Here is a 57,671-nt window from a genome sequence, read left to right as displayed (position 1 = left end):
GTTCCTCGACCACCAGGCCCCACTCGAACGTGTCCCGCCCCTCGCCGCCGACGGAGACCGGCAGCGAGAATCCCAGCAGGCCGATCTCCGCCGCCTGGCTGATGACGTCCCGTCCGATGACGTGCCGTGCGGCATCTCGGCGGTCGTGCTCCCGGAAGTACGAGCCAGGGTTGACCATGTCCCGTACGAAGCCGGCGAAGCGGCGCCGGGCCTCTGCGCGTATGCGCTCGGCCTCCGCCTCCAGACCGTACTCGGCTGGATCTGGTGCGGCCGTCGTCACGCTTCTGCCTCCTGTGTAGTAGCCACCGCGGTGTGGCTGCCCAGCTCTTCTGCCACTTGTTCGATGGTCTCGTCGCCGAGGAAGCGCTCGAGCGAGATGAGAGCGCCGACGCGTTCCTCGACAGTCGCGGACAGCTGGGCCGCGGTAAGTGAGTCCATGCCGAGTTCGCCGAGCGGCCGGTCGAGGGGAATCTCCTGCTGGTCCGCGCCGAGCAGGTCCGCAATCAGTAGGCGGAACCAGTCGGTGACGGACTCGGTGCCGACGTGTGCGCTGGTAATGGCGTCCTCCTCAGGTCAGGCCGACGTCGGCTCTCGGTGCTGCGGTGCGAGCCGCAGCGGGACGAGAGAGAACGCCTGGTCGTCGTCGTCGAGATCGGTAAGTCGTCGCACGAGGCGGTCCTCGGCGTCCCGGTCGGGCTCGACCGGGACGCCGAGTCGCTCCAGGACCCGACGTAGTGCCACGGAGAGCCAGGACCGGTCGGCAGCCAGGCCACCGAGAGCGTGCCGACGATGGATCCAGGTGTGCAGGCAGCATGCACCCGCGTGGACCAGGCAGTGCTGCCGGGCCGCTTCATAGGCCTCGGCCGTTCGGGCCGTGCCGAGTTCGTGAAGAACTTGTTGGCTTCGGTCCCGGGCTTTGCACAACAGTTGAGCGAGTCCACCAAGTTCGGCATCGCCATGCAAGGCGTCGGCAGCTTCCTCAAGCAGTGCCGTGACCTCATCCACACCGCCGTAGGTGATCCGCGGGAACTCGTCGCGCGGCGCCGGCGGCGACTGAGGCTGCTCCCCGAAGCCGAACAGCAGCGTCAGGGGCAACTCGGCCGGGGAGCCTCCCGTCCCGCGGCGCCGAATCCCATGGACCAGTTGGCCGCGGACGGTATCGAGCTGCACCAGTTGGGTGCCCTCGAACACAGGAGTGATCGCGATGTCCCGCACCAGCTTCTGGAAGGCACCGTGCGCTGTCCCTTCGCGCAGATAGGCGCGAGCGCTGAGCACTTCGCCGCAGCTGTTCACGGCGTCCACGCACAAGGAAGGGACCACGTACTTGGCCACCGCCGACCACAGGGGCATCCGCCGACGGGCCACATCGAGGGCGCGGGCAGCACTCAGCTCAGTGCACTCTGCGACCAGCACGTCGGCGAAAGCACGCGCGAGAAGCGAGCGGACTGGTGCGAGTCCGAGCGCCGCACTGCCGTACAGCAATCGCGTACGTGCGTGGCGGGTGGCGATTCGCAGCGCGGTGTCAGCGGCGCCGAGACTGGTGGCTCCAACCATCGTCCGGGTGAATTGGAGCATTCCGGTGACCATTTCCACGCCGCGCCCCGGCCTGCCGATCACCGAATCCGCGTCGACCGGGTAGCCGCTGAGAGTGAATCCGCTCAGGTCGTGCCCGCGCAGACCGTGCGTCGCGACTTTCGGCAGGCGCTGTATGGTGCCCGCATCAGCGTCGGCGAAGTCGACCAGGAACAGCCCGAAGGACGGCTCGCTCGCGGCGAGGACCGTGGCAAACGCCGACCGCCGCCCGTTGCCGACCAGCCACTTCTCCCCCTCCAGCAGATAGCCGTCGGTGGTCGCCATGGCTCGGGTCGCGGTGGCCAGCAGGTCACTCCCGGCCGCCTTCTCGCTGATGGCGGCCGTGCCCCAGCCGCCACCGAGAACGAGCTCGGCGACCTGGCGGCGTTGCTTTTCCTCCCCCCACACCCAGACCGGCATCGCGGCGAGCAGCGTCGACCCGAATCCGACCGAGACCGCCAGATCCCGTCGTGAGGCCGCCCGCACCACGCCGACCATCGACTCGAAGGAGGCGAGCCTCCCTCCCTCCGAGACAGGCACGATGTGGTGGTGCAGTCCGGCCGACCAGGCCGCCTCGTATGCCGCGGTGGGCTCGGCCTCGAGTTCGTCCGCCGCCACTCCCCCGGACAGCGACATGCCGGTGTCCGGGTCGAATGGGCAGCCCAGTATCTGTTCGAATTCCGCCGCCGCCCGGAACAACGGCAGAGCGGAGGACGCCGGCGTTTCCTCACTACTCATGTGCGCTCCACGATGATCGCGTACGGCCCGCCGCTGTCTCCGACGAGCTCCAGTTCATGGACGAATGCGATGCTCGTGCCATGGCGGTGCGCGTGGGTGCGGACCTGAATCAGGTCCCACAGCTGACCAGTCCTCAGCCACGTGGCATCGACCCGGCGGATCCCGTCGGACAGAGCACCCCGTAGTTCGGGAACGCGCCAGCCGTGCCGCCTGACGAGCTCTTCCCGTGCGCCGACGCCAAAGCCGAGAGTCTCGGCCCAGTACCACTGATCGGCCACCTCGCAGTGGTGACGGTGGATACGGAAGGTCGGCAGTGGATCGGTGTCAGCGACGAGCAGATCACCGTCCCGCTCGAATGCCGCTCGAAGCGCCCGCACTTGACAACGATGCGGCGCCCGCACGACCTCGTCCGGAAGGAACCCGGCGACGAGCGAGTCGGGGAGGACGGCCGGCGCACCGGAAAGGGCGGAGTCGCCGCTGAGGCTCAGTGGAACCGAGGTGGCGCGCGTGCGCACCGCCACGCCTTCGGGACCGGAGAACGTCGTCTCGAACTCGAGTTGCGTAGACCGCGGTCCCCGCACCTGGGCTCCGACATCGACGGTGACAGCGTCCGCGTCATCGAACCGCAGCGGCTTTTCGTACTCCAACTGCCAGGACCACAGGACGAATCCGACGCGGTGCTCGGTCACCAGTCTGCGGTGACTGCACACGTGATCGCGCACCCAGCGGGTCCCTGCCTGGAAGCCAAGTCGTCCCACGGCTGTGATCTGCATCTGGGCGGGGGTGAACATGCCCGCGTCGAGGACTACTTCATAGGTGGATGTACGCGGCATCGAGGGCCCTAGCCCCCAGACACCGCGGTGACGATGTCCACCCGGTCGTCACCAGTGGCCTCGCGGTCCAGCTCACTACGGGAGAGCTGCTCACCGTTGAGCGCGATGAGGTGCGTGGGACGAATGCTTCCCTCCCTGTCCAGGAGCACCTCGACGAGCTTCGGATAGCGCTCAGTGAGTGTGAGCAGGCCGTCTCGGACGGTGGCGCCGTCGACCTCTATGTCGTTCTCGTAGTTCGTGAAACGGAGCAGAACACCTCTGACCTTGACGATCATTGCCGGGACCTCTCCCTTGCTGTCGCGGTGTGCGATCGTGCGTCACGTCACTAAGTGGCCCGGGCCTGGGCGGTTCGAGCGGCGGCATGCTCGCCCCACCGCAAGCGGGCCGGACGTGTGAACGGGGAACCGGGATGCCGAGTCGGGCGGGACCATCACGACGGCGGCGAGGAGACCGCAAATCTGGGGCCCCGTCCGCCACTCCTCACTTGCCGGAGGTGCCGCGCCGAGCCATGTATACCCCTACCCCCTACCGGAAGCAAGAGCCGCTACAGGTACGCGCAACTGAACCGCGCAGAAATACCGGGCCACTCGCAGGAATGACACATGAAGAATCCACATTCGGAATCAGGCACTCCTGTCAGTGCACGCCGCTACTCCCGTCATCTAAATACCTATCCCTCCTGGTGAGAGCTCGATTCGGCCCCACGGAGTGAATCCAGAAGGCCTACGCGCATCTTCGCGCAAGCCCTCCCACTCAACCTGCGATCCCGCCGTACGTAAACCTGCCAAGGCCGGCGTCGAACGACACGAGACCCGTAGATCCCCATTGACACGGGCTACCCGTATGGGGTTTCCTCAACGGCGTTCACATCGAGCCATGAACGGAACCACGCGCATCGGTACCGGAGTTGGTCGACAGAACGACCGGCCGACTCCGGACAACTGCCGCACCGTGAGGTGCGTGCCGCATCGGATGATATTTGCGGTGAACCGACGCAGCGACGTCGGTCGGTCAACACGGGGGGCGGACATCACGTATCTCATAGCGCGGACACTCGGATGACAAGCAGGCGCGAACCGGTATTCACGTAGCGGCCCAACGCGCCTGTCCTACGCGACTCATTCATCTGCCCCAGACTCCGGGGCTTGCACCTTCCCCGGAGTACGGTTCACCGCGCCCAAAATCCCTTCGACGCCCGCGAATTCTTCCACGCATCCCACGAACGAGAGGACCAATGGACATATCCGGGAACCCGTTCGCACACCAACGCTTCGCAGCTGTGGCCGCAGCGCAGCCCGCGGGCATAGCGGTGGAGCACGACGGTCGCCGCATCGACTACACGGAACTGGATGAGCGCGCCAACCGGCTCGCGCACCGGCTCCAGAGCATGGGAGTCATCCGCGGCTCCGTGGTCATGACGCACCTCGGGCGCTCCATCGACCTGATCGTGTCATTCCTGGCGACCCTCAAGGCTGGGGCGGTCTATCTGCCGGTGGAGCCTGGCGCCCCGGATGATCGGATCGCCACTTACATCAAGGAGACCCGCTGCACCACCGTCGTGACCCACTCGGATCTCGAGCACCGCTTCTCCGGTTTCGAGGTACGGACCGTCTCCGTGGACGGCAGCAGCGCGATGACGCACGACAGTCGGTCGGCCTCCCGCCCGCCCGAGGTCGCCGTCGGGGGCTCCGACACCGCGTACATCGTCTACACCTCGGGCTCTTCAGGCACGCCCAAGGGTGTCCAGGTCAGCCATTCATCGCTCAACTACCTGTGCCGGCACATCAATGAGGTGTATGGCATCGGCCCGGACGATCGGGTCCTGCAGTACGCCGCGCTGTCCTTCGACACCTCCATCGAGCAAATACTGGTCGCGCTCCTCAACGGAGCCACGCTCGTGCTGCCGGAGGAGCTCTGGGCTCCGAGCGAGCTGTCCGCCCGAATTGCCTCGCTCGGCATCTCTGTCATGGACCTGACGCCGCCGTACTGGCGCGCCTTCCTCTCCGAACTCGAGCACTCGCCGACTGAGTTACCGATCCGGCTCACGATCGTCGGCGGCAGTGCGGTGCATGCCGCCGACTGCCGCACGGCGCTCCGCCTGATGCCGTACTCCCGGCTCGTCAACGCCTACGGGCTCACGGAAACGACCATCACTTCGTGCACGATGGAGGTCACCCCGGAGCTGCTTCCCTCTGAAGGCGCCGCACCTATCGGGCGCCCGCTGCCGGGCACTACCGTCCTCATACTCGATCAGGACATGCGGCCGGTCCCACCCCAGCAGGTCGGGGAGCTGTACATCGGCGGGCCAGGCGTCGCCCGGGGCTATCTCGCCGAAGAGGCATCGAACAAGGACCGCTTCGTGTCGCTGGCGACGGACGTGGGCGGTGCGACGCGCTTCTATCGCACCGGCGATCTGGGTCGGTGGACAGCGGAGGGAAACCTCCACATCACCGGACGGGCCGACCGCCAGGTCAAGGTCCGTGGCTACCGAGTGGAGCCTGCCGAGATCGAGGCCACGCTGTCGGCCCACCCGTTGATCGACGACGTCGCGGTGAAGCCGTACAGCGTCCGGGACGAACTGCAGCTCGCCGCCTACTACACCGCAAGCCGCGTCCAAGCTCACTTCCAATCACGGGAGTTACGCGACTTCATCTCTGGTCGGCTGCCCACCTTCATGGTCCCCACAGCCTTCGTCCGCCTCGACACCATGCCGACGACGGCACACGGCAAACCCGATCTCTCCGCACTGCCCGACCCGGCCCGAGGTTCCGCCATGGGGCCAGCCGCAGACCGTGAGGCTCCGGCGACCACCGTGGTCGAACGCGCTGTCGCCGGCCTGTGGTGCCAGGTGCTCGACGTCGAGTCGGTTGCACCCGACGACAACTTCTTCGACCTGGGCGGCGATTCGATCGCCGCAGCCCAGTTGCTCTCAAAAGTACGGGCCTCGCTCGGCATCCTGATCACCCAGGTCCGTCCGCTCATCCGGCTCCTCCTCGACGACGCGACCCTGCGCAGCTTCGCCTCTGCGGTGGAGTCGGCCCGCGCAGGGACACTCGACACCGCCGACGCCTCTCCCACCGACTTCGCAGCCGAAGCGGCTGTTGGGGTGCCCATCCAGCAACGGCCTACGACCACTGACTGGGCTGACCCAGCCCACGTGTTCCTAACCGGCGCGACCGGATTCCTCGGAATCCACCTACTCCGCGAACTCCTCACGACCACGGGCGCCACGGTGCATTGCCTGGTCCGAGCCTCGGACACAAAGGATGCGAAGGAGCGCATCACAGCCAACGCTACGCGCTACCTGGCCGACCCACTGGAGGAGTACTGGGCCGAGGGCCGGATCGCGATGGTCCCCGGAGACCTGAGCAAGCCCCGTCTTGGCTTGACCGAAGAGAGCTTCGATCACTACGCCGAGGTCGTCGACGTGATCCACCACCCGGGCGGGCTGGTCAACTTCATCTATCCGTACTCGCACATGCGGCAGACGAACGTCGAAGGCACCCGCGAAATCATTCGACTGGCCGCCCGTCACCGGAACATTCCGGTCCACTACGTCTCCACCATGGCGGTCCTCTCGGGCTTCGGCACCGCCGGTACCCGGCACGTCACCGAAGACACGCCCCTGGCCCATGCCGACCACCTCTCCGTCGGGTACGTGGAAAGCAAATGGGTCGCCGAGGCGCTACTGCAGAACGCCGCTGCACAAGGCCTGCCGGTCGCCATCTACCGCGCTGCCGACATCTCAGGCGATCGGACAACCGGCGCCTGGAACACCGCGACCGAGATGTGCGCGATGAAGCGCTTCATCGTCGACACCGGCACCTCGCCGATCGCCGAGCTCCCCCTGGACTACACGCCAGTGGACCGCTACGCGGCCGCTTTGCTGCACATCGCCGCCGGCCGACTGCCCGCGGGGGAGGTGTACCACCTGACCAACCCCGGCAAGGTGAACGTCGCGCTCCTCGCAGAACGCCTTCGTGCCCGCGGCTACACGATCCGCGACGTCCCCTGGGACGAGTGGCTCGAGCGCATCGTCACCACTGCCGTGGAAGAGCCGGACCACCCCATGACCCCGTTCGCACCGCTCTTCATCGATCGGTGCTCCACCGGCACCATGAGCGTCGCCGAGATGTATCTCGAGACCACCTTTCCCACCTTCTCCCAGGACAACGTGACGGCTGCCTTGCGGGGCAGCGGCATCGAGATCCCGCCCGTCGACGGCGACATGCTCGACCGCTACATCGACTATCTGACGTCCATCGACTTCCTGTGAACCGACTCTCCGTGAGGTGAACATGATCCGAACGCAGGATCGAGCCGAGTCCCTGTGGGAGTCGCTGAATGTCGATGCGGGACCGGCCGCGCAGCCCGTCGCTCTCGGCGGCGACCTCGAACCCGCGACCGTCCTTGCCGCCTACCGGAGCGGGCTGTACCCGTTTCCGGTCGACACGGTCGAAGCCGCGATCGTCAACGAACTGACCTACGACGCCGATGTCCAAGCCAGGCGCATACATGTCGTCCCCGGCAGGGACGACCCCTTCACCCTGTCCTGGTGGTCTCCGGATCCGCGCCCGGTGATCCACGTGGACCAGGCCCGGATCCAACGCAGCCTGCGCCAGCAGTTGCGGAACCGAGCGGACTGGACGACCACCGCCGACACCTGCTTCGCGGACGTGGTCCGACGCTGCCGGGTCGGCCGGGCCCAGCGCTGGCTGACCGACGATCTGATGCACAGCCTGTCTCTTCTGCACGAACAAGGACATGCTCACAGCGTCGAGGTTTGGGACCGCGATGAACTCATCGGTGGCGTCTTCGGCATCAGGGTGGGCGCCGTCTTCAGCGCGGACTCCCAGTTCACGCTCCGCAGCGGGGCAGGGAAGACCGCGGTCGCCGACCTGACACGCCGCTTCGCCGAGGCCGGCGGAGTCGCGGTCGACGTCCAGCGCGAGAGCGACCACGCCAGGCTCCTCGGCGCCCGCCCCATCCCCAGGTCGCACTACCTCGACCTGCTGGCACTCCCCACCGCCCCACAGCCCCTCGCCACGCGAAAGCTGCCCGCGAGGCGGCTCACCGAGTGATCACACAGACAGGACCCGGAGTACACCTTGCCTCTCACCAGCACCGATCTGCTCGTGGTCAGCATCGCCGAGCGGCCAGACCTTGAAGAAGCCATGATCTCGATGGAGTCGTCGTGGCCGGCCTACATCCGCCCCGACCCGCTGCTCGTGGACTGGGCCTTCGACCGCCACCCGGAGCACCAGCTCGTCGTGCTCGACGAGCAAGGTCACGTCGTCGCACGGGCGGCGGGGGTGGGGATCGCCTGGGACGGGGATCCCGGTCGGCTGCCCGACGCGGGCTGGGATGCGGCACTGCGGCAGTGCCTCACAGATACGTATGCGGACCGGCGACTCACCGCGCTGTGTGCCCTGGAAATCGCCGTCGCCCCCGGACACCAGTCACGGAACCTGTCCGCCCGTACCCTGCGCGCCCTTACCGACCACGCCCGTCGACACGGGTTCCTCGATCTCATCGGCCCGGTCCGCCCCAGCCTCAAGCACGAGCGCCCCGACCTGCCCATGGCCGAGTACATCAAGCTGCTGCGTGACGACGGGCTGCCCCAGGACCCATGGCTCCGCATCCATGTCAGAGCGGGTGGCGAGGTCCTGAAGGTGTGTCCGGCCTCCATGACGATCTCCGCTGGGCTCAACGAATGGCGCGAGTGGACCGGCCTCCCCCTGGACACCAGCGGTCCGATCACCGTGCCCGGCGCACTCGCCCCAGTGACCGTCAGCCTCGAGCACGACTACGCGGTGTACGTCGAACCCAACGTGTGGGTCAGGCACCGCCTCACCGACAAGCGCCCCACCGACAAGGAGAACTCCGTATGAGCAGCAATACAACTCCTCGCCGCACCACTCCGGTCGACGGTGCGCTGGACCTGCGCGCTGCGCTCATCGAGCGGATCGGCGGCTACATGAGCGCGCACGCCATCGGTGTCGCCGCCGAGCTCGGTCTCGCCGACCTGATCGGGTCCGGCTCCCGCACCAGCGAGGAACTCGCCGACGATACGCAGGCGCACGAGCCTTCGCTGCGCCGGCTCCTTAGGCTGTTGGTCTCCGACGGGATCATGACGGAGCCGCGGCCGGGCCAGTTCATGCTCACCGAGATCGGCTCCCAGCTGCGCGCCGACTCACCGGGCTCGCTGAAGAACTTCGCCCGCATGTTCACCGACCCACTCTTCCTCACCTCATGGCAGGGACTGCGCCACACCGTGTCCAGCGGCGAGCGCGCCTTCGACCACGCGTACGGGAGTGGGGTCTACGCGTACCTGGCCGGGCACCCGGAGACCAGCGCGCTGTTCAACGAGGCGATGAGCGAGGAGTCCCGGCACTCCGCCGCTCAGCTCGCCGCAGAGTTCGACTTTCCCGACTCCGGGACCCTCGTCGATCTCGGAGGCGGTGACGGCACCCTGCTCACCGCGATCCTGCGGAGCCGTCCTGGCCTGCGGGGCGTTGTTTTCGACAGCGCGAGCGGCGTGGCGGAAGCCCCGGCGACGCTCAGCAAAGCCGGACTTGCCGACCGCTGCGTGGTGCAGGCCGGGGACTTCTTCGACTCCGTGCCGGGCGGCGGCGACCTGTACCTCATCAAGAGCGTCTTCCAGGACTGGGGCGACGACGAATCCCGCGCCATCCTGCGCACCTGCCGCGCCCACATGCCGGAATCGGCCACCCTGCTGATCGTAGGCACCGTCCTGCCCGAGACCGCCGATACTTCCACGCCCGTCATGTTCCTCACCGACGCCAACATGATGGTGACGACCGGGGGACGCGAACGGACCGAAAGCGAGTTCCGGGCGATGCTGGAGGAGACGGGCTTCACGGTGCGCTCGGTGGGCGACCGGGACGCGGGCCCGCTCTCGGTCATCCAGGCCGTTCCCGCGGTGGCCTCGTGACGGCGGAACACGGAGGCGGGCCCCAGGTAAATCGGCCGGCGTTCGCGCGGGAGTTGTTCCGCGGCATAGTGCGGCATGATCTCCTGGCTCTGCCCGAGGGGGACCCCAGAGGACTCGATGCCGAGGAGGAGGGATTCCTCTCACGGCTCCAGGACTTCTGCGAGAAGGAAGTCGACAGTGCTGCGATCGAGCGTGCCGACCGCATCCCCAATCACGTCATCGAAGGTCTCAAGGACCTTGGTGCGATGAGTATCAAGATTCCCCGGCGCTATGGCGGGCTCGGCCTGTCGTCGCGCTGTTACCACCGGGCCCTGATGCTCACCAGCACGACGCACCCCGCCATCAGCGAGCTGCTCGGAGCTCACCAGGCCATCGGTCTCGCCCAGCCTGTCGCCCTGTTCGGAACCGAGGAACAGAAACAGGAGTTCCTCCCCCGGTGCGTCCGCGAGATCACGGCCTTCGCACTCACCGAGGCTGACATCGGCAACGATCCGTACCGCATGCACACCACGGCCGTCCATGACTCTGCCACGGACACCTACGTCCTCAACGGCGTGAAGACCTGGACCACCAACGGTGTCATCGCCGACCTCCTGGTGGTAATGGCCCTCACCAGCCCCTCGGACGGCGACACGGGAGGCATGACGGCGTTCATCGTCGACACAGATACACCGGGAGTCACCGTCGAACACCGCAGCTCCTTCCTCGGACTGCGAGGGTTGGAGAACGGCTGCATCCGGCTGCACAGAGTGACGGTCCCTGGGCGCTATCGGATCGGCGAGGTCGGGGCCGGCCTCGATGTCGCCCTCGCCGCCCAGGACACCGGGCGCCTCTCGCTGCCGGCCGTCTCCGCCGCCACGGCGAAATGGAGCCTTTCGGTGGCCCGGCAGTGGAGCGCTGCGCGAGTCCAATGGGACCGTCCCATCGGTGAATACGAGGCCGTGGCAGCGAAGCTGGCGTATATCGCGGCAACAGCGTTCGCTCTGGAGGCGATGGTCGAGGTCACCGGACGACGGGCGGAAGTCGGTGACACCGACACGCGACTGGACGCGGAACTTGCCAAGCTCTTCGCCACCGAACACGCCTGTCTTGTCGCAGACGAGCTCGTACAGTTGCGGGGCGGTCGCGGATACGAGACGGCGGACTCGGCAGTCGCCCGAGGTGAACGAGGCATACCGGTCGAGCAGTTGTTGCGCGATGTCCGGGTGGGCCGGATCTTCGACGGCTCGAGTGAGGCACTGCGCGGTTTCATCGCTCACGACCTTCTGGAAGGGAACCGCTCTTCGGCGGGCTCTTCGGAAAGTGTCCGGTCAGGCGTTCCAACGCACGACGCCGAACCGGAAAGCGGAGTCATAGCAGACCACTTGGCGTACATCGAGGAGACTTCTCGGCACCTGGCTCATTTGACGGAACTCGCCACTGCCGAGTTACCGACCGTACTTGAGCGTCAGCGGCACCTCGGCCGCATCGTCGACATCGGCGCCGAGCTGTACGCCATGAGCGTGACGTGCGTCTATGCGAGGGCTCTTGCAGGTGCGGGAGACACCACGACCACGCTCGCCGACGCCTTCTGCCACCAGTCCAGGCTCCGGGTCGAGGCGTTACTCGCCCGGATCAACGACAACAGCGACGAGCGGGACCGTGATCTGGCGCGACGCGTCCTCGCAGGCAACTGCACCTGGCTCGAGGAAGGGGTGGTCGACCCCTCCACCGACGGCCCGTGGGTCGCCGACTCCACGCCAGGACCCGCAACCGGGCCGAATCTCCGGCGAGTCGTGCGGCCGACGCCGCATACCGGGCAGGGAAGCCGCTCAACCGCGACCAGTGAGGAGTCCCGATGAGCACCGTCACCGACCTCATCAACGTGGCACAGGGGCAGATGCTGGCGCAGACCGCGCCCCCTCGCTTCATCGACCTGCTTCAGGAAGGCTTGGTCCCCAAGGAACGACTCGGCCGCCTCTCCGGCGAGCTGTATCAGCTCGTACGCAGCGATCGTAGGAGTTTCGCACTCCTTGCGGCCCGCTTCCCCGCCGCTCCCGCTGGGGACCTGTATCTGACCATGGCGGAAGGCGAGGGCGAGGCGCTCCGGCTCCTCGTGGACTTCGCGGCCGCGCTCGGCATCGGCGAGCAGACCCTGCGTGACCACGAGCCTCTGCCGCTGGCCCAGGCATACCCGGCCTACTTGGCCCAGTCCGCGCTCTTCGGCACGGCGAGCGACATCGCCCTCGCGCTGCTTGCGAATGCGCTGGAGTCCGGCCGGACTTACGCCCGTGTTGCCGACGCACTGGTTTCTCGATACGGGTTCCAGGAGTCCGATGTGGCTCACTTCCGCTTCTTCGCCGAGACACCACTGCCACTTCTCGACCAGGCCGCGGCGACGCTGGAGAGCGGTCTCGCCGCCGGGGACGATCCGATGGCCGCCGTGCGCTGCGCCCGGACGGTGCATGCCCTGGAGAGCGAATTCTGGGCCTGCCTCGCACAAGGTCTGGATATCGGCTGAGGTCAGCCACCTTGACGGCTGGGCGGTCCACTTGACACGCATACCCCCCACCCCTATGTTCGCTACACCTACCCCCTAGGGGTATGCCCCCAGGTGAACCGACACCCGGACAGACCTGTGTGTCATCGGGCGTCGACGATGAGAGGAGTGCCGATGTCCTCGGCAGCAAGCCCACCGCAGACACGCGCCGGGCGGAAGGAATGGACAGCGCTGGGCCTGTTAGTTCTGCCGGCCCTGCTTCTGTTCATGATGCTGACCATCCTGTTCCTGGCCAGCCCTTACCTGGCAGCAGACCTGGAGCCCACCGGCACCGAAATTCTGTGGATCCTGGACATCTATGGATTCCTCATGGCGAGCCTGCTCGTCCTGATGGGAACCGTGGCCGACCGCTATGGACACCGAAACCTGCTGGTGACCGGGGCGGCTCTCTTCGGCATCTTCTCCGTAGTGGCCGCCATGACGGACTCGCCGGTGATGATGATCGTCTGGCGTGCCGTCCTCGGTATCGCGGCCGCCATGCAGATGCCCGCGACGCTCGGCCTCATCTTCTCGATGTTCCAGGACGCCAAGCAGCGTGGTGTCGCCATCGGTATCTGGGCGGCCGCGATCTCAGGCGGTGTCGCGCTTGGTCCGCTGCTCGCCGGACTGCTCCTCGAGGCTTTCTCGTGGCGGGCGACGTTCCTGGTCGCAGTCCCGGTCATGGCCGTCGTGGTGATCGGCGGGCTCCTGCTGCTGCCTGGCCATCAGGCGTCCCAGAGCACCAAGCTGGACCTGTTCAGCGCACTGCTCCTGGTCCTCACGCTGCTGCCGTTCATCTACGGGATCAAGTCGTTCGCTACTGAGGACGAGACGGCGCGATCGATTGCCGCCGTGGTCGTCGGCCTCGCCTTCGGAGTCTGGTTCGTCCTCCGGCAACTGCGCTCATCTGCCCCTCTGCTGGACGTGCGACTCTTCGTCAACCGGACCGTTGGTGGCGCTCTCGGTGTCTTCATCCTGGCTGCGACCGGCCTCGGCGGCGTCTACCTGATGTTCACGCAGTTCCTCCAGCAAGTGAAGGACCTGTCGCCGATCGAGACCGGGTTCGCCATCCTGCCCGCGGCCATCGTGCTGATCGTCGTCGCCACTCTCTCACCCGTGATCGCGCGCCGGATCCGTCCGGGTTACGTCATCGCCACCGGCCTGGCCGTGCAAGTCGTCGGCTACCTGCTGTTCACGCAGATCGAGAGCACGACCGGGCTGCCGCTCGTCATCGCGGGATTCGTCGTGCTCTACCCGGCGGTGTCCCCGTCCATGGCGCTCACCACCGACTTGGTGGTGGGCTCGGTCCCGCCCGAGAAGGCCGGTGCTGCGGGCGGACTGGCCTCGACCGTCAACGACCTGGGCATCTCTCTGGGCGTCGCGATCGTCGGTACGATCGGCACGGCCGCGTACAGCAGCGGCCTCGAGAACAAGCTGCCCGATGGCCTGCCCACGGAGGCGAAGGACGCCGCGGACGAGAGCCTCGCCGGCGCGGTGGCCGCCGCGCAGAACCTTCCCGATCACCTCGCCGATCCGCTGCTGCGCGTGGCGAAGGACGCCTTCGCACACGGACTCAACGTCGGGTCGGGGATCGCCGCAGCCATCGCGGCGGTCGGCGCGATCATCGCCGCCATCACGCTCCGCCACGTTCCACCCACCGGCGCCGCAGCTCCGACGGAGCAGAGCGGTGAGCCGGACCCGGTCCAGGTCACAGAGTCCGGCTCGAAGTAGCTACACCTTGCAGAGCAGGACGCGACGGCTGGTCAACTCCCGAGTTGCACCGGCCGTCGCCTTCAACGTTCCCCTCGCACCCGACTCGGCACATGGCACTCATCAGGAGGCTCACAGTGATCGATTTCAGCGCAGCAACCACTGAGGTGATCAAGAGCGAAGGCGGCACCTGCATGTACGCACAGGTGGAACGGCTGAGAGGGTTGGGGCCGGCCGTTCCGGTGGAGCTCCCCGAAGGTGTCGGCGCATGGTCGGTGTCACGGGGTGACGTGGTCAGGCGGCTGTTGACACACCCCGGCGTCTCCCGGAACCTCAAGGAGACGGTACCGAGCTATGTCCCCGGCTCCGTGCCCTGGCTGGCCCCATGGGTAGACGTGGACTCCATGGCCACCACGGACGGCAGTGCTCATGCACGTCTGCGGAAGCTGATCACCCCTGCGTTCACTCCCCGCCGTGTGGAGAGGCTCCGTGCTCAGATCGAGGCGACCGTCACCGAGCTCCTCGACAGGCTCAGAGATCGCACCGATGACGAACCTGTCGACCTTCACCGGGATTTCTCCTACGAGGTCCCGACGCGCGTGATCTGCGACCTCTTCGGCGTACCGGACGACCAACGGCCCGAGGTGCTGCGCGCCTTCCGTGTCGTCGCCACCACCGATGTGCCCGAAGAAGAGTCCGTCGCCGTCTACCAGGACCTCGAAGCAGCAATGCGCCTGCTGATCACCACCAAGCAGACAACGCCGGGCGACGACCTCACCAGCTTCCTCATAGCGACGCGCTCTTCTGGCGAGTCCCCTCTGACCAGCCATGAGTTGATATCGACGCTGCTTCTGATGATCGGCGGAGGAAGCCAGACAACCATCAACCTCATCGATCACACGATCCGCGAACTCCTCACCCGTCCGGACCAGCTAGCCCGCCTCCGCAACGATCCTGCGCGGTGGGACGACGCGATCGAAGAGTCGCTGCGCGTGCACTGCCCGGTCATGCACCTGCCGATGCGCTGGGCAACGGAGGACATCGACCTCGGCGAGGGCGTGGTGATCCGCGCCGGCGACGCAATCCTGATTTGCTACGGCGCCCACGGCCGGGACCCGGGAGTACACAAGGACCCCGAAACCTTCGACATCGACCGCGAGGACAAGGACCACCTGGCCTTCGGGCTCGGTCCCCACTTCTGCCCGGGATCGCACCTCGCCCGACTCGAGGCCACCCTGGCGCTCCCCGCCCTGTTCGACGCCTTTCCTCGCCTCGCCCTGGCCGTCGCGCCGGAGGACGTCGAGCCTGGACAGACCTTCATCGGCAATGACATCACCGCCCTGCCCGTCCTCCTGCGCCACGACAACGAGGACTCCGTACAGTGACGGTCGACGATCTACTGAGACGCTCTCGGCAGCTCTTGGACACGGCCCGCTACGTGAACCTGGCCACCGCGTCCGAGCAGGGCGATCCCTGGGTCGCCACCCTTGAGTACGCCTGGTTCGCGGCCCCGTTGCGGTTCGTCTTCGGTTCGGCGACCGGGTCCCGACACAGCCGCCACGTGCAGGCTCGGCCCCAGGTGAGCGGCTCGCTCTTCACTGCCGGCCATCACGAATCGGTCGCCGACCTCGCCTCGGTCGACGGCGCCCAGTTCACCGGCCGCTGCACCGAGGTTCCCCCGGATCGACTCGACACGTATTACACGGAGTTCTACGCGACCGTGTTTTCGGACCCACACCAGCGGGCCGAGTGGCAACTGCCGCCCTCACTCCTGCGGCACCCCGCACCGCACCGCCTCTACCTGGTGGAGGTCGACCGCTGGTGGCTGATCGACACCCGGACATGGGCCGAGGACCGCATCGACCGCCGCATTGAGGTACCAGCGGCGCACGTGGAAAGGTAGAGGTTTGACCACTTCACGCGCACAGGGCGCCACCACCTTCGCGGAGGCCTTACAGGAACGGGCGGCCAAGTCTCCCGACGCCACCGCCTTCCGTTTTGTCGCCGACGACGAGTCGGCTGAGGTCATCACCTACGCCGAACTTGACTCACGGGCACGGGCGGTGGCCGCTGGACTCATCGAGGGGGCCGATACCCGGCGCGCTCCGGTCCTGCTCCTCTTCGTGCCCGGCCTCGACTACCTGGCGGGGCTGTTCGGCTGCTTTTACGCAGGCGTCCCCGCGGTCCCGGCCTTCCCACCCGACCCGAGTCGCCTCGCGCGCACGCTGCCGCGACTCCAGGCCATCGTCGATGACGCCGGCTCCGACATCGTGCTCACCACGTCAGACATCAAGCCGCTGATCCAACAGAGTCTTCAGTCTTCGTCCGGGCGCGCCCCTCACTTGCTGGCCGTTGATCTGCTTCCGAGCGACGACGGCAGACTCGTGCCTCGCTGCGACCACAGGACTCCCGCCCTGCTGCAGTACACCTCAGGTTCGACCTCACTCCCGCGCGGCGTCGTGCTGAGCCATGAACATCTGATGAGCAACTGCCATGACATCGCACGCGGATTCGGCATTCACAGTGGCAGTTCAGGGGGCCTGTGGCTGCCCCCGTACCATGACATGGGACTGATTGGCGGCATCCTGACGCCGCTGTTCTCCGGCATCCCGGCGACACTCATGTCACCGATGACGTTTCTCCGCCGCCCGTTGTCCTGGCTGCGCATGATCTCGCGCTACGGATCGACGATCACCGGCGGCCCGAACTTCGCGTACGAGCTATGCCTCCGGCGTGCGACGGACGAGGAACTCGAGGGCCTTGATCTGTCCGGCATCGAACTCACCTTCACCGGGGCCGAGCCCGTGCGGGCCGAGACCATGGCACGCTTCGCCGAGCGCTTCGCTCCGACGGGATTGCGGGCCGAATCGTTCTATCCGTGCTACGGACTCGCCGAAGCCACACTCTTCGTGACCGGCGGCACCCCACTCGACGGCTGGCGCTCGAAGCGGATCGCGAGCGAGCCCCTCGGCACGGAGGGGGTCGCCCGCCCGGCCTCCCCCACCGAACTGTCGAAGACCCTGGTGAGCTGCGGCAGACCGGGCCCCGACACCCGGCTGCTGATCGTCGATCCTGACACCCGGGAACCCCTGAAGAGTGGAAGAGTCGGGGAGGTCTGGGTCGACTCCCCCAGCGTCGCTGCGGGCTACTGGCAACGGCCCGAGGAGTCCGCCATGACCTTCGGTGAGAAGACCGCGAGCGGGAGCGGCCCGTTCCTTCGCACTGGCGACCTCGGATTCCTCATGGACGACGAGCTGTTCGTCGCGGGCCGCATCAAGGATCTGATCGTCATCAACGGCCGCAACTACCACCCCATGGACATCGAGCAGGTCTGCGAAGAGTCGGTCACGGGAATCCGCCGGAACTGCGGTGCAGCGTTCTCCGTCGAGGGCGGAACGGGCACGGACACCGAACGACTCGTTCTCGTCTACGAAACTGACCCCGGCGACGACAGGCCGTACGAGGAGATCATTGAGGGAATCCGTCGCACGGTCTCCCTCCACTTCAGCATCCCTCCGCACGCGGTCCTCCTGATTCCTCCGCGCGCGATCCACAAGACGTCGAGCGGCAAGGTACAACGCTGGCTGACCCGACGGTCCTACCTAGCAGGAGAGTTTGACGAGTTTGCCCGATGGGAGGCTGCCGGCTAACGGGACACGAGGCGACCCGGAATTCCGCCCGCCCGGCGACCCGACCACATACCGTGTGCGGGTATCTTTCAATGGGAGGTCGACGCTGCGCTTGGCACCGACCCGGGGAGGAAGGAATTGGAGCCATGCCTGGCGAGAAGAAACAGCACAAAGAAGACGTACTGATGCGACTGCGCCGCATCGAGGGCCAGGTACGAGGCCTGCAGCGGCTGGTTGAGCAGGACACCTACTGCATCGACGTCCTCACACAGGTGTCGGCCACGACTCGCGCCCTGCAGTCGTTCGCCCTGCAACTGCTCGACGAGCACATGGCCACCTGTGTGAGCGACGCTGTGGCTGAGGGCGGCGAGGAAAGGGAGAAGAAGCTCCGAGAAGCGTCCAACGCCATCGCCCGCCTGGTGCGTTCGTGAGTTGTGCTACCCCGCCTGCCGGCGGGACGGGGTAGCACGCGGTCTGTCCGACACGTCAGCGCCAGAACGACTCAACCCGGTTGGCGCCGCCTTCAGTGCTGATGCTCCTCGGACTCCTCGGCGGTGTCGCTCCCGGCAGGAGCCTTGGACGCCTCTCCGGCGTCGACTGTGAAGCTCGCGGTGTGCACCTTCCCTTCGTGCTTGAAGTCGAGGAAGAGCCGGTACGAACCAGCACTGGGTGCCGTTGCAGTGAACGAAACTGTGGGTCCGGGCTTTGTCTTGCCGTCATCCGGGGCCCCGTTGGGATGGACATGCAGGTAAGCGAGATCGCCTGAACGCAGGGCCACCAAGTGGCCGTACGCCTCGAGGTATGGCTGAAGGTCCGTGACAGGGCGCCCGTCCTTGGCCACCGTCAGATCAAGCCGCCCGCTCACACCCGAGCGAAGCCCACCTTCAAGCGCGACCTTGTAGCCATCGACCTCCGCGACATTCGAGACGGAGGGCGGCTGGGCGGGGCTGTACCTGCCGGAGACAGCGAGGTCAGCCCCGAGAGTAAGGTCCTCGGCGCCCTTCGCGGCGGGCGTGAAGTCGGCGAAGAGCCGATAGTCGCCGGCTGCGGGAAGTTCGGCGTCGACGCTCCAGGTGCCGTCGGAGGTACGGATCGGGTGGAGGTGCCGGTAGGTCGCCAGATCACGCGATGCAAGGATCAGGTGCAGTTCCTTGCCGTGCTCGCGCCGATAGTCGGTGACCTTGCGGCCAGCACTGTCGCGCACGGCGAAGCGGATTTCGGACTCCTTGGCCACAGGGACACTGCGCGTCTCGAGGTCGAGGCTGTAGCCCCCCTCCGAGATCTGCAGGCCACCGGGGGGAGCACTGCCGTTCCCCTCTGCCTTCTTGTCGGCTTCTCGCTCTCCCGCAGCCCCGGCCCGGTCGTGCCCCGCGTGGGCGGCTGGCTCGGCGGTGGTCCTGATCGGGTCGGCTGCTCCTCCCACACCGTATGCGGTTCCGAAGGCTGCGGCGAGCACGGCGGCGAACGCGGTGATCCGCAAAGGGGTGTTCATCGGGGCCTCCTAGAGCGCCGTTTGTTGTGCGACACGGAGATCGAGCATATACCCCCTCCCGGTATGCGCAAGAGAAGCGCAACCCTTGCCACAGATACCAACTGGGGGTATACATGCAAGGGCACCCATACCCCCAAGGGGTATCCCAGATCATCATTCCCAGGAGGAACCATGTCCGACTGCTGCACGCCCGACGGCAGCTGCTCCACCGGTGCGGCGAAGGGCACGACGACCGCGACGGAAGGCGGGATCGCGACGGTCTACACGGTGACGGGCATGACGTGTGACCATTGCAAGTCCTCAGTCACCGAGGCCGTCAGCGGGATCGGCGGCGTGCTGAGCGTCGATGTAGACGTCAAGACCGGCCGGGTCTCCGTCACCACCGTGGCGGAACCTGACGACGCCGCGTTCGCGAAGGCGGTCGACGACGCGGGCTACGAGCTTACCGGCCGCGCTGTCTGAGCCCTCACCATGCCGCTGGGCCCGTCAATCCCCCGGACGGGCCCAGCTCCCTCCCTGAGGAGCAGTGATGACCAACCTCACCGACGTCGGCGAGGTCGAACTCGCCATCGGCGGCATGACCTGCGCCTCGTGCGCAGCCCGGATCGAGAAGAAGCTCAACCGCATGGACGGCGTCGAGGCGACCGTCAACTATGCGACGGAGAAGGCCAAGGTGAGCTACAGCGGCAGCATCGCTGTCAGCGATCTGATCGCCACGGTGGAGGCGACCGGATACACCGCCCAGGAGCCGACGCCCGTCGACGCGGACAGCACCTCAGAGTCCGGAACCGCTGAAGAACCCGACCAGCACCGGTCGTTGCGCCAGCGCCTTGTGACCACTGTCGTCCTCGCCGTGCCGGTGATCGCGATGGCCATGGTGCCGGCATTCCAGTTCGAGTACTGGCAATGGCTCTCACTGACCCTGACCGCACCCGTGGTCACCTACGCGGCTTGGCCCTTCCACAAGGCCGCGTGGACCAACGCCAGGCATGGTGCCGCGACGATGGACACACTCATCTCGGTCGGAACGTCCGCGGCGTTCCTGTGGTCCCTGTGGGCATTGTTCTTCGGCACCGCGGGCACCCCAGGCATGACACACCCCTTCGAGCTGACCATCGGCCGGAGTGACGGTGCCGGGAACATCTACCTGGAAGCAGCCGCCGGTGTCACCGCCTTCATTCTGGCGGGCCGCTATTTCGAAGCGCGTTCCAAGCGGATGGCCGGCGCCGCGCTCAAGGCCCTCCTGGAACTCGGAGCCAAGGAAGTCACCGTCGTGCGCAGCGGCGTCGAATCCACGGTGCCGATCGGAGATTTGCGCACTGGTGACCGCTTCCTGGTGCGTCCGGGCGAGAAGATCGCCACGGATGGGACGGTGGTCGAGGGTTCGTCCGCCGTCGATGCCTCCATGCTGACCGGAGAGTCTGTCCCGGTGGAAGTCGTCGTCGGCGACAGCGTCGCCGGTGCCACGTTGAACACCAGCGGCCGGCTCGTCGTCGAGGCCACCCGGGTAGGCGCGGACACCCAACTGGCCAGAATGGCAAAGCTCGTCGAGGAAGCGCAGAACGGCAAAGCGGCCGCCCAGCGCTTGGCCGACCGCATCTCGGCCGTCTTCGTTCCAGTCGTTATCACCCTCGCGATCGGCACGTTCGGCTTCTGGCTCGGCAACGACGCAGGCCTGTCTGCGGCGTTCACCGCCGGGGTCGCCGTACTCATCATCGCCTGCCCCTGCGCCCTGGGTCTGGCCACCCCTACCGCTCTGATGGTCGGCACTGGCCGCGGCGCCCAGGTGGGAATTCTCATCAAGGGCCCAGAGGTCCTGGAGACCGCCCGCAAGGTCGACACGGTCGTCCTGGACAAGACTGGCACGGTCACAACCGGACAGATGACGCTGGTCGCCGTACGGACCGGGGTGGACGAGAACGAGGCCGACGCCCTGCGTCTCGCGGGCGCGCTGGAGAACGCCTCAGAGCATCCGATCGCCCGCGCCGTGGCGGAAGGCGCGGCGCGGAAGGTCGGCACGCTCCCCGTTCCCGAGGACTTCACCAACGTGGCGGGACTCGGGGTCCAAGGCATCGTCGAGGGACATGCGGTGCTCGTGGGCCGCGGGCGGCTTCTGGACGAGTGGGAGATCCGTCTTCCGGTCGAGCTGGAGCGAGCCAAGGAGGCGGCGGAGGCCGCCGGTCGGACTGCGATCCTGGTGGCGTGGGACGGCGCGGCGCGAGCCGTGCTGGAAGTGGCTGACGCCATTAAGGAGACCAGTCCCGAAGCCGTCCGCCGCCTGCGGGTGCTCGGGCTCACCCCGATCCTGCTCACCGGGGACAACAAGACGGTGGCCGACACCGTCGCGGCGGAGGTCGGGATCACCGAGGTGATCGCCGAGGTGATGCCCGAGGACAAGGCGGACGTGGTCAAGCGGCTGCAAAGCGAGGGCCGCAGTGTCGCCATGGTCGGCGACGGCATCAACGACGCGGCCGCGCTCGCGCAGGCCGACCTGGGCCTGGCCATGGGAACCGGAACGGACGCGGCCATCGAGGCTGGCGATCTCACGCTCGTACGCGGTGACCTGCGCACGGCGGCGGATGCCATCCGGCTCTCCCGCAAGACCCTCGGGACCATCCACTCGAACCTCTTCTGGGCCTTCCTGTACAACGTGACGGCCCTGCCTCTGGCTGCAGCGGGCCTGCTCAACCCGATGATCGCCGGAGCCGCGATGGCCTTTTCGTCGGCGTCGGTGGTCGGCAACTCGCTCCGCCTGCGCCGCTTTTCCGCCCAGTCCTGAAGAGGTCGGACGCAGATCGTGCACATCGCCGATGTCTTCCGCCACCGCGAGACGGTGGCGGAATCTGCGCCTAATCTAAGGGCTACGCGTAAATGATCTAGGGTATGCCGATTGAGTAGCGTCGCCGCCGCCCCCTCGGAGAATGAGGTTGTGGAGGCTGGCGATACCGAGTATGGCGTAGTGAACGCCCTCGTCCTTGAGGCGGCCACCGCAGAGGATCTTCCAGGTGCTGGTGCGAGAGGGCGTGCTCGACGCGGGCGCGGATCTTGATCATCCACAGCCACCCCCTCGAGATTCTCACATCGGCCTGGGCCTCTTCCTGCATCTCAGACCAGGGACGGGGCTGCTTGCGTCATGCCCGGAGCGCGACGAGCACCCGCGCAACGTCGGCTAGTCCGTCGAGCACGGACTCGGCTCCCGCATCCTTCAGTTCGGCCACCGAGGTCTTGCCGGTGGCGACCGCGATCGTCCGCACGCCGGCTGCGCGCCCGCCCGCCACATCCGCCGGGGTGTCCCCGAGGAACACCGCCTTGGTCCCGGTGACCTCCCCACGTTCCAGAGCGAGGCGAAGCAGTTCGGGGCGCTCCTCGCCGTCTTCCCCGTAGGCGCCCTCGTCGAGCCGGAGGTACGAGTCCAGGCCGAACGTGGCCAGCTTCACCTCGGCCGCCAGCCGTACGTTGCCGGTAACGACGGACTGCCGCACGCCCCGCTCGTCGAGGGCCGCGAGCAGCGTGGCGGCACCGGGCAGTGCGTGGCCACGCTCGCGCAGCTCGGCTGCGCGCAGGACGTGCACCGTACCGAGCGCGTCAGCGAACCGGGTGAACAGTTCCTCGTCGTAGTCGAGGCCGTGGAGCCGGGCGGTCTCCCGCAGGATCACACGCTCCGTCGACCCCGTGACCGACGCCTGCTCGCGCATCGCAAATCCTGTCACCTGCTGGAATGCGTCAGCCCATAGCTCACGGCCCAGCCCGCCTGTGGCCATGAGCGTGTGGTCGATGTCCCACAGCACCAGTTCTGGCACCAGCAGCTCCTTTCTCCAGAACAGCAGGGTCCCCGTGCATCCGGCAGCCTACGCTCGAAGAAGCAGCGAGGAGCGGACACATGGTTGCAGCAGACCTTCCCATCGGGGACCGCATCAGGCACTACCGCGGCGGACGTCGGCAGGACGCAGTCGCTGGGCTGGTCGGTATCAGTCCGGACTATCTGTCGCAGATCGAACGCGGCCTGAAGGTTCCGTCGGTGCCCATGTTGTACTCCCTCGCCCAGGAGCTAGGAGTCCCGGCCGCAGCACTGCTGTCCGAGCAAGCGCCCGTGGAGGCTGAGTCGACAGATACGGCTGAGACCGCGGTCAGTCGTGCTTTCCTCGGATACGGTCCGCCCCGCAGTACCGCCCCGGTTCCGGCGGCCGTACTACGGGACCTCGTGGAGGGCGCCTGGCAGTCCTGGCAGACGAGCGGCACCCGGTTCACGGAGGCTGCCGAGACGCTGCCCGACCTAGTCGGCGAAGTCGAACATGCCGCTCGTGCCGCCCGCGCCGGTAACGACCCGGCCGAACGGCGAGCCGTACTGCGGGCAGCCGCCGACCTCTACTGTCTGCTCCGGTCGTACCTGCGACGCACCGGACGCGTGGACTTGGCCACTATCGCCGCCGACCGGGCCCAGCGCGCTGCTGAGGACGCCGACGATCCGCTGCGCATCGCCGCCGCCCAGTGGAATCTAGGCCATGTCCTGCTGGCCTCCGGCCAGCCGGCAGAGGCGGAGGAGCTGGCGCTCTGCGCGGCCGAGCAGGTCGCCGCGACGACGATACCCGAAGTCGAGCGGGTGGCGATGGGGGGCGCCCTCCAGCTTGTCGCCGTGGTCGGCGCGGCGCGCCGCCGCCGCTGGTGGGAAGCGCGCGAGCGGCTCAGGCAACACGCGGCACCTGCAGCCCGCCGGGTGCCCGATGACAGCAACGTGGCCTGGACCGTCTTCGGTCCGACCAATGTGGCGTTGCACGCCTTGTCCATCGACATGGAGGCGGGCGAGACCGGCGAGGCGCTGCACACAGCCGACGCCGTCGATACCAACGGACTGCCGTCTATGGAGCGGGAGTTCACCTTCGGCCTGGAGGTAGCTGCCTGCCACTCGCAACGCCGCGACGACGCGGCCACGCTGCTGACTCTGCGGGAGCTGGAGACGCTCGCGCCCGAGGACCTCGCGCGCAATCCCCTCGCCCGCCAACTAGTGCTCACGGTCATCCGTAGGGCACGGGCCATGCAAGCCCGGCAGGCGGAGAAGATGGCCGAACGGATCGGACTGGTATGAGCGAGCCGCTGGGTCACCCGAGCTGACAGCTCGGGCATGACTCCACGCCGCTTCCTATGGTCGTTGGTGTGAGACCAATCACCGCGACCGGGGGAGGCCAGGGACATGCCTAGCGCACCCGCTAGCGCGCTGTTGGAAACGGCTACCCTGCGGATGCGCGAGGTGTCACGACAAGCCTTTCTAGGGACGCTTCGACGCGTCACACCAGTAGCTTGCGAGCATCTCGCCCGGCCAGGCCGGCTGCCGGACAGCTCCTCGGGGGCCCATCTCCTGAAAGTACGGAGCCAGGTCCACGACCGGCGTCCCGTCGACCGCGTCGAGGTCCGTCACCAGGAGGTCGCGGCCATCCAGGCCGAGCAACTTCGGGTAGCTGACGGCCAGCTGGTTGGGACGCCGGTGATTCCGGTGAACGAAGGTACCGGTCGCTGGCCACTGCGAATTGCCTCGGGGACTCCGGGCGTGGAGTTGCACAGCGTCAGGTTGTGCCAGGTGAAAGCGCCACGTCACCGTCAAATGGGAGAACTCCTCGAAGCCCTGCAGCGTTTCGAGAGGGTACTCGTCGTTGAGCCGGATGATCGACTCGACCCCGCCCTGGTAATCGTCCTGAACGCGCATGTGGCCCCCGACCACCGTTGCGATCGACTCGACCTCGTAGGTTGCCATCGGCGCTCGTTCCTCTCCCATGGAGTCGGGTGTTCAGCAGCCGCCGGTCACACCCGCGTGCCTGCACTGCGGTCAGCCTATGGCGCGCAGCACTTCCCGTGCCCGGCGGTCCAATTCGGCGACGTAGCGGCCCCCGCGTTGCCGAACGGGCGACAGGTCGCTCTGCATGCGGACGATGACGTCGCGGGCGCGCCCGGACTGGACGCCCGCCATGGCGTCGAGAGCTTGTCCCCACGTGCCACATGCTTCATCGAGACGCCCCTGCTGGACCTGGACGGCGCCAAGGTAGCCCAGAGTCACGCTGTGGGTGCGGGCGTACTGCTGCCGACGGCGGGTTCGGACGCTGCGCTGAAAGTGCATCTCCGCCTCGACGGGCTTGCCCAGGTCGCGCAGAGCGCAGGCAGTTTCGTGGGCGAGGGAGGCTTCCTGAAAGAAGCCGACACGATCTGGCGCGTTTTCGTTGTCGGCGTGTTCGAGGTCTCGCTCTGCTCGGCTGATGGCCGCGAGCGTGCCGGGGCGGTCGCCGTCGGCGGCCAGGGCACGAGCGTGGACGATGGAGAGCAGGGCCTTCTCGCGCGAGCTGGCCTGGTGGTAGTGGGCGGGAGCCATGGAGGCTTCGGCCAGGTCGAGGGCCCTGCGTCGGTGCCCGAGGTCGACTGCCTGGTGGGCGAGGGCGCGCAGAATGTGGCCGCCCAACGGTCCGTCTCCGGCTTCGGCCGCGATGCGTGCGGCGAGGGTGAGGTAGCGCTGGGCGGTGCGATGCTGCGAGGCGTCGAACGCCATCCAGCCGGCGATGTAGGTCATCTCTGCCACGGCCGAGTATGTGTCCCGGCGGTGTCGCTCCGTTCGAGATCTACTGCCCAGCAGTGGCACCGCTTCGTCGCGAAGGTGGCCGGCCAGGGCCGAACGCCCCGAGGCTCCACCACGCTGCTGGTCCCGCGCGGAGTAGAAGGCTGTCAGGTTACGAACGTCGTCGATGTCGGCCTGCGTCACCAGCCGTGGGGAGACTGCTGGGCGCGATGCTGCCGCAGCCGGGGCGGTTGTCCACCACGAACTGGCAGGCAGAGTAAGGCCGGCGGCCGAGTACGCGGCGGTCGCCAACAGCTTGCGTCGGTGCATGTCCAGGTCGTCGCTTCCCAGTTCGGCCAGCACGGTCAGAGGGTCGACGCTCCAGTCGGAACTGCTGTCCGTCAAGCCTGTCGGCCCGTCTTCCAGCCCGAGGTCAGCCAGGGTGAGGCGTCGGCTGAGCCTCCGGGACAGCGTCTCACGCAGGATATGAGGCGCTCGTCCGCTGGGCTTGGTGCCTTGGACCCACATGGCGATGTGCGAACGGGAGATGGCCTCCAACTCGCGTGCACCGCTCTCTGCGGCGACACGAGCGACTGCGGCGGCGGCTTGGGGCTGGGACCAGCCCGCTTCGCGCAGGAGTGCGGCGAGGGCGACGTTTCGCTCACGGGCCATAGGCTGCCCCTCGGGTCCGAAATGATCTTTGACGCCTTTGACGGCCTTGAGGGCCGCGCAGGCATACCCCCCAGGGGGGATTCGCGGTTCGCTCAACGTAGCGGCGGGATCACTCACCTTGCACGCCGCCCGACTGCAATGCACGAAGTTTCTCACTCAACTTGGCCTGTTCCACAAAGGAGTTGCCTCATGCGTCTCCGCTGGCCCCTCGCTGGGCGGCCTGCCAACGCAGTGCTCTGGACCGGAAAGTCCTCGGTGACCCGGGGGCCAGGCGTGACCAAGCGGTGTCCGCGACGGAGACGGTGACGCTCGTGCTGGGCGAAGACTCGCCGGTGCCCGAGACTGCCGCCGACGTAGAGGACCTCGTCCTGCGGCTACGAGGCCATGTCAACCAGCTCGGAACCCTGGTGCCTTCGAAAGAGCCAACTCTGCTCCGTGCGCAGCAACTCTGCTCGAACGGGCTCCCGGAGGGCTACCTGCCCAGCCGGGTGCGCCTCGTCAAACTCGCCGAGGCGCCCCAGGAACTCATTGCGAAGATCCGGCTGGAAGACGTCGAAGCGAGGCGTCCGGCGCGGATATGGGCGTGGCGGAAGCCGCAGATCAACGTGCTGCGCGGTGCAGTCTTCGCCGTCGCCCTCACCTGCCTCGTGTGGGCCGCTTCGGTGCCTCGGACATGACTCTCACCGGAGCGCTCCTCATTGGTCTGATCCTCGTCCCGATGGCGTGGCTGGTTTACCGAGGCGCTCGCACGACTGGCCTCGATGCCGCAGACAGGGCCTCTACGCCACATCCATCGAGCCTGTCTCACCGCGGTGACCGCTGACTCCTTGACTCACGGCCTGTCCCCGGCCGCTTCGGCGGCCCTGACAACGCCCCCAGACCAGTGGGGCTTAACGGAGATCCACACACGATGGAACGCCTTCCGCGTATCGAGCAGTACGGCCTGATCGGCGACACGCAGACCAGTGCCCACGTCTGCGACAACGGTTCGATCGACTGGTTGTGCCTGCCCCGCTTCGACTCGCCAGCTGTCTTCGCCGGGCTCCTGGGTACGCAGAAGCACGGCTCCTGGCAGATCGCCCCGGCCTCGTCGACAGGCCGGTCCAGCTCCGGAAGAGTGGCTGAGCGCCGGTACTGCGGTGACTCGCTCGTTCTCGAGTCGCTGTGGCGTACCCCGACTGGTTCGGTCCGAGTCCTGGATTTCATGCCGCCTCGCGACGGGGCCCCGCAGGTAGTTCGGATCGTGGAGGGCCGGAGCGGCGAGGTGGAGATGGTCTCAGCCATGCGCCCTCGGCCGGGGTACGGCAGCGTCGGCCCGTGGATCCACGAGGTCAGTGGGCGCGTGGTCGCGGAGGCCGGCGCGGACGCTCTGTGGCTCGATACCTGCGTCCCGCAGGTGGAGAAGGACGGCGTGGTCGTCAGCGCTTTCGCCATCCGCGCCGGGCAGAGCGTGGCGTTCGTACTCAGTTGGTGCGCGTCCCACACCGCCGCGCCCGACGTTCCCAACCCGGAGGCCGCGCTCGCCGAGACGCTCGCCTTCTGGCAGGAGTGGACGCAGGAGTGCACCTACGACGGGCCCTACCGCGAAGCCGTAGTCCGGTCCTCGATCGCGCTAAAGGCCATGACCTACGGGCCCAGCGGCGGGATCGTGGCAGCGCCGACCACGTCGCTGCCCGAGGAGATCGGCGGCCCCCGGAACTGGGACTACCGCTACACCTGGCTGCGCGACGCTTCCACCACCTTGGCCGCGCTGCTGGGGACCGGATACCGGCAGGAGGCGCAGGCATGGCGGCGATGGCTGCTGCGGGCCGTCGCCGGCGACCCGGAGAACCTGCAGATCATGTACAGGATCACCGGGGAACGGGACCTGCGGGAGCGGGAGCTTCCCTGGCTTCCCGGGTACGAGGGCTCAGCCCCGGTCCGGGTCGGAAACGGCGCGGCGAACCAGCTCCAGCTCGACGTGTACGGCGAGGTCATCGACGCCCTGTACCTGGCGCACCGGAGTGGTGTCGCCCACTGCGCCGACACCGCAGTCCTACACGAGCGGCTCGTCGAGCACCTGGCGCAGCGCTGGCAGGAGCCCGACGAGGGCATCTGGGAGGTCCGCGGGGCCCGCCAGCACTTCGTCCATTCCAAGGTGATGGCATGGGTCGCCGTCGACCGCACCATCCGCCTGGCCGAGGCCGGCGCGCTCGATATGGATGTGGCCTCTCTGGTCGAACTGCGGGCGACGATCCACCAGGAGGTCTGTGACAAGGGCTTCGACCCGGTGCGCAACACCTTTACCCAGTCCTACGGCTCGCAGGAACTGGACGCTGCCACGCTGCTCATTCCGCGCACCGGCTTCCTGCCGCCCGACGACCCGCGCGTCACCGGCACTGTGGATGCGGTCCGTCGTGAACTCTCCACGGACGAGGGGCTTGTGCATCGGTATCGGACCCGCGGCAAGCACACCGGGGTGGATGGTTTGAAGGGCAACGAGGGCACCTTCGTCCTCTGCTCCTTCTGGCTTGTCGATGGCCTGGCCCTGACCGGCCGCCTCGACGAAGCCCGTGCCCTGTTCGAGCGTCTCCTGGCCTTGCGCAGCGACCTCGGGCTCCTGGCGGAAGAGTACGACCCGGCCCAGCAGCGCCAGCTCGGGAACTTCCCGCAAGCGTTCAGCCACATGGGCCTGATCCAGAGCGCCCTGCTCCTTCAACAGGTGGCGAAGCAGACGTCCCCCCACCACGGCGCGGTGGCGGTGCCGACGCCCCGCTCGACCTCCCGTAGCACGCGGCACAACGCCCCAGACCTCAAACCACAGCACGCATAGCCACCTCACCCCCTGACGAGGACTCCGATGTCTGACAGCGCCTTCCCGGCACGGCCAGCCGCTACCGGCCACCGCAGACGGCAACCCCCGGTCGACGCGAACACGCTGCACCTCGCCCGCCGCGCCGTGGCACTGCCCCTGGTGCTCCTTGCCGCTCTGCTGGTCGCCGCCTACGCTCTCCGGTCGGCGTCGGCCGTAGGGCCCGGATGGATCCTGGCCGGCCTCATCTGCGGACTGGCGGGCGTCTTCACCGTGGCGGCACGCTCAGCGCGCACCGTCGCCAAAGCCGCACAATCGGCCGTGGAGGGATCCCAGGCAGCGGCACTGGCAGCCGTCACAGGGGCAGCGGCAGCCGTCGAGAAGTCCGTGCAGTGGTCGGCGGAGGAGCTGTGCCGTGGGAAGCGCCCATCGTTGCCTGACTCTAGGACGCCGCAGTCGTCCACTGCGAACGCCCGGATCGACAACGCGTTGAGTGCGCTCCAGGCGCAGGCCATCGCGTCGCTGATCCGCGTGCACGACGAGTCCCAGTCCGTGGTCCTCCTAGAGGTACTGCGCCGCCTGGCCATGCGGGAGCATGCCCTGGTCAGCAAGGCACTCCAGGCACTGAGCCGGCTGGAGATGCTGACCGACGACCCGGAGCTGCTGGCCGCGATCTTCGAGATTGATCACCTGGTGACGCGGATTCGCCGCCAAGTGGAGAGCACGGCGGTACTTGGCGGGCAGTCCTTGCGCAACGTGCGTCTGCCGGTTCCTGTCACGACGGCGCTGCGCGGTGCCGTGTCCGAGGTCGTGCAGTATCCGCGGGTCGCTGTCACGGCCGGGTCTGTGGGCGCCGAGCTGGGTCTGCCCGGCCATGTGGGTCCGGACCTGACGCACCTGCTGGCCGAGCTGATCGAGAACGCCTGCGAATGCTCCGATCCGGCGACAAAGGTGACGGTGCGGGCGCAGCGGGTGGCGAACGGGCTGGCCATCGAGGTCGAGGACCGGGCCGTCCCCATGCATCCGCATACGCGGGTGCAGATGAACCGCCTACTCAAGGCCCCCGACGAGGTCGACGTCAGCGGTCAGGTCCGGTCCGGGCAGCTCGGCTTGCTGGTCGCCGCGCTGATCGCCCGGTCGCATGGACTGGCCGTCCTCCTGCAGGAAAACGTGACGGGGGGCACCACTGCCCTGGTCGTCATACCGGCACGACTCCTGGTAGCCATTCCATCGGTCGAGGGTGGGGGCGCACCGCCGCCCGAGAACGCTCGCATCTCCGGGCGGCAGCCGCAGCAGGTCGCCGCGACTCCCGCCGCCCCGAGGGCAGCGCAGCTCGCACATCCCGGCGCCGTTGCGGCACCGACCGCAGAAGCGGGCCATTCGGCTGACGCGCCCCCTCTGCCGACCCGGACAAGCCGGACGAAGTCTTTCCGTCCACCAAACGAGCGGGAGCCAGCCCCCGTAGCCGCGGCGACGCCCGGGCTCGCAGCCGCCTTCCGCAACGGCCTCCAGGCCGGCGGCACCGCTGGCCCCCCTCCCGCCTCGTCAGAGCGCCCCACCCCCTGACCCGTCCTTCCCGGTGGCCCGGTACATCCGCTGGTCCTTCCCCCTTCTGGAGCGATCCCTATGAGCACCCACCCCGCGATGAGCAACGTGACCGGCGACATGCCCGCATCCGCGACGACCGCAAGCGGACAGAGGGACAGCATGGCGTGGCTGCTGCGTCAGTTCGCCTCCGAGACGCTGGGTGTCACGCACGCCGTGCTGATCTCGCGCGATGGACTGCGGCTGCTGGACAGTGACGTCGACAAGGACTGGGCGGACGAGCTGTCGGCCGCCTTCAGCGGGGTGGCCTCCCTCGCGGCGAACATCACCGGTCCGCGCGGGAAGAAGAGGCCGGCGGGCCAGGTCATCATCGAGCGAGACGACTGCCTGTTCTTCGTCCAGAGCGCCGGGCGCAGCGCGGCCTTCGACAACCACCCTGGTAACGAACGCGGTGAGGTGGACACGATCCTCGCTGTCATCGCCACCCGGGACGCCGACGTGGGCACCGTCGGCTTCGAGATGGGGCGCCTTGTCCAGAAGTTCGCCCCGTACATGGTGATCCCCGTCCGTGGCGGCACGGGCGGAGAGGTCCGGTGACCACGTACGGCCGCGCGGCCGAGGAGTCGGCGTTCGTGCGGACTTACGCCGTGACTCGCGGGCGTACCAAGCCGCGGCACCTGCTCGGTCTGGAGACCGTGCTGGAACCCGGAGCGGGCAGGCCCGGCCCGGCTCAGGCCGAGGAGTGCGAGGAGATCCTCGCGTTGTGCCGGGAGCGTAGGCGGTCGGTGGTCGAGCTGGCGGGCCGCCTTGGCCGGCCCGTGACCGCCGTCAAGGTGCTCGTCTCCGACCTCCTGGACGCCGACGCCCTGGTCGTCTCCCTGACTCAGTCCTATGCCGATACCGGTGCGGGCTCCGGTGCGTCTACCCAGCTGCTGGCAGCCGTGTCAGCGGGTTTGAAGAGGAAGTGGCCTGATGCCGTCACTTATCCCCAGGCCGGGTGACCCGGCCGTGGTGCCGCGTACTTCGCCGCACCCGCGCGTCGGCGCCGCTCCGACCGTGCTGAAGATCGTGATCGCCGGCGGCTTCGGCGCGGGCAAGACCACCGCCGTGGGCGCCGTCAGTGAGATCACGCCGCTGAGCACAGAGGAGTACCTGACCGAGGCGAGCGCAGACGTCGACAGCCTGGCGGGCATCGAAGCGAAGACCACCACCACGGTCGCCTTCGACTTCGGCCGGCTGAGCCTGCCCGACGCGCCGATACCTCTGGAGCTGTTCCTGTTCGGCACTCCAGGTCAGGACCGGTTCGTCGATCTCTGGTACGACCTCTCCCGGGGTGCCGTCGGCGCGGTCGTCCTGGTCGACACGCGCCGACTAGAGAGCAGCTTCACCCCTGTCAGCTTCTTCGAAGACATCGGCCTGCCCTTCGTCGTCGCCGTCAACCAGTTCGACGGAGCCCACCGCTATCACCCCCAGCAGGTCCGCACCGCCCTCGAACTCCCCGCCTCCGTACCGGTCGTCACCTGCGATGCCCGCGACACGAACCACGTCGCCGGCGTCCTGCTGGCCCTCGTCGACCACGCCGTTAACAACGCCGCCACCAGACGCGCTGGCCACCCCCCATCCACCACCCTCCAGGACGCCTGATGTCACAGCACCCCAGCGACCTCCACCGCACGCCGCAGACCACCCCGCCCACACGGTCCCTACCGCGACGCGACATGCGGGACACCACCCGCGGCCCGCTCCCCCCGCCCGCCACCGCCCTCACCAGCCAGCCGCCCCAGCAGTCACTGGAGCTGGCGCAGCGCTACGAGCTGCTCAACCGCCTGGGCGTGCCCCCAGTGGCCAACGAGGACTTCGACAACCTGGCCCGCGACATGGCTGAGAAGGCCGGGTTCCTGTACGGGTTCGTCAATCTGTTCCTGGAAGAGCAGACCTTCGTCGGACTGCACCAGCCGCCCGCGGACAGCGGGTACGTGATCGTCGGCCGCACCATGAGCCGGGACCACGGCTGGTGCCCGGAAGTCATGGCCCGCAAGAACGCCCTCCCGCTGTACGACGTGCACGCGTCCCCGCGCTTCAGCGGCAACGCGGTGGTCGACGCCGTCGGGATCCGTTCCTACTTCGGCGCTCCGTTGATCCACGACAGCGGCACGGTGCTGGGCACGGTGTGTGTGATCGACCCGGAGAAGCGGCCCCTGGCCGAGGCCCGCCGTCTGCGGGACATCGTCATCAACGCCAGTGCACAGGTGATGGACCACATCACCCGCGCCCCCGTCCGCTAGGCCGTTCCACAACTTCCCACCCGGGAGCCGTAGGCGATCCCCGGCCGCTCCGCGTTGCGACCTTCATCCAGGGAGAGGGAGACCATGTCCGCCACACCCACCACGCCTCCACCGGCGCTGAGTACCTACCTCACTGCCCGCCACGACATGCTGTGGCAGGAGGCGGACGCCTTCGCGGCCGAGCACGTCCCGCCGCGCGCCGCGCGGATGGAGGCCGCTCCGGGCAGGGTGGAGCACAAGGTCGCCGACCTGATGGCCGCCCGGCGGTGGTTCGCCGTCACCGTCCCGGCCGTCTTCGGCGGGCTGGGCGCCGGACACGTGGCCAAGACCATCCTGATCCACCGCATCGCACGGGTCTCAGCGGCTGCCGCGGCCATCCTGCAGGCCACCCTCATCCCCGTCGGCGCCCTGCTGCACTTCGCCACCTACGAGCAGAAGGGCCACTGGCTTCCCCGGGTCGCGGACGGGTCCGTGCTGCTGTCGATCGCCGTGACCGAACCGCTCGCCGGCGGACACATCGGCGGCATCGAAACCACCGCCGAACACATCGGCAACGAATGGGTGATCACCGGCAGCAAGATCCATATTGGCAACAGCCACCTCGCCGGAGCCCACCTCGTCGTCGCCCGCACCGCCGGGCTGGGAGTAGGCACCTCACAAGCGCTGACCGCGTTCATGGTCGAAGCCGACCGCCCCGGACTTTCCGTCTCCGACCACCGTGCCGGGCTCGGTCTGCATGGCTTCTCCGCCGGCCGCCTCGACCTCGACCACGTCCGCGTCCCCGACGACAACGTGGTCGGGGAGATCGGCCAGGGACTGGCCGTGGCCCAGAGCAGCAGCATCCTCTACGGCCGCCCCAACCTGGCCGCCGTCAGCCTCGGCATCCACGAAGCCGTCGTGGACACCACCACCGCCCGGCTCAAGGCCCGCCCCCGCTACCAGGGCATCCTCTCCGACCTGCCCGTCCTGCGGGACCGCGTCGGCGACATGGAGGCCCGCCTGCGCGCCGCACGAATACTCGCCTACCAGTCCGTGCACCTCCTCGACCAGGGCCTGCCCTGCGACGCCGAACTGATCAACTCGAAATACCTCGGCCACCAGTGGGCCATGCAGTCCGCCCAGCACGCCATGGAACTACACGGCGCCCACGCCCTCGATGGCGACTACATCCTCCAACGCCTGTGGCGCGACATCCAGCACACCTACCCACCCGCCGGAACCGGCGAAGTCCAGCGCATCCGCCTCGCCGACGCCGCCTTCGAAGAAGACCACATCCAGTGGTCCGAACGCCTCGCCGCCGAAGCCGCCTGGGCACGACCCGACCCAACCGCCGCATAAGCCCCCGTGCGCGGCACCCCGTGACTCCCCATCGCCGCGCACGGGCCCATGCCGCCGGCCCCCGTCCCCCGCGGGGACCGGCGGCACCCTCCCAGTGACCATCCACCCAGCCGAGAGAGACACCGTGACCCCGCCCGTGACGACCAGCGCACCGATCACACCCCTGACGCCGACCCTGCAGCGCGTCGCCCAGCACCTCGCAAACGGCCTCACGGCCCAAGAGATCGCCACGCAGACCGCCCTGTCACCCGTGACCGTCCGCCAGTACCTCCGCGACATCCGCGAGAGCCTGCACTGCCCTCCCCGCTGCAAGCCCCCAGTGATCGTGCACCGCCTGTTCGCCATGAAGCAGGTGGCCTCACCCACGGCCGACAGGCCGGCACCAACGCTCAGCCCGGATCAACTGCTGCTGCTCCGAGCCGTCGCCGAGCACAGCGACCCCCGCGATATCGCCGTCGCCGCCAAGCTCGCCCCCGCCGACCAACGCGCCGCACTCGACCAACTCCTCGCCGACACAGGCGCGCGGGACACCACCCACCTGGTGATCCTTGCCCACGGCTGGAAGCTGCTGCCGACCGACCCGGCGGCGCGGAGCGGAGCGGAGCGGAGCGAGTGAACAAGCCCCCCACTCCCCTGGCTAACGAGGAGCCTCCGGCTGCTCCCTCGGTCGCGTCACAGTACCCGGACGCCGTATACGCGGTGCACACGTTACGTACGGACGCCGAGCGCGCGGAAGCCGCTGCCCTCGTGCAGGACCGGCAGCGCTGGCTCACCCTGCGCGGCCTCCCCGTGCCCGCCCAAGCCGACGTTCCGGCCCTCTTCCGCGACCCGCAGACGAGGTCGGCCGGTCTGTTCGAGGACGGAAAGCTGCTCGCCTGCATGGTCCCCGCGCGCGACCCCGGACTCAGCTGGGGCGAAGGCCCCTGCCTCCGCCTGGGACGCGTCCACACCCTGCCCGACCATCCCGACGACATCACCCGACTGATCACCCTGTGGGCCTCCGACCTCGCCGCCCGGCAGAGCCTCCCACTCGTACGAGCCGAAATCCTGGCCCGCCACGCACTCCAAGCCGAGCCCATCGCCGCCCTGCTGCGCCGGCTCACGGACATGGGCTGGGACGTGCGGGGTTTCGGCCCGGGACGGGAGGGGGACCGCGTCGCCCGCCTCGAACTGGCCGCCGAGCACCGCCCCAGCCTCAGCACACTGATCAGCTGCCAGACCCATGCACCTCATCTGGCCGCGGACGATCGGAGCACCGCGTGACAACCGACGAACCGCAGCGACCCGACCTTGCCCGCGAGCTGATCGCCCGCGCAACGGAATCGGCCGTGCACCGAGCCAAACGCGTGCGCGACCAACTCGATGCAGTCCAACTCGGGCAGGGCCGACACACCGACCACGCCAACACCAAGTTCCTGCGCCGCATCCTGGGCGAATACGAGTGGCCCGGCCACCGCCTCGTCGGCCCCGCTGCTGCCCGCGCCGCCTGGAGCATCGCCCTGCACAGCGACCACGACCTCACCCTCCAGCGCGCCGCCACCATCCTGCTCGGGCGTGCGGTCGAGGCCGACGACGCGCTCGTCCAGCACTGGGCGCACCTCCGCGACCGTGCCCTCATTACCGGCGGGTGCGCCCAGGAGTACGGCACCCAGCTCTTGCTGAGCGCCGAGGGGATCGAGCTGTGTCAGCTGCGCGCGCCGGCGTCCGTCGACAAACGCAGGGCCACCGTGGGTCTGCCGCCACTAGACGTCGCGCTCAGGGCGGTGCGCCGCCGCTACACTCCGGACAGCTCCGCCGACGAAGCCCCGACCGTCGTCCTCGCGGAGGCCGCGTGAACAGGCGGAACTCCACGTTTTCCCTCAGTCGGCCCACTGGCCGCATCTCCGATCTGCGAAAGATCCGTTGACCGATGAAGCTCACCACCGCCGTCCTCGCTGCCGGTGCTGCCCTGTCCCTCACCACCGCCGTGGTCGGAGCCACCCGGCTCAGGCAGAACGCACGGCACCAGACCGAGCGGCACGAGGCGCTCCTAGCAGGCAACCAGCTCGACTGGCTGAACCGGGTGTCCACCAAAGCCGACCTCGCCGAGCTGTGGAAGCCCGAGGACATGAAGGCCGAGGAGTACATGCAGCTCATGGCGGCCTACCGACTCATCTGCGCCCTCAGCCTCCGGCACTGCCTCGGCCGTGTCCGCGACGGACAGCTGCCGTTCTATGCCGCGATGGTCATGAGCAGCGATGTCTGCTGGCGCTACTGGCAGCGCTTCGGCGGCCTCCGGGCCCAGGAGGCCGAGGGCGACGGGCGGGCCGAGCACTTCACCCGGGTGCTGGACCAGGCCGCGAAGAACCATCCGCAGGCGCAGCCCGCGGCAGCCTGACGGCGTATAGCGGTCCCGTCACCCTTTTCGGACTCCGTGTCTGTCCCCAACTCCTCAGCCATCCGCAGTTCTCGTGTCTGGCGAGGTGGCCGAGGAGGCCCGACCGGCGCAGGCCGCACAGCTGCCGCCCGTCGGACAGAGCCGGCCGTATCGCAACACACCGAAATGAAGTGTTCCACCACACCGATCAGGAGGATTCCCGTGACTCCCAAGGTGACCGACCAGCGTGTGAGGACCGCTTCGGCCTCTGCCGCGCAGGACCCGTTCGACCTCGGCATCAGCGTCATCGAATCGGGCGGCACGGTCGGGGCGAGTATCGCCTCCGACGGCGGCTTCGGCTCGACATGCGGTGACAACGCCTGCATCTCCAGTGGCTCCTGACCTCACCAGACCACCGGCACGACGCCCATGTCGTGCCGGCGCCGCCCACGCGGCACGTCCCTTGCGGCTTGACCGGAGCCGCGCACGACAACGGAGGAATGACCACATGCAGATCGACGAATTCGACCTCGACATCAGCGTCCTGGAGTCCGACGACGGCTCCGCCACGCTGATCAACCTCACCGACGACGGCTGCGGCAGCACCTGCTCCAGCCCGTGTGCCACCAACGTGGCCTGATCATTTTCCACCGCACGACGAGTAGGGAGAAGCCCGCATGAACGCGAACACGATTCAGGGCCAGGCGCAGTCCCCGGCCGCCACGGCGGGCGGTGACGCGTTCGACCTGGACATCAGCGTCCTGGAGTCCGGCGACGGCTCGGCCACGGTGATCAACCTGACGGACGACGGCTGCAAGCCGAGCTGCCAGGGGTCCTGCGCCACCAACGTGGCCTGACCTCGGCGCTTCGATCTGCCAGGCCGCGCGGCTTTGCGCCGCGCGGGCTGGCACCCATCCCAACACACCACGACCAGGGAGGGTGCATGGGTTCCCAGAAGGACGCCCCGCTGTACCGGTGCGCGGACACTGCGCTGGTGCGCGCCGCCCGTTCCTCGAGGCTGCCGCTTCCCGCGTGGCCGGACCTCACCGACGACACCTCGGACTGCGAGGTGCGGTGGCAGACGTGGCTGCGCGACGTCTGGTCGCTGTCCGAGGCCGCCGACTCCATCGAGCAGGCCAGCCCTCTGCTCGCGCAGCAGGTTCAGACCCTGTGCTCGGTGGCCAGTCCCGAGACCCGTCAGTTGCGCCGCGCAGTGGTGTCGGTCATGCGGTACCTGCTGCGTATGACGGGCCGGGCGACCCCGAACGGTCTGTTCGCCGGTATCGCGCCCGCCTCGTTCGGGGAACGACCGGGATGGTCCTGGGGTGAGTGGCACCGACCCGTCATCCGTGCCGACGGCGACTGGATCGCGGACCTGGTCGCCCGTCTGGAAGCAGACCCTGAACTCCTGCGGCACCTGCATGTGATGGCCAACAACACCATCTTCGTACGGGGCGATCGGCTGATCGTGCCCTACCCGCCCCGCTCACGCCGCACCGACGGCAGCCCAGCGGCCGAAGTGTCCCTCCGGTACACCGGCGCCGTTCGTATCGCCGTTGACGCCGCCGCCTCGCCCGTCCCCGTCCATGCGGTGGTCGCACTGATGAGGAGCGAGTTCCCCGACGTTCCCGCTGGCCGGGTGGAAGGGCTCGTCAGCAGCCTCGTCGAACGCGGCGTGCTCATCAGCAGCCTGCACGCGCCCTCTGCCACCCTCGACGCCCTGGGTCACCTGATCGAGCAGGCCGAAGCAGCCGCCGCCCCATCGGCCACGGACCTCGTGGCCGACCTGCGGACGGTCCGCGACGCCATCGCCCGGCACAACCAGGTACTGGCCCCGGCGGACGGCCGGCGCCTGCGTACCGCTTTACGTCAGAAGATGGCCGCCTTGAGTAGCGTCAAGGATCAGCCGTTCACGCTGGACCTGCGCATGGACTGCTCCCTCACTCTGCCCCCACAGGTTGCCCGCGAGGCGGAGCAAGCCGCCACGGTGCTGGCCCGGCTGAGTGCGTATCCCTTCGGCACTCCGGCGTGGAAGGACTTCCACAACCGGTTCTTCGAGCGGTACGGCATCAACTCGCTGGTCCCGGTCCGGGACCTGGTGGCCCCGGACGTCGGCCTCGGGTTCCCGGTCGGATACCGCGATGCGCACCCTGAGCAGGGTGAGGCCCTGACCTCTCGTGAACAGCAGCTGCTTTCCCTCGCCCAGGCGGCTGTCCTCGACGGCCGCGACGAGATCAGTCTGGACGAGGACCTGATCCGCTCGTTGACGGTCGGAGACCGCAACGCCCCGCAGGTACCGGCCCACACGGAGCTGCGCTTCAAGATCCGCGCCACTTCGCAAGACGCCCTGGTCAGAGGAGACTTCGTTCTTCACGGCCTCGCCCCTTCCCGCGGAATCGGCACCACGATCGGCCGTAGCCTCGGGCTGCTCGCACCGGTCGATCAGGCCCACGTAGGCGCCTTGTTGAAGGAGCTGCCGGTCAACACGACCGGCTCGATTCCCACGCAGGTCTCCTTCGCTCCACTCGACCGGGGAGACACCAACGTCACCCGTGTTGCCGAACTCCTGCCGGCCGTCATCAGCCTGGCGGAGCACCGTGAGTTGGATGCGCGCACGATCAGGCTCGACGACCTTGCCGTGGGCTGCGACCGCCGCAGGCTCTATCTCGTCTCCCTCTCCCGGGCGTGCCTGCTGGATCCCATGACGCTGCACGCTCTGGATCTGCGAGGGCACACGCCGCCGCTGGCGCGCTTCCTCACCGAGATCAGCCGCTCTCAGACCGCTGTACTGACCGTGTTCCCTTGGGCGTCCGCCACAGCCCTGCCGTATCTGCCGCGCGTGCGCTACGGCCGCGCGATCCTCTCTCCGGCACGGTGGCGACTGGAGCGGTCGGAGCTGCCTGCCCGCCGGGCCTCCTGGGAGGAGTGGCATAAGGCGGCCGACGGGTGGCGCGCACGCCGCCGAGTTCCTGACCACGTCGCGCTGGCCGAGGGCGACCAGCTCCTGCCGCTGGACCTCTCCGAACGTGCGCACCTCGCGCTGCTGCGCGCCCACCTGGACACCCACGAATCGGCGATCTTGACGGAAGCTGAATCCGACGGGGGCTGGTTCGACGGCCGGGCTCACGAGATCATCGCCCCGATGACGGCCGTCCGCCCGCCGCAGTGGCCGGCCGTCCCGCCCATCACCGTGAACCGGCTCGTCACCCGCGAGCACGGGCACCTTCCGGGCACCGCCTCCTGGCTGCTGGTCAAGCTGTACGGGCACATCGAACGACAGTCCGAGATCCTTGCCGACCACCTTCCCGCGCTGCTCGGCCAGTGGGACTCGCCGCTGACCTGGTGGTACATGCGCTACCGCGACCCTCGCTGGCACCTGCGGCTGCGCATCGCGGTCCCCAGCGAGCAGGACTTCGCCCTCACCGCACAACGCGTGAGCGCCTGGGCGAACGGACTGCGCCGTGCTGGGCTCCTCGGCGACATGCAGTTCGCGGCCTCCTACCCGGAGACCGGCCGGTGGGGCCCCGGGCCGCTGATGAGGCTGGCCGAGGACGTGTTCGTCGCTGACTCCCGAGCACTGGCCGTCCAGTTCGCCCAGAGCACCCGTCCGCACCGACAGGTCCTCGCCGCCGCCAACTTCGTGTCCCTCGCCGCCGCCTTCACGGGCAGCATCGCGGCCGGCATGGATTGGCTGATGGCCCACGGCCGGATCACCGACCCGCGCCCGATGGACCGGGCCGTGCTCCGTCAGGCGGTTCGCCTGGCCGATCCGACTGACGGCTGGCCGGCCCTGCGCGCGGCCCCCGGCGGCGCGGCCATCGCCAGCGCCTGGAGCGAGCGCGACGAGGCCCTGGCCCGCTACCGGCAAGAGCTGGACGCGTCCGGTGGGGGCAGCGCCCCGGACCTCGTTCTCGACTCGTTGCTGCACGCCCACCACATCCGCGCCGTCGGCATCGACAAGGACGACGAGCGGATGTGCGTACGGCTGGCCCACGCCGCCGCGATGGCCTGGACTCACCGAGGAGATCCCCATGAATCTGCGTGACAGCGCGCGGGTCGCCGCCGACACGATCGCTGAGCGGCTTGCCTCGCCGCAGGATGTACGGGGGCTGCATCACCGCCAGGGTTGGTGGCCGCAGTCGCTCGCGCACGGCGCGGTCGGTGTCGCGCTGCTGCACATCGAGCGGGCCCGCACCGAGCTGGGTCCGTGGCAGCGCGCCCACGACTGGCTCGCCTGCGCCGCAACCGAACCTGCCGTCGGCGGCCCGGACAGCCACCTCTACTACGGGGCGCCCGCGCTCACCTTCGCTCTCCACGCCGCCGCCGACCGCCCCGGACGCTACGCCCGCGCCCTGGACACCCTCGACCGGTACGTCACGAAGGCGATCCGGGACCGGCTCGCGGACGCCCACGCACGCATGGACCGCGGCGAGATGCCCGCGCTGGCGGAGTTCGACGCGATCCGCGGCCTGAGCGGGCTGGGCGGGCTCCTGCTGCACCGCGACGTCCACGCCGACGTCCTCCGCGAGATCCTGACCTACCTGGTCCGCCTGACCGAGCCGGTCAAGCACGACGGGGAAGTTCTGCCCGGCTGGTGGAGCCACCTCGCCCCCTCCGGGACGATCTCCCCCCAGTATCCGGAGGGGCACGCCAACAACGGCGTCGCCCACGGCATCGGCGGCCCCCTCGCCGTGCTCTCCCTCGCAGCCCGCCGCGGCGTCACTGTCGACGGCCACCTCGACGCGATCACCCGCATACTGGCCTGGCTCGACCACTGGCAGCAGGACAGTCCCGCCGGCCCGTGGTGGCCGTACTGGATCACCCGTGAGCAACTACGCTCCGGCACGACCGGCCCTGGTCCCTTCCGGCCGTCCTGGTGCTACGGGACCGCCGGATTCGCCCGCACCCAGCAGCTCGCCGCCCTCGCCCTCAAGGACCCCGCCCGCCAACACGCCGCCGAATTCGCCCTCCTGCGCGCCATGACCGACCCGGGCCAACTCGACGCGATCGTGGATGTCTCCCTGTGCCACGGCTTCGCGGGTTTGGCGCGCGTCACGCAACTCGCTGCCGCCGACGCCCTCGCTCCCGGCCTCGCCGAATGCCTGCCCCGGCTCCTGGCCCCGATCACCGACACCGCGCCCGGCACCCTGGCGGACTCAGTGATCGCCCCGCCCGGCGGCGGAGACATCGGACTCCTCGAAGGTGCCGCAGGCACCGCACTCGCCCTGAACGCCTTCCACACCGGAGCGCCGTCCGCGTCCGGGTGGGACATCTGCTTCCTGATCAACTAGCCGACGAGAAGAGGGAATATGGCAGCGGACGAATGGCCGCAACGCCTCATCCGGTTCACCGACTGGAGCCTCGCGGAGGCCACCGCCGTGGAGCATCTACTCCCGGTGCTGATCGCCCAGGAGGCAGAACTGGCCCAGTGGTCGTTCCTGCGGAAGTACCCCTGGTGGCGGTTGCGATACCGGGCTGCGGTCCCGGACTCGGCGAAGGTCCTCGACGCTGCCCTGGACGATCTGGTCGACGCCGGCGTCCTCGCTTCCTGGACACGAGGTATCTACGAGCCGGAAGAGACAGCCTTCGGCGGCCCCGCCGCGATGAAAATCGCGCACACCCTGTTCCACTACGACAGCCGTCACCTGCTGGAGGAGGCCGTCCGCCAGCAGACAGTGGGCGGCCCCCAGCTTGGCCGCCGCGAGCTGGCGGTCCTCCTGCTCAGCGTGGCGATGCGAGCGGCGGGCCTCGACTGGTACGAGCAGGGCGACGTCTGGGCGAAGATCGCGGCCGAGCGCCCCGGCGACGAGGTCCGCGCTCCGCAACGGCACCGGGCCGCTGTCCACCGGTTGATGACCGTCGACGTCAGCACCACCAGCCGCAGCGTCACCCAGGGCCGACTCGCCCCGCTGGCCGAGTGGATAGCCACCTTCGAGTGGTTCGGCCAGCAGCTCGCCGACCTCAACCGCCAGGGCCGCCTGGATCGAGGACTCCGGGCCGTGATCGCCCACCACGGCATCTTCCACTTCAACCGCCTGGGCCTCCCCGCCCAGGACCAGCGCACCTTGTCAACACTCGCGAAAGAGGCAGTCATGGGAACGAGCGAAAACACCGCGTCCACCCGAGCTGAGGGGACGGCGAGCACTACGGTCAACGGGGGGAACAGTGACACCATCGAAGCCCCTTCCGCCGACCGCCTTCGGGCCCAGTTGATCGACCACCTGGTCGAGACCGGGTGCGTGCGCACGCCCCGTGTGGAGGAGGCCATGCGGACCGTGCCCCGTCACCTCTTCGTCCCGAACGCCCCGCTGGAGAAGGCTTACGGGAACGCGCCCGTGGACACGAAGTTCGACGGGTCCGGGCGCTCCATCAGCTGCGCCTCCCAGCCCGACATCGTCGGCATGATGCTGGAACAGCTCGACGTCCAGCCCAGCCAGAAGGTCCTGGAGCTGGGGGCCGGCACCGGCTTCAACGCCGGACTCCTCGGTTACCTCGTCGGCGAGACGGGGCGCGTCACCACGATCGACGTGGACGAGGACATCGTGGCCGGAGCGCGCGGCGGCCTGGCCGCCGCCGACATCCACAACGTGGATGTGATCCTCGGAGACGGTGCCGTGGGCCACGCCCCCAACGCGCCGTACGACCGCATCGAAGCCACCGTCGGCGCTCACGGCGTCCCGCACGCCTGGTTCGACCAGCTCGCCCCCGGCGGACGGCTCCTCACCCCGCTGCGCCTGCGCGGCAGCGTCTCCCGCTCGATCGCCTTCGAGAACCAGGACGGAGCCTGGCGCAGCGTCGGCAGCCAGATGAACACGTTCATGCCGCTGCGCCGGGGCATCGCCGACGACCCGCGCGTCTTCGTACCCCTGGACCCCGACAACACCGTCACCCTCGTCACCAACGGCGACCAGAAGGTCGACGCGGACGCCCTGAGCGACATCTTCCGCCAGCCGCGCACCGAGGCGTGGACGGACGTCGCCTTCCGCGGCCCGGAGTCGGCGGAGTACCTGGAGCTGTGGCTCACCTGCTCCATGCCCAACGGCCTGAGCCGGATGCCCGCCAAGAGCGAGGCCGTCGAGAGGGGGCTGGTCACCGCGCCCTACCCGTCCTCGACCGCGGTTTTCGAGGGCGGCACGCTCACCTATCTCACCCGGCGCCCGTATACGAAGAAGGCCACCGACGGCGCCACCCTGTACGAGTTCGGTGTGATCGGCCACGGCCCCGACGCGGAAGCCCTCGCCTCGGAGGTCGCGGACCAGATCCGCACCTGGGACCAGGACTTCCGGGCGCTCGACGTGGGCTTCGAGATCCAGCCGCTCAACGCGACCCCGCTCGTGCCGAAGCCCGGCCGCTTCGCCTTCGACAACCCGCTGAACCGCATCGTCATCGAATGGCAGTGACATGGACGTCAGCCAGATAGCGAAGCGGTTCCCGCTCGTTGCCCGTCCACGTCCAGCGTGCCCGCCCCTCGCTGAACGGGTCCGCGAGATCACCGACCTCGCAGCCGCCGCCGAGCGCGACGGCAACGTGACCTCCGCGACCGTCGCTCTGAACAAGGCGGCGCTAATCGCGAGCGACTGCGGCATGCCGGACCTGGCGCGCACTCTGTGCTGGCGTCACGCCGAGGTCGTCCTGCGCGCCCAGCCCCTGGGCGCGCAGGAAGCCCGGTACGCCCTGGAACCCCTGGTCAACCTAGCCCGACTGCGGATCCGCGACGGCGACGGGCACGGCGCATACCACCTGCTCGACTCCCTGAACAGAGCAGTCAGATCGAAGACGGAAGCGGTCATCGACGGCCGCACCACGTCGTTGCAGCACCTCACGACGTCGGCAGCCGACCATCAACAGGTGTGCCAATGGCTGTGGGCCGTCCTCCTCGGCGACGGAACCCGTGCCCTCGTCACAGCAGGCGAATGGGACCGCGCACGGGCGCACAGCAGGCAGCACCGGGGCGTAGGCCAGCGCCTCTTCGACGGGCGTCAAGTGGAAGTGCTCGTCCGCTGCCTCGGCGAGCAGCCCAGCGATGCGCTGACGTTCCTCAACGCGAGCCAACTGGTTGAGCCATGGGAGCAATCCGTCGCGGCAGCGCTCACCGTCCTCTGCCACAGGGCAGCCGACGAGCACCCGGTCGAGCCGATGGACAAGATGGTGCAGCACTATCTGGCCCTCGACTCGGCTCCCGAACTTGCCGTCTTCCGCTCCCGTGTGGGACTAGTCGTGCTCGACCTCTGCCCAAAGACCCGACAGGCCGAAGCACTGCGCCGCCTCACTTACGAAGCGATGACGCAGGCAGACGGGTACGTCGCACGGGACGTCCTGGCCCACCCTGTGTGCCGCGAAGCGCTGAGCCACGGCGAGCACCGTACGCTTTCCGCCGCCATCGCCTCAGCCGGCCTCGGTCAGGGGCACATCCCCGAACCCCTGGCACAGGCCCTGCTGGGCGCTGCGTCCGTCTCGGCGGACGTCTGGGAGCGCCACGTCAACCGTCGAGCCAGCTCGGGCTCGTCGCACAGTCTCGACTCTTGACCGCGGTGGCGAGCCCCTTGGCGTTACGTCGCCTGCACACCGAAGGAGCTGACGTGTCTAGCCGCAGGTCCGTCCCAGGGTCCCTAGTAGTGCTTGGTCACGTGCGGTTCGTGGTGGCGTGTCTTCTTGATCGGTCGTGTCGTTGACCGGGTGTGCTGGGTGGGGAGTTGGCTGCGGTCCGGTGTGATCTGGAGGACTTCGCGGCGGAGATGTTCGAGCCGTTCGCGCGGGCGGATCAGCGACGGTGGGGCAGGGCCTATCTGCGGATTCTGCTGCTGGACGGCGGGCGTAAGTCGGTGGAGCCGATGGCCGCCCGCCTGGGCGAGGACGGGAACCGGCAGGCCCTGGCCCACTTCGTCACTTCCAGCCCGTGGGATGCGGCGCATGTGCGGGCCCGGCTGGCCTGGCGCATGCAGCCGGTCATCAAGCCCACCGCGCTGATCATCGATGACACCGGGTTCCTCAAGGACGGGGATGCGTCCGCGTGCGTGACCCGGCAGTACACCGGCGCAGCGGGCAAAGTCACCAACTGCCAGGCCGGCGTCTCTTTGCACCTGGCTTCCAACGGTGCCTCGGCGGCGGTGAACTGGCGTCTGTTCCTGCCCGGGAGCTGGGATCCCGCCTCGCCGAAGGCAGATCCGGCCAAAGTGGCCCGCCGTGCCAGATGCGCCATTCCTGCCGAGGTGGGGCATGTCGAGAAGTGGCAGCTGGCTCTCGACATGATCGATGAGACGCGGTCCTGGGGCATCGAAGTACCCCAGGTCATCGCCGACGGCGGCTACGAGGATACCGCCGCCTTCCGGCTCGGCCTGGAAGAACGCGGTCTCGACTACGTGGTGGGCATCTCGACCACGACCACCGCGCAACCCGAACATGCACAGCCGTGCACCCCGGCCTACTCCGGCCTGGGCCGACGGCCGGTCCCGGCCTACCCCGAGCCCGCGCAGACCGTGAAGAGCCTGGTCATCGCGGCCGGGAAATGCGCCGCGCGGCCGGTGCAGTGGCGGGAGGGATCGAGGCCGGGCAGTGGCCGCAGCGGACACAAGCGCATGTACTCGCGCTTCGTGGCCCTGCGGGTCCGGCCCGCCGGACGTGAGATCCGCAAGGCCACGGCCGGCATCGGGCTCCCGGTGCGCTGGCTGCTGGCCGAATGGCCCGCCGACCAGGACGAGCCCGTGCAGTTCTGGCTGTCCAACCTGCCCGAGACCACCTCCCTGCCCGTCCTCGTGCGCACCGCGAAACTCCGCTGGCGCATCGAGAGTGACTACCGCGAGATGAAGCAGGCCCTGGGCCTGGCCCACTTCGAAGGCCGAACCTGGCCAGGCTGGCACCACCACGTCACCCTCGTCTCGGTCGCCCATGCCTTCTGCACCCTGCAGCGACTGAGCCGATCCCCAAAAGAGACGGCGTCGGCCTGAGCCTCTACCAAGTCGTTCGCGAGCTGCAGTTACTCCTCGCGATCTGGACCGGCGCCTGCCCCACCTGTCACCGCGACATGCCAGACCCCGCACCAACATGACCAAGCACTACTAGTACTCCAGCCGTAAATCGTGATCTTCACGTTCGAGCGGCTTGCCGGCGGTAGTGGCTGGTCTGGGATCGGGCCTGGTGGCGGCGTCGCCAGTCGGACCAGCCGAGCCGGTGGACCGGGTCAAAGGCGGGCCGGATGACGAGCGTGATGAACAGCCGTTGGATCTCGTTGCAGGTGAGCGGTATGAGGGCGTCTGGTGCGGGATCGCGGTCGTGTTCGTTCGCGCGGACGACGGCGAGGAAGGCGTGCGCGAGCATGGCCAGGGTGACCCAGCGGGACCAGGACGGGTAGCGGCGGACCTGGTGCTCGTCCAAGGCCGCCAGGCCCTTGCCGGACTGGAAAAACTCCTCGACCCGCCACCTTGATCCAGCGACGCGCACCAGGGTGGTCAGCGGCACTGCGGTGGCCGGCGAGTAGCAGCGGTAGTACGCGAGTTCGCCGGTGCTGCGGTTGCGGCGGATCAGCAACTGCCGGCTCCCGGGCCGGGGGTCGGTGAGGTCGATGACGGCCCAGTCGTAGAAGCGGTGGCCCTTGGCTCCGCTCCCTGCGGACAGCTTCTGCCAGGCCCTCTTGGGCACCTTCCTGGCCAGCGTGTCCGCGCGGAACTTCCCGGCGCCTGTGGTGACTTCGTGCGAGCAGGCCACCGCGAGGACGTAGCCGGTGCCGCGTTCTTCCAGCGCGGCGCGTAGCGTCGGGTTGCCGCCGTAGACCTCGTCTCCCGCGAGCCAGGCGGCCCGGTGGCCGGCGTCCAGGAATCGGGTGACCATCCGGGCGGCAAGCTGCGGTTTGGTCGCGAATTCGGTCTTGTCACCGAGTCCGGCGGCCCGGCAGCGGTCGGGGTCCGAGGTCCAGGAACGCGGAACGTACAGTTCCCGGTCTACGGCGGCGTGTCCGCGACGGCCGGCGTAGACGAGATAGACGGCGACCTGCGCGTTCTCGACCCTGCCCGCGGTGCCGGTGTATTGGCGCTGGACACCGACGGTGTCGGTGCCCTTCTTCACGTCGCCGGTCTCGTCGACCACCGGAACCGCCTGGTCGTCCCGCAGATGCTCCACCACGTAGGCCCGCACGTCGTCGCGGACCTGGTCGGCGTCCCACTTGGCCCGCCCGAGCAGGTGCTGCATGCCGTCCGGGGTGCTCTCTCCGGCCCACTCTGCGATGGTCCAGCAGTTTTTGCGCGGCAGGTCCGACAGCAGCCCGAGCACCAACCGCCCGACCCGACGTCGGGGTTCGACCCGTGCGAACCGGCCCGCGATCCGGGCCATCAGGCCCTCGAACGCCTCCTGCCAGCGGGCAGGGTCTACGCTGTGACCTGCGGCCACCGCATGTTCTTCAGTTTTCACACACCGATGATCAACGGTGGCCGCACCCCGTCTCCACAGCGCGTCAGGGTCGCGCAGCGTACTGCCTGCCGTCATGTGTCTGGAGGACTTGTGCAACGCGGCGAAGTCTGGTGGGTCCAGTTCGACGAGCGGAGGTTGGTCGTACTGCTGTCGGGAGACGACACGTCCGGGATCCGGGTGATGCAGGTCGTCGCTCCGGCGGGCGTTGACATCAGCGGTTGGGGCATCGAAGTGACGGTCGGCGCCGGTGAAGGACTGCCGTTCGAAGGCGTGCTGCGGCTCGCGTTCCCGCGTCCAGGCTTCACCCCGTGCACGTGGCAGACCACTGTGTCCCGGGACGACCTGATAGAGCGGGTGGCCGTCCTGTCCTCCGTGAAGCTCAGCGAGATTGACGACGCCCTCCGACTCGCTGAACAAGCGCAGGAGCGGACCCCGGCCACGACCGCGAAGCTCAGCGAGATGAGGGATGCCCTCCGTCTCGGTGAACTCGGGTAGACGGCGAAGGAGCCGACGCCCGCGACGGCGTGGGCGATCTTGGGCAAGATGAACGACGCTGGCCACCTGCGCCTCGGCGCCCCTCACCACCAAGATCACGATCTACGGCTGAAGTACTAGGCAACCGTCTCTGACTTTCCGTCAAATAGAGCCTGAAACGCTGCGGAAAATTCCCGCATCTCGCCCTCACCCCTGTGCGAGGTGGCAGTCTCGAAGTACCACGCACTTTCGGACTCGGTCACCCCTCGCCATATCCCCCACGTCACGACGATGCGCCCATCCGAACGCTGTGCCGATATCTGCAATTGCCCCTCACTGGACCGCCAAGTACGAGGTTGACTCCATCTACCCGATACATCAGCCAGTGACGAAATGAATTCCACCAGTCCGTCACCGTCCAGCGTCCGGACCAACTCGCTGACGTCCACCCACGCGCCCTTGGCCCGTACGGCCACATCAAGCGCAGGATCGCCCCCGTACGGCCGCATCGGCGTGGAGAACAGCAGGTGGACCCCTTGCCCCGGGTCTCCCACGCGGAGGAGTTGTCCGCCGCGCGCATCGTGAATGATCATTGGACCATTCTATTGGCTTCCCCCCCTTCCCCTGAAGGGTGACGCTTGCCACGCAATATTTCCGCTCTCGCGGGCCCATAACAGGAGCTCCTTCTTCTGTCACGGCGCGCGATTTGGTGATTGCCGTCACTCTGGCGGACCTTTGCGGAAGTCGAGCTATGGGCTTGTGAGTTGAATGCGACGCATGAGCGTTGGGGCAGTTCAATAGGCCGGAGCCGCTGGAGTTGGCACCCTCCAAAACGATGTGGCTGAGATCAGCGTCCCATGGAACGCCAGTCGGCGCTCGAAGGAACCGTCGCCACGGTCGTCCCGGCAACCGGTTGACAGAGGCCGCGGGGGCCGCCCGACAGGGATTCCCCGACCGGGCCGCGGACAGCCGAGTGCCGGCGGAAGGGCCCGTCACTTTGCTGGGACGGCTTGCCGACTTGCTGGCTCCTGGGGTGCTCGCTGGGTCAGGATCGTCATGCGGCAACCAGGAAGACCGGCGGGTTGCAGCACGTGGGTGACCAGTTCGGTCACCTGGCCGTCGAAGAGCGGAAGCGTCATCTGCAGTACGTGGCCGTCATAGTGGTCGGCGAAGTCGGCTGCGCCACGGGTCCACAGGTCGCGTACGGCGGGAGTCTGACGGGTGTCACTGATGAGCCGCTGAAGGTCTGGGTCGTGGGGGCGGTCGACGGCCGCGTCGCGGAGCATGCGCACGCACACTTCCACGTCGGCCTCCCAGTTCAGGTGCTGGTCCCGCGCTTCGGCACTGAGGAGCAGCCACCGCATGAGGTTGGCCCCGGGAGCGGTCGACCACGGGAACAGGGCGGCCATCGACGTGTTGACGGCCAGGACGTTCCAGGCGGCATCGATGACGTAGGCGGGGAAAGGCTGCTGATCCAGCAGGAGGCGCAGTTCGTCGCTGATGCGTGGTGGCTCTTGGGCTTCCGGGCTGGAGAGGCCCCCGCCGTTACTGACGAGGAACAGCGCACGTCGCTGGACCCGGTCGAGTCCGAGCAACGTGCCGATGGTGTCGAGTTCGTGGCGGGTGAGGGTCCGGGTGATCGTTCCGCTTTCAAGGTCCCGGTACCATCGCTCGCTTCTATGCAGGGCGTCGGCCACTTCTCTCTGGAGGATCGGGCGGCCGAGCGTGGTACTGGCGGCGGCCCTAAAGACGCGCAGCAGGGCGCCGACCCCGGTGGGCCCCTCTCCCCCGCCCCCGTCCCTTAGGACCCCGCGCATGCCACGTTCCTCGCAGTTCTCGTCTGCACGGTTCCGGTCCTGCAAGATTGCATCTGGATCTAACCGTGCAAGCCCTCAATGCAATGTCAATCAGGTGCTGCCCCCTGCACCACATGATAGATCGATGGCGGCGCTGCGCGACCGGCAGAAGATTGCCGGTCACCGCATTTTGACCGACTTGTCCCCCATGGATGCAGAGAGCTTGCGACCGTCACACCGCTCCAGGCTCACGAAGTCCGCGCATTCATCGGCAAGTTGAGCTGCATCACAGCGCAGCGATCATTTCCGTAGCAGACATCTCGTTACTCCGCTGTGATCTTTACCGTGCATTGACTAATGATCCGGACCAAGCCCAAGATCTGTTCGTCAATACCGCGGACCGCAGGTCACGAGGGTGAGTCGCTGGGGGCATGAGTGATGCCCGCACTGGATCAGCGCGGGTACTACCGGTCGGATATGACTTGGATCACTTTGACTGGGCAGTCGAAGAAGCCGCTGCAGTAGGCGACACGAGGGAGGGTACTTTGAAGATCATCTGTGAGGATGTCGGGGGACTCGAGTTGCCGCCCGCACTCCCGTTCGCCGCCTCTATCGAGGGAGCCGCATATTGGCGGCCCGTTCACTCCACAGAGAGCACTTCAGCAAGATCTGGATCTCGACGCATTTCCCGCACATGTTCGTCACCTAGCCCGGCACCCGAGAGCAGGACGAGCGTTACGCGAAGGGTGCGAATAGCCGGGCGGACAGAGTGCCGCACAGCGTCGACACTCGCAGGGGATTCAACTGCCGGGCACCAAATGGCATTCGAGCCCCGCAGGACGGCGGATTCCAGCCCCTTTGCCGCGCTGAACCTCCTCCAGGCGCCGGAGCGTCGGCTTCGCCAGGAGGAACGCCCTCACGTGCCCGCCGCCCCGGGCAACAGAACGGCGCACCTGATCGGCGCGGCAGCTGGCCCCCGGCCCCCACCCCGGGATCGAAGTCCGCCGGCGCGCCACCCGCCCTCGGTTGCGGAATATGATCACTCGGTGACTGTCTGCAACTAGTACAGAGTTTAAGAACCAAGTCTGGATCTTGACGCGGGTCCGTGCGTATGTTCGTCGTCCCCTAAGCAGCCCGCCCACGGCGACGAAGGTGAGGAGAACACGAGCACGGACCGCGAAGATCCTGGAAACAGCGACGGCGCCCGAGAGCGGTAACTCACGGACGCCGAACGCTGAGCGGCAGCCCGCCCCGGCAAGGGCGGCGACTGCCCACCATCACCGCGCTGAGTCCTTCCGAGGGGCGCATCAGCGTGGCAACACTGCAAAAGGGAGTATCGCATGTCTCCTGCCCTGCGCATAAGGCCCTTCCGCCTGGCCTGCGCGGCAGCCACCTCCGTCCCGGCGCCTCAGCGCTCCGAGCCGGACCGCACCACCCCGGCGCCGACGAGGCACCGGACCCACCGCCTCGTCGGGCGTGGCCGATGAGCAGCGAAGCCCGCGAGTGGGTGTGGGAGCACAGCTCCAGCCGAGGGGCCGCGCGTCTGGTCCTGCTGTCGATCGCCGACCGGGTGGCCGACGAGCAGTGCATCTCCTGGGCCTCGCTGTCCAGCCTGGCCAAGCGCACGCGCGCCTCGGTCTCCACGGTGCGCGAAGCCGTCGAGCGTCTGCTCCTGGCCGGCGAGCTGGAGCAGCTCGACGACCTGGTGGGCCCGCAGCGCAGCACGGTCTACCGCCTGCCTCTCGCTGCCGAAGCGGTCGCACAGGCGCTGCGAGAGCAGCGGGAGGAAACGGGTGACAAGGCGGTGTCGGACGAGGCCGATGGCCCTGCGAAGCTCCGGCTGTCGGCTCTGCGGCGGTACGGGATCCGCCCGCGTGAGGTGCCGGATTCCCCCGTGAGGGTCCGGAATCCGGCAGTACCGGAAACCGGCAGGTCCAGGCGGAAACCGGCACAGCGGCGTGCCGGAAACCGGCACAGGGATGTACCGGCTACCGGCACACAGAACCGTAGTGAACCTGATTTGAACCGGAGGTACAGCAGTGGTGGTGCTGCGGTCACTTCGGCTGCCGAGTGGCAGGTAGATGCCGCCACCCACATCTGGGCCCGCCAGCAGGGACACCTCGACCGCCTCGGCGCGCAGGGCCTGCAGGCCGCCGACGCGAAGTGGCGTGCACACCGGGCGGGTCATGCTCCGAGGCCGGCGGAAGCCTGGGCTGCCGACTGGCGCTCCTGGGTCGCCCGGGAGCACGCCCCCAGCCGCCCGAACCTCTACGCCGTGCCCGGCCAGAACACCGCAGCGCCCGGTGGCATGACGCGTGCCGAGAAGCACACCGCCGCCCTTCTCGCCGCCCTGGACGAGCCGACCGGAACGGAGGGCTGAGCGTGGACCGCCGCGAAATCGCCGCCCTGCTGGCCTACATCGGCCGGCTCGACCCCCGCAGCATCCGCACCGACGAGGGCGAGGCCCGTGACCAGCTCGCCCAGTGGAACGAGCTGCTCGGTGACGTGCCGATGGCCACCCCGCACGGCTGGGACGCCCGCGTTGCCGCCCGCCAGCACTACCGCGCCTCGCCGTACCAGATCCAACCCGCGGACGTGGTCCGCCCCTGGGAGAGCTACCGGCGCTACCGCCTGGCCCTCCACTGGGACCCCACACCGTCCGCGGACCCGGACGACCAGGCTGCCTGGACCGCAGAGCTGGTCGGCACCCGCCGCGCCGTCGCCGCCGGAACAGCGCAGCCCGCGCAGGCCCCGGCCATCACCAGCAGCCAGGAAGGGATCAACCCGAGGCTGCAGGCGCGGCTGGACCAGATCGGCTCCTGCATACCGCCCGCCGCCCGAGCCGCCCTCGCACCGTTCCGGCCCGCCCGGGCAGCACGCGAAGCCGCCGTCGCGCAAGGGCTGCCCGATGCCCTGAGCGTGCGATGCGAGTGGTGCCTGGCCCCGGTCGGCGAGCCGTGCCGACGCCGCCGGATCGGCCCCAACGACGGGGTACGCGCCATCACTCCACGCACCGACCCGCACCCAGGCCGCTTCGACCTCGCCGCCGCTCAGCAGGCTCGGCGCACGGAGCAGGCCCAGCAGCCCGCCCTGGCCTGACCGGCGCTACGGGCGCGTGCATCCCGTCCGCTGCACCGCCGTAACATCACCGTCCCGCACCGGCTGCGGCGCACGCCCTGTGCCGCATCCGGCACTCGACACCGCACCCCGAGTAGCGCCCTAGCCCGGCCGGGCGGCAGCACATCGGAGACTCGCCTTGCGCCACATCACCACCCACGACGCGCCGGACACCGGCCTGCGCGCCATCGGAGACACCAGCTGGCACGTCCGCGGAGCGTGCCACGGCATGGACGTCGAGGACGCCGACGCCGTGTTCTTCCCCGGGCCTCGGGATCACGAGGAGATCGCGGAGGCGAAGGAGCTGTGCGGCTGGTGCCCCGTACGCCGCGCGTGCCTGGACTTCGCCCTGGAGAACGTCCTCAAGGAGGGCATCTGGGGCGGGCTCACCGAAGCCGAGCGGCGCCCCCTGCACGACAACCTGCACCAGCGTATGGACTACCGGCGTGTGACCGCCTTCTTCCATGGACGCGACGTGCACCTGACGGAAGCCGAGCGCCAGGTGGCCATCGACCACGCCTACGTCCGGGGCTGGCAGCCCGACCGGCTCGCCGCCGCCCTGCAGATCAGCCACAAGCACGCCCGCGACCTGCTCCGGCAAGCAGCCAACAAGGTCTTCGACCGCGACCGCAACTACGGCGTGCCCCGCTCCAGAAAGAAGCGGAAGAAGGCCTCCAAGGCCAAGGACACCCCCGCGCCCGCACCTCCCGGCACTCAGCAACCGACGGGCCGCCCCGCAGCGTCGCCCCCGGCGCACGCCCCTCTCGGAAAGGCAGCATGACCCACCCTGTCCTCGCCTTCGATGCTCCTTCGGACCTCCCTCTCCTCTTCGCCGCCGTCGTGCCCGCCGCCCTCGCGCTCGTGCTGACCGCCTGGACTGTCCGGCGCCGAGGGACCCGCTCGCAGAAACGTCTCGGCGGACCGGCGGTCAAGGTCGCCGCCGTCGCAGCCCTGGGATGCACCGCCTACAGCGCCGACACCTCGTGGCGCTTCGCCGCCGACTACCTCGACATGGCCGGCACAGCCGAGCGCGCCGCAATGTTCGCAGCCGCCGAACTCGCCCTGTTCGCCACCGCGCTGATGGCACGGCAGAACCTCGCCGTCCAAGGCGCCCCCGGTCTGCCGGGCACGCTGGTCTGGGTGATCACCACAGTGCAGGTGATCCCCGCCTACGCCGAGAGCGGCCCCATCGGAGGCACGGTCCGCGCCTTCGTCGGACCGGTCATGGCGGCGATGCTGTGGCACCTGGCCATGGGCATCGAACTGCGCCTGCGCACCCCGGGTGCAGCCTCGCACGGACTGATCGCCGTTCTGAGCCGGGAGGCACGCGAGCGGCTGCTGTCCCGCCTGGGCATCGCCGCGCGAGACCGCGACGCCGCACAGATCACCCGGGACCGAGCCACCGCCCGCGCGGTCACCCTCGCCGCCCGCCTCGCCGAACGCACACCCGAGCAGCAGCACAGCCGTCGCGGCCGACGGCTGACGCGACGCCTGTCGAAGGCGGTCGGCAGGGCATCGGTCGGCACCGACCCTCTCCAGCGGGCACAGCTGCTCGACCAGCTCGCCGCCCGGCGACACGCACTCGCGCTCGCCACGGTCCCGCTCCCTTCTCCCTGGTCCCCAGCGCACAGCAGCGCATCGGCCGCCACGGTCCCCGCACAGCCGACATCGAATGTGCCGGTCCCCGCCCCCGGTCCCGACGGTTCCGACGAGCCGGTCCGGGACCGAGGGCCAAGGGCTCCTCGGGGACCGGTCCCCGAGGAGGCGGACCCGGAAGCCGAGGTCGACACAAGGACCAAGAGCGACGCAACGGAGACGGTCGCGGGAGCCGAACCGTCTACAGACAGTGCGGTCCCCGGGACCGAACTCGCGGGACCGGAAGCCGCAGCGCGGGACGCAGCGGCCATGAGGACCGACCACAGCACACGAGAAGTAGCAGCTCAGGACCCGGCTCATCGAGGACCGGGCATCGCGAAGACGGGGACCGAGACCACCGAGGACCGAGGACCGACCGTCCCACAGTCCCGGACCGAGACCACCCAGGACCCAGGACACAAGGTCCCGCTTCGCCGGAAGCCGACCAGGACGTCCCAGACGAAGAACAAGGACAAGCGGGCCCGGCCCCGCTCTCCGCAGGCCGAGCGGCAGGCACGCGAGCTAGGTGAATCCGAGCGCCAGCTTGTCCTTGAGGTGCGCCCCCATGTTCCCGCCCTGCTCGAACGGGACGGCAACGGAGCGATCACCCGAGTGCAGCTGCGCGAAATCATCCGCCGCCAGGGCCTGACGGGCGTCGGTAACGACCGACTCGGCCTGGTCCTCCAGGAGCTGCGGAACGAGGACATCACGACGACGAGGAGCACGGCCCGATGAAGACCTGCCACCAGTTCAACACCGTCCGCGCGGAGTACGAGCGAGAGATCGGATTCATGCTCGCTCACTCCGAGTGGCACGCGGGCAGGCCAGCGGCGAAGTCCAGTGCGAAGCAAGCTGTCTCGGCGAAGCAGCGGATGGCCCGCGCGCTCAACAGTCACTTCGGGCGCTGCCCCGAGTGCGGCTGACCCGGCAATACCCCGGCTCAAGGCCCCTATCCGTAAAGGTGGTCCGGCTCAAGCCGGGCCACCGCCCCTCTTAGGAGGTACGCATGATTCCTCGCCCCCCTCGCTTTTCCGGGCCTACCACCGCCGAGGCTGATGCCTGGGCGGACGTCCTGGGCCGCCGGCAGCTCCTGCACGCCGTCGTCCTCACGCCGACCGGGCAGTGGCTCGTCCAGGACCGTCCCAACAAACCGGTCCGCGTCCTTGCCAGCCCCGCCGAAGTCCTCGCGCTGGCCGCAATCATCCAGCAATACACCCGCTCTACGAGGCCCGCATCCGGATGACGAACGCATCCAAGAACGGCACCACCCCGGAACCCGATCCGGTCTCCAACTCGGTGTCGAGGCGAGCAAGTTGGGGCGGAAGCGTAGCTTCCGCCAGACCCGACCCCGAGGGGGCGGGAGAGGACCTGCACCGGGGGGCGCAGGTCCTTCAGGCTTCGACCGACGGCGGGTCGAAGCCGGGTCAGGAGGAGAAACAGACCGAATCGCGCATACGCCGACAGCGCGCTCCCCGCGCCCGCCAGCGCCCCCGTCAGCCGCCCGAGAAGAAGCGCCTGCACCAGCCCAACACACGTTTCAACGAAGACGAGTACACCGTGATCAAGTCCGCCGCCGCCAAGTGCAATCTGTCAGTCGCCGGCTTCCTCGCCCGCTCCGCGCTCGCCGCCGCCCGCGACCTCGACCGCACCAGCGCCGAGATCGCCGACGAGCGCGAAGTGCTCATAGCCTTGTTCGACAGCCGGCGCCGACTCGGCTGGGCCGGCAGCAACCTCAACCAGGCAGTCAAGGCCCTCAACTCCGGTGCAGAAGCTCCCCAGCTCGAAGCGGCCGTCGCCGCCGTACGGCGGGCGGCCAACACCGCCCATGAAGCCGCCACACGGCTGATCGAGCACCACGGCTCGTGATCCCCAGCGTCAACAACACAGGATCACGGACCATCGGCCTCCTCAAATACCTCTACGAGACCGGCAAGTTCGAGGATCACACCGACCCGCACCTCGTGGCCTCCTTCGACGGCATGTCCCCCGACCCCGGCCGCGACCCGAACGCCACCCTCACCGACCTCCAGCAGCTCCTGGACCAACCCGTGATGGCCCTCGCCGAGCACGCCCGCCCGGCCAAGCACGTCTGGCACACCTCCGTCCGCGCCGACCCCGGCGACCGGATCCTGTCCGACGAGGAGTGGGCTGACATCGCCCGCCGCATCGTCGCCGCCACCGGCATCGACCCCGGCGACGGACAGCCCGGCTGTCGCTGGGCCGCCGTACGCCACGCCGACGACCACATCCACATAGTCGCCACCCTCGTCACCGAGGACG

At 68.5% G+C, this 57,671-nt stretch carries 54 protein-coding genes and 1 pseudogene (2 of these 55 running past the window's edge); 42 read left to right on the top strand and 13 right to left on the bottom strand.

What is annotated here, in order from left to right; genetic code table 11:
• The 5 genes from ABS735_RS09215 to ABS735_RS09195 form a co-directional block, all read right to left on the bottom strand.
• Positions 1–280, bottom strand: the 5' portion of a protein-coding gene (locus tag ABS735_RS09215; RefSeq protein WP_016325297.1) for an acyl-CoA dehydrogenase family protein. Its footprint begins 2,036 nt before the window's first position; the window shows 280 of its 2,316 coding nt (coding positions 1–280); it begins with the start codon at positions 278–280; the stop codon falls past the left edge of the window.
• On the bottom strand, positions 277–558 hold the full coding sequence (locus tag ABS735_RS09210) for an acyl carrier protein (protein ID WP_079028303.1): 282 nt from the start codon (positions 556–558) through the stop codon (positions 277–279). Before ABS735_RS09210 ends, ABS735_RS09215 begins: the two co-directional genes overlap by 4 nt.
• A gap of 15 nt (positions 559–573) precedes the next feature.
• Positions 574–2,310 (bottom strand): acyl-CoA dehydrogenase family protein, encoded by a 1,737-nt coding sequence (locus tag ABS735_RS09205; RefSeq protein WP_016325298.1) that lies wholly within the window; start codon positions 2,308–2,310, stop codon positions 574–576.
• Positions 2,307–2,999 (bottom strand): acyl-CoA thioesterase family protein, encoded by a 693-nt coding sequence (locus tag ABS735_RS09200; RefSeq protein WP_373906554.1) that lies wholly within the window; start codon positions 2,997–2,999, stop codon positions 2,307–2,309. The genes ABS735_RS09205 and ABS735_RS09200 overlap by 4 nt, the downstream gene beginning before the upstream one ends.
• Before the next feature lie 152 nt (positions 3,000–3,151).
• Positions 3,152–3,418 carry a MoaD/ThiS family protein gene (locus ABS735_RS09195; protein WP_016325300.1) on the bottom strand — a complete coding sequence of 89 codons (267 nt, stop codon included), beginning with the start codon at positions 3,416–3,418 and terminating at the stop codon, positions 3,152–3,154.
• Between the two features lie 1,004 nt (positions 3,419–4,422).
• On the opposite strand from ABS735_RS09195, the gene ABS735_RS09190 reads away from it, so the two are divergent.
• The 11 genes from ABS735_RS09190 (at position 4,423) to ABS735_RS09140 (ending at position 18,386) form a co-directional block, all read left to right on the top strand.
• Positions 4,423–7,419, top strand: coding sequence for a non-ribosomal peptide synthetase family protein (locus ABS735_RS09190; protein WP_199820400.1), 2,997 nt, complete (start codon positions 4,423–4,425; stop codon positions 7,417–7,419).
• A 22-nt stretch (positions 7,420–7,441) separates the two neighbouring features.
• Positions 7,442–8,224, top strand: a complete 783-nt coding sequence (locus tag ABS735_RS09185; RefSeq protein WP_016325302.1) for a leucyl/phenylalanyl-tRNA--protein transferase — start codon at positions 7,442–7,444, stop codon at positions 8,222–8,224.
• Between the two features lie 93 nt (positions 8,225–8,317).
• On the top strand, positions 8,318–9,034 hold the full coding sequence (locus tag ABS735_RS09180; RefSeq protein ID WP_046247729.1) for a hypothetical protein: 717 nt from the start codon (positions 8,318–8,320) through the stop codon (positions 9,032–9,034).
• A complete protein-coding gene (locus ABS735_RS09175) occupies positions 9,031–10,098 on the top strand; it encodes a methyltransferase (RefSeq protein WP_016325304.1) in 1,068 nt (355 codons plus the stop codon). The genes ABS735_RS09180 and ABS735_RS09175 overlap by 4 nt, the downstream gene beginning before the upstream one ends.
• A complete protein-coding gene (locus tag ABS735_RS09170) occupies positions 10,095–11,939 on the top strand; it encodes an acyl-CoA dehydrogenase family protein (RefSeq protein WP_046247730.1) in 1,845 nt (614 codons plus the stop codon). Before ABS735_RS09175 ends, ABS735_RS09170 begins: the two co-directional genes overlap by 4 nt.
• Complete coding sequence (locus tag ABS735_RS09165) at positions 11,936–12,598, top strand: thiaminase II/PqqC family protein (protein ID WP_016325306.1); 663 nt, start codon at positions 11,936–11,938, stop codon at positions 12,596–12,598. The genes ABS735_RS09170 and ABS735_RS09165 overlap by 4 nt, the downstream gene beginning before the upstream one ends.
• A 153-nt stretch (positions 12,599–12,751) precedes the next feature.
• Positions 12,752–14,347 (top strand): MFS transporter, encoded by a 1,596-nt coding sequence (locus ABS735_RS09160; RefSeq protein ID WP_042799344.1) that lies wholly within the window; start codon positions 12,752–12,754, stop codon positions 14,345–14,347.
• Positions 14,348–14,463: 116 nt separating this feature from the next.
• Positions 14,464–15,711: a cytochrome P450 family protein gene (locus tag ABS735_RS09155; protein ID WP_042799346.1), complete on the top strand. Its 1,248-nt coding sequence runs from the start codon at positions 14,464–14,466 to the stop codon at positions 15,709–15,711.
• On the top strand, positions 15,708–16,229 hold the full coding sequence (locus ABS735_RS09150; RefSeq protein ID WP_016325309.1) for a pyridoxamine 5'-phosphate oxidase family protein: 522 nt from the start codon (positions 15,708–15,710) through the stop codon (positions 16,227–16,229). Before ABS735_RS09155 ends, ABS735_RS09150 begins: the two co-directional genes overlap by 4 nt.
• A gap of 4 nt (positions 16,230–16,233) precedes the next feature.
• Complete coding sequence (locus tag ABS735_RS09145) at positions 16,234–17,976, top strand: fatty acyl-AMP ligase (protein ID WP_016325310.1); 1,743 nt, start codon at positions 16,234–16,236, stop codon at positions 17,974–17,976.
• Positions 17,977–18,101: 125 nt separating this feature from the next.
• Positions 18,102–18,386, top strand: a complete 285-nt coding sequence (locus tag ABS735_RS09140; RefSeq protein ID WP_042799349.1) for a metal-sensitive transcriptional regulator — start codon at positions 18,102–18,104, stop codon at positions 18,384–18,386.
• Positions 18,387–18,478: 92 nt separating this feature from the next.
• Here ABS735_RS09140 and ABS735_RS09135 read toward each other — a convergent pair whose 3' ends face one another.
• Positions 18,479–19,447 carry a hypothetical protein gene (locus ABS735_RS09135; protein WP_016325312.1) on the bottom strand — a complete coding sequence of 323 codons (969 nt, stop codon included), beginning with the start codon at positions 19,445–19,447 and terminating at the stop codon, positions 18,479–18,481.
• A gap of 171 nt (positions 19,448–19,618) precedes the next feature.
• Here ABS735_RS09135 and ABS735_RS09130 point away from each other — a divergent pair, with 171 nt between their 5' ends.
• A complete protein-coding gene (locus ABS735_RS09130; protein WP_016325313.1) occupies positions 19,619–19,909 on the top strand; it encodes a heavy-metal-associated domain-containing protein in 291 nt (96 codons plus the stop codon).
• 67 nt (positions 19,910–19,976) lie between these two features.
• Positions 19,977–22,226 carry a heavy metal translocating P-type ATPase gene (locus tag ABS735_RS09125; protein ID WP_016325314.1) on the top strand — a complete coding sequence of 750 codons (2,250 nt, stop codon included), beginning with the start codon at positions 19,977–19,979 and terminating at the stop codon, positions 22,224–22,226.
• A gap of 75 nt (positions 22,227–22,301) precedes the next feature.
• On the opposite strand, the pseudogene ABS735_RS09120 reads toward ABS735_RS09125, so the two are convergent.
• Positions 22,302–22,494, bottom strand: a pseudogene (locus ABS735_RS09120) (hypothetical protein); the annotation flags it as partial.
• 84 nt (positions 22,495–22,578) lie between these two features.
• Positions 22,579–23,247 (bottom strand): HAD family hydrolase, encoded by a 669-nt coding sequence (locus ABS735_RS09115; RefSeq protein WP_016325315.1) that lies wholly within the window; start codon positions 23,245–23,247, stop codon positions 22,579–22,581.
• An 80-nt stretch (positions 23,248–23,327) separates the two neighbouring features.
• Here ABS735_RS09115 and ABS735_RS09110 point away from each other — a divergent pair, with 80 nt between their 5' ends.
• Positions 23,328–24,530, top strand: a complete 1,203-nt coding sequence (locus ABS735_RS09110; protein ID WP_016325316.1) for a helix-turn-helix domain-containing protein — start codon at positions 23,328–23,330, stop codon at positions 24,528–24,530.
• 180 nt (positions 24,531–24,710) lie between these two features.
• Here ABS735_RS09110 and ABS735_RS09105 read toward each other — a convergent pair whose 3' ends face one another.
• On the bottom strand, positions 24,711–25,193 hold the full coding sequence (locus ABS735_RS09105; protein WP_042799351.1) for a TrmO family methyltransferase domain-containing protein: 483 nt from the start codon (positions 25,191–25,193) through the stop codon (positions 24,711–24,713).
• A gap of 72 nt (positions 25,194–25,265) precedes the next feature.
• Positions 25,266–26,654: an NsdA family TPR-like regulatory protein gene (locus ABS735_RS09100; RefSeq protein WP_186009678.1), complete on the bottom strand. Its 1,389-nt coding sequence runs from the start codon at positions 26,652–26,654 to the stop codon at positions 25,266–25,268.
• 302 nt (positions 26,655–26,956) lie between these two features.
• Here ABS735_RS09100 and ABS735_RS09095 point away from each other — a divergent pair, with 302 nt between their 5' ends.
• The 20 genes from ABS735_RS09095 (at position 26,957) to ABS735_RS09000 (ending at position 46,913) form a co-directional block, all read left to right on the top strand.
• Positions 26,957–27,331, top strand: a complete 375-nt coding sequence (locus tag ABS735_RS09095) for a DUF6415 family natural product biosynthesis protein (RefSeq protein WP_234308164.1) — start codon at positions 26,957–26,959, stop codon at positions 27,329–27,331.
• 233 nt (positions 27,332–27,564) lie between these two features.
• Positions 27,565–29,466 (top strand): glycoside hydrolase family 15 protein, encoded by a 1,902-nt coding sequence (locus tag ABS735_RS09090; protein WP_016325320.1) that lies wholly within the window; start codon positions 27,565–27,567, stop codon positions 29,464–29,466.
• 27 nt (positions 29,467–29,493) lie between these two features.
• Entirely contained in the window at positions 29,494–31,011 is a 1,518-nt protein-coding gene (locus ABS735_RS09085; protein WP_016325321.1) for an ATP-binding protein, read from the top strand.
• 60 nt (positions 31,012–31,071) lie between these two features.
• Positions 31,072–31,587 (top strand): roadblock/LC7 domain-containing protein, encoded by a 516-nt coding sequence (locus ABS735_RS09080; RefSeq protein ID WP_016325322.1) that lies wholly within the window; start codon positions 31,072–31,074, stop codon positions 31,585–31,587.
• The gene (locus ABS735_RS09075) at positions 31,584–31,991 is read left to right on the top strand and encodes a DUF742 domain-containing protein (protein WP_016325323.1); all 408 of its coding nucleotides are present in this window, start codon (positions 31,584–31,586) and stop codon (positions 31,989–31,991) included. The genes ABS735_RS09080 and ABS735_RS09075 overlap by 4 nt, the downstream gene beginning before the upstream one ends.
• 7 nt (positions 31,992–31,998) lie before the next feature.
• A complete protein-coding gene (locus ABS735_RS09070) occupies positions 31,999–32,634 on the top strand; it encodes a GTP-binding protein (RefSeq protein ID WP_016325324.1) in 636 nt (211 codons plus the stop codon).
• Positions 32,634–33,275, top strand: a complete 642-nt coding sequence (locus ABS735_RS09065; protein ID WP_016325325.1) for a GAF domain-containing protein — start codon at positions 32,634–32,636, stop codon at positions 33,273–33,275. The genes ABS735_RS09070 and ABS735_RS09065 overlap by 1 nt, the downstream gene beginning before the upstream one ends.
• 84 nt (positions 33,276–33,359) lie before the next feature.
• Positions 33,360–34,613: an acyl-CoA dehydrogenase family protein gene (locus tag ABS735_RS09060; protein WP_016325326.1), complete on the top strand. Its 1,254-nt coding sequence runs from the start codon at positions 33,360–33,362 to the stop codon at positions 34,611–34,613.
• A gap of 136 nt (positions 34,614–34,749) precedes the next feature.
• Entirely contained in the window at positions 34,750–35,229 is a 480-nt protein-coding gene (locus tag ABS735_RS09055; protein WP_234308165.1) for a LuxR C-terminal-related transcriptional regulator, read from the top strand.
• 83 nt (positions 35,230–35,312) lie between these two features.
• Entirely contained in the window at positions 35,313–35,876 is a 564-nt protein-coding gene (locus tag ABS735_RS09050; protein ID WP_016325328.1) for a hypothetical protein, read from the top strand.
• Entirely contained in the window at positions 35,873–36,448 is a 576-nt protein-coding gene (locus ABS735_RS09045; protein ID WP_016325329.1) for a DUF6624 domain-containing protein, read from the top strand. Before ABS735_RS09050 ends, ABS735_RS09045 begins: the two co-directional genes overlap by 4 nt.
• Positions 36,449–36,522: 74 nt before the next feature.
• Entirely contained in the window at positions 36,523–36,990 is a 468-nt protein-coding gene (locus ABS735_RS09040) for a DUF6082 family protein (protein ID WP_373906555.1), read from the top strand.
• Between the two features lie 201 nt (positions 36,991–37,191).
• Positions 37,192–37,371 (top strand): FxLD family lanthipeptide, encoded by a 180-nt coding sequence (fxlA, locus tag ABS735_RS09035; protein WP_042799357.1) that lies wholly within the window; start codon positions 37,192–37,194, stop codon positions 37,369–37,371.
• A 106-nt stretch (positions 37,372–37,477) separates the two neighbouring features.
• Positions 37,478–37,609 carry an FxLD family lanthipeptide gene (locus tag ABS735_RS09030; RefSeq protein ID WP_007491158.1) on the top strand — a complete coding sequence of 44 codons (132 nt, stop codon included), beginning with the start codon at positions 37,478–37,480 and terminating at the stop codon, positions 37,607–37,609.
• Between the two features lie 37 nt (positions 37,610–37,646).
• Entirely contained in the window at positions 37,647–37,826 is a 180-nt protein-coding gene (locus tag ABS735_RS09025; protein WP_016325332.1) for an FxLD family lanthipeptide, read from the top strand.
• An 86-nt stretch (positions 37,827–37,912) separates the two neighbouring features.
• Positions 37,913–41,014 (top strand): lantibiotic dehydratase, encoded by a 3,102-nt coding sequence (locus ABS735_RS09020; RefSeq protein ID WP_016325333.1) that lies wholly within the window; start codon positions 37,913–37,915, stop codon positions 41,012–41,014.
• Complete coding sequence (locus tag ABS735_RS09015; RefSeq protein ID WP_016325334.1) at positions 41,001–42,260, top strand: lanthionine synthetase C family protein; 1,260 nt, start codon at positions 41,001–41,003, stop codon at positions 42,258–42,260. Before ABS735_RS09020 ends, ABS735_RS09015 begins: the two co-directional genes overlap by 14 nt.
• Before the next feature lie 18 nt (positions 42,261–42,278).
• Positions 42,279–44,369 (top strand): methyltransferase, FxLD system, encoded by a 2,091-nt coding sequence (fxlM, locus tag ABS735_RS09010; protein WP_016325335.1) that lies wholly within the window; start codon positions 42,279–42,281, stop codon positions 44,367–44,369.
• Between the two features lies 1 nt (position 44,370).
• The gene (locus tag ABS735_RS09005; RefSeq protein WP_016325336.1) at positions 44,371–45,495 is read left to right on the top strand and encodes a hypothetical protein; all 1,125 of its coding nucleotides are present in this window, start codon (positions 44,371–44,373) and stop codon (positions 45,493–45,495) included.
• Between the two features lie 152 nt (positions 45,496–45,647).
• Complete coding sequence (locus ABS735_RS09000) at positions 45,648–46,913, top strand: IS701 family transposase (RefSeq protein WP_016325337.1); 1,266 nt, start codon at positions 45,648–45,650, stop codon at positions 46,911–46,913.
• 139 nt (positions 46,914–47,052) lie between these two features.
• On the opposite strand, the gene ABS735_RS08995 is transcribed toward ABS735_RS09000, so the two are convergent.
• A complete protein-coding gene (locus tag ABS735_RS08995; RefSeq protein WP_079028307.1) occupies positions 47,053–48,291 on the bottom strand; it encodes an IS701 family transposase in 1,239 nt (412 codons plus the stop codon).
• A 168-nt stretch (positions 48,292–48,459) separates the two neighbouring features.
• Here ABS735_RS08995 and ABS735_RS08990 point away from each other — a divergent pair, with 168 nt between their 5' ends.
• Positions 48,460–48,864, top strand: coding sequence for an mRNA interferase PemK (locus ABS735_RS08990; RefSeq protein ID WP_042799360.1), 405 nt, complete (start codon positions 48,460–48,462; stop codon positions 48,862–48,864).
• A 116-nt stretch (positions 48,865–48,980) separates the two neighbouring features.
• Here ABS735_RS08990 and ABS735_RS08985 read toward each other — a convergent pair whose 3' ends face one another.
• Both ABS735_RS08985 and ABS735_RS08980 read right to left on the bottom strand, forming a co-directional pair.
• Positions 48,981–49,436 (bottom strand): DUF6228 family protein, encoded by a 456-nt coding sequence (locus tag ABS735_RS08985; protein ID WP_016325340.1) that lies wholly within the window; start codon positions 49,434–49,436, stop codon positions 48,981–48,983.
• Between the two features lie 399 nt (positions 49,437–49,835).
• Positions 49,836–50,540: an MmyB family transcriptional regulator gene (locus ABS735_RS08980; RefSeq protein ID WP_324609811.1), complete on the bottom strand. Its 705-nt coding sequence runs from the start codon at positions 50,538–50,540 to the stop codon at positions 49,836–49,838.
• Between the two features lie 1,582 nt (positions 50,541–52,122).
• On the opposite strand from ABS735_RS08980, the gene ABS735_RS08975 reads away from it, so the two are divergent.
• The 7 genes from ABS735_RS08975 to ABS735_RS08945 all read left to right on the top strand — a co-directional run.
• The gene (locus ABS735_RS08975) at positions 52,123–53,019 is read left to right on the top strand and encodes a helix-turn-helix domain-containing protein (RefSeq protein WP_016325342.1); all 897 of its coding nucleotides are present in this window, start codon (positions 52,123–52,125) and stop codon (positions 53,017–53,019) included.
• A 2-nt stretch (positions 53,020–53,021) separates the two neighbouring features.
• Positions 53,022–53,738, top strand: a complete 717-nt coding sequence (locus ABS735_RS08970; protein ID WP_016325343.1) for a zinc finger domain-containing protein — start codon at positions 53,022–53,024, stop codon at positions 53,736–53,738.
• 157 nt (positions 53,739–53,895) lie between these two features.
• The gene (locus tag ABS735_RS08965; protein WP_016325344.1) at positions 53,896–54,537 is read left to right on the top strand and encodes a WhiB family transcriptional regulator; all 642 of its coding nucleotides are present in this window, start codon (positions 53,896–53,898) and stop codon (positions 54,535–54,537) included.
• The gene (locus ABS735_RS08960; protein ID WP_016325345.1) at positions 54,534–56,126 is read left to right on the top strand and encodes a hypothetical protein; all 1,593 of its coding nucleotides are present in this window, start codon (positions 54,534–54,536) and stop codon (positions 56,124–56,126) included. Before ABS735_RS08965 ends, ABS735_RS08960 begins: the two co-directional genes overlap by 4 nt.
• The gene (locus tag ABS735_RS08955; protein WP_016325346.1) at positions 56,123–56,314 is read left to right on the top strand and encodes a hypothetical protein; all 192 of its coding nucleotides are present in this window, start codon (positions 56,123–56,125) and stop codon (positions 56,312–56,314) included. Before ABS735_RS08960 ends, ABS735_RS08955 begins: the two co-directional genes overlap by 4 nt.
• 316 nt (positions 56,315–56,630) lie before the next feature.
• Positions 56,631–57,257: a plasmid mobilization protein gene (locus ABS735_RS08950; RefSeq protein WP_234308166.1), complete on the top strand. Its 627-nt coding sequence runs from the start codon at positions 56,631–56,633 to the stop codon at positions 57,255–57,257.
• On the top strand, positions 57,254–57,671 hold the start of the coding sequence (locus tag ABS735_RS08945; RefSeq protein WP_016325349.1) for a relaxase/mobilization nuclease domain-containing protein. The gene runs 1,325 nt beyond the window's last position; 418 of the gene's 1,743 nt are visible here — the first part of the coding sequence; it begins with the start codon at positions 57,254–57,256; the stop codon falls past the right edge of the window. The genes ABS735_RS08950 and ABS735_RS08945 overlap by 4 nt, the downstream gene beginning before the upstream one ends.

Source organism: Streptomyces sp. MMCC 100, assembly GCF_041538145.2.
GTDB lineage: Bacteria > Actinomycetota > Actinomycetes > Streptomycetales > Streptomycetaceae > Streptomyces.
Note: the sequence above shows the minus strand (reverse complement) of the source record. Positions and strands in the feature narration are given on the sequence as shown.

Bases quoted from the DNA above. Each gene is read 5' to 3' on its own strand.
- ABS735_RS09205 (WP_016325298.1), bottom strand. From the start codon at position 2,310: ATGAGTAGTGAGGAAACGCCGGCGTCCTCCGCTCTGCCGTTGTTCCGG.
- ABS735_RS09195 (WP_016325300.1), bottom strand. From the start codon at position 3,418: ATGATCGTCAAGGTCAGAGGTGTTCTGCTCCGTTTCACGAACTACGAG.
- ABS735_RS09185 (WP_016325302.1), top strand. From the start codon at position 7,442: ATGATCCGAACGCAGGATCGAGCCGAGTCCCTGTGGGAGTCGCTGAAT.
- ABS735_RS09180 (WP_046247729.1), top strand. From the start codon at position 8,318: ATGATCTCGATGGAGTCGTCGTGGCCGGCCTACATCCGCCCCGACCCG.
- ABS735_RS09175 (WP_016325304.1), top strand. From the start codon at position 9,031: ATGAGCAGCAATACAACTCCTCGCCGCACCACTCCGGTCGACGGTGCG.
- ABS735_RS09165 (WP_016325306.1), top strand. From the start codon at position 11,936: ATGAGCACCGTCACCGACCTCATCAACGTGGCACAGGGGCAGATGCTG.
- ABS735_RS09160 (WP_042799344.1), top strand. From the start codon at position 12,752: ATGTCCTCGGCAGCAAGCCCACCGCAGACACGCGCCGGGCGGAAGGAA.
- ABS735_RS09140 (WP_042799349.1), top strand. From the start codon at position 18,102: ATGCCTGGCGAGAAGAAACAGCACAAAGAAGACGTACTGATGCGACTG.
- ABS735_RS09135 (WP_016325312.1), bottom strand. From the start codon at position 19,447: ATGAACACCCCTTTGCGGATCACCGCGTTCGCCGCCGTGCTCGCCGCA.
- ABS735_RS09130 (WP_016325313.1), top strand. From the start codon at position 19,619: ATGTCCGACTGCTGCACGCCCGACGGCAGCTGCTCCACCGGTGCGGCG.
- ABS735_RS09125 (WP_016325314.1), top strand. From the start codon at position 19,977: ATGACCAACCTCACCGACGTCGGCGAGGTCGAACTCGCCATCGGCGGC.
- ABS735_RS09110 (WP_016325316.1), top strand. From the start codon at position 23,328: ATGGTTGCAGCAGACCTTCCCATCGGGGACCGCATCAGGCACTACCGC.
- ABS735_RS09105 (WP_042799351.1), bottom strand. From the start codon at position 25,193: ATGGCAACCTACGAGGTCGAGTCGATCGCAACGGTGGTCGGGGGCCAC.
- ABS735_RS09100 (WP_186009678.1), bottom strand. From the start codon at position 26,654: ATGGCCCGTGAGCGAAACGTCGCCCTCGCCGCACTCCTGCGCGAAGCG.
- ABS735_RS09090 (WP_016325320.1), top strand. From the start codon at position 27,565: ATGGAACGCCTTCCGCGTATCGAGCAGTACGGCCTGATCGGCGACACG.
- ABS735_RS09085 (WP_016325321.1), top strand. From the start codon at position 29,494: ATGTCTGACAGCGCCTTCCCGGCACGGCCAGCCGCTACCGGCCACCGC.
- ABS735_RS09080 (WP_016325322.1), top strand. From the start codon at position 31,072: ATGAGCACCCACCCCGCGATGAGCAACGTGACCGGCGACATGCCCGCA.
- ABS735_RS09065 (WP_016325325.1), top strand. From the start codon at position 32,634: ATGTCACAGCACCCCAGCGACCTCCACCGCACGCCGCAGACCACCCCG.
- ABS735_RS09060 (WP_016325326.1), top strand. From the start codon at position 33,360: ATGTCCGCCACACCCACCACGCCTCCACCGGCGCTGAGTACCTACCTC.
- ABS735_RS09040 (WP_373906555.1), top strand. From the start codon at position 36,523: ATGAAGCTCACCACCGCCGTCCTCGCTGCCGGTGCTGCCCTGTCCCTC.
- ABS735_RS09030 (WP_007491158.1), top strand. From the start codon at position 37,478: ATGCAGATCGACGAATTCGACCTCGACATCAGCGTCCTGGAGTCCGAC.
- ABS735_RS09025 (WP_016325332.1), top strand. From the start codon at position 37,647: ATGAACGCGAACACGATTCAGGGCCAGGCGCAGTCCCCGGCCGCCACG.
- ABS735_RS09020 (WP_016325333.1), top strand. From the start codon at position 37,913: ATGGGTTCCCAGAAGGACGCCCCGCTGTACCGGTGCGCGGACACTGCG.
- ABS735_RS09015 (WP_016325334.1), top strand. From the start codon at position 41,001: ATGAATCTGCGTGACAGCGCGCGGGTCGCCGCCGACACGATCGCTGAG.
- fxlM (WP_016325335.1), top strand. From the start codon at position 42,279: ATGGCAGCGGACGAATGGCCGCAACGCCTCATCCGGTTCACCGACTGG.
- ABS735_RS09005 (WP_016325336.1), top strand. From the start codon at position 44,371: ATGGACGTCAGCCAGATAGCGAAGCGGTTCCCGCTCGTTGCCCGTCCA.
- ABS735_RS08995 (WP_079028307.1), bottom strand. From the start codon at position 48,291: ATGGCCCGGATCGCGGGCCGGTTCGCACGGGTCGAACCCCGACGTCGG.
- ABS735_RS08985 (WP_016325340.1), bottom strand. From the start codon at position 49,436: ATGATCATTCACGATGCGCGCGGCGGACAACTCCTCCGCGTGGGAGAC.
- ABS735_RS08975 (WP_016325342.1), top strand. From the start codon at position 52,123: ATGAGCAGCGAAGCCCGCGAGTGGGTGTGGGAGCACAGCTCCAGCCGA.
- ABS735_RS08960 (WP_016325345.1), top strand. From the start codon at position 54,534: ATGACCCACCCTGTCCTCGCCTTCGATGCTCCTTCGGACCTCCCTCTC.
- ABS735_RS08955 (WP_016325346.1), top strand. From the start codon at position 56,123: ATGAAGACCTGCCACCAGTTCAACACCGTCCGCGCGGAGTACGAGCGA.
- ABS735_RS08950 (WP_234308166.1), top strand. From the start codon at position 56,631: ATGACGAACGCATCCAAGAACGGCACCACCCCGGAACCCGATCCGGTC.